51 protein-coding genes, 1 pseudogene and 1 riboswitch (2 of these 53 only partly in view) are annotated in these 55709 nt (G+C 72.9%); of the genes and pseudogenes, 19 read left to right on the top strand and 33 right to left on the bottom strand.

What is annotated here, in order from left to right; all coding sequences use genetic code 11:
• Window positions 1–474 carry the 3' portion of an MFS transporter gene (locus tag ACTMTU_RS19760; protein ID WP_441264950.1) on the top strand. It extends 792 nt beyond the left edge of the window, so the window shows 474 of its 1266 coding nt (coding positions 793–1266); the start codon falls outside the window, past its left edge; it ends in the stop codon at window positions 472–474.
• On the opposite strand, the gene ACTMTU_RS19755 is transcribed toward ACTMTU_RS19760, so the two are convergent.
• The 10 genes from ACTMTU_RS19755 to ACTMTU_RS19710 all read right to left on the bottom strand — a co-directional run bounded on the left by ACTMTU_RS19755 (window position 447) and on the right by ACTMTU_RS19710 (window position 11671).
• On the bottom strand, window positions 447–1487 hold the full coding sequence (locus ACTMTU_RS19755) for a glycosyltransferase family 9 protein (RefSeq protein WP_441264810.1): 1041 nt from the start codon (window positions 1485–1487) through the stop codon (window positions 447–449). The two genes, ACTMTU_RS19760 and ACTMTU_RS19755, sit on opposite strands and share 28 nt — an antisense overlap.
• 56 nt (window positions 1488–1543) lie before the next feature.
• Window positions 1544–2953, bottom strand: a complete 1410-nt coding sequence (rfaE2, locus tag ACTMTU_RS19750) for a D-glycero-beta-D-manno-heptose 1-phosphate adenylyltransferase (RefSeq protein ID WP_441264809.1) — start codon at window positions 2951–2953, stop codon at window positions 1544–1546.
• Complete coding sequence (locus tag ACTMTU_RS19745) at window positions 2950–3615, bottom strand: D-sedoheptulose-7-phosphate isomerase (protein ID WP_441264808.1); 666 nt, start codon at window positions 3613–3615, stop codon at window positions 2950–2952. Before ACTMTU_RS19745 ends, rfaE2 begins: the two co-directional genes overlap by 4 nt.
• Window positions 3616–3753: 138 nt before the next feature.
• Complete coding sequence (locus tag ACTMTU_RS19740; RefSeq protein WP_441264807.1) at window positions 3754–5016, bottom strand: glycosyltransferase; 1263 nt, start codon at window positions 5014–5016, stop codon at window positions 3754–3756.
• On the bottom strand, window positions 5013–5978 hold the full coding sequence (locus tag ACTMTU_RS19735) for a glycosyltransferase (RefSeq protein ID WP_441264806.1): 966 nt from the start codon (window positions 5976–5978) through the stop codon (window positions 5013–5015). Before ACTMTU_RS19735 ends, ACTMTU_RS19740 begins: the two co-directional genes overlap by 4 nt.
• A complete protein-coding gene (locus ACTMTU_RS19730) occupies window positions 5975–7009 on the bottom strand; it encodes a glycosyltransferase family 9 protein (protein ID WP_441264805.1) in 1035 nt (344 codons plus the stop codon). Before ACTMTU_RS19730 ends, ACTMTU_RS19735 begins: the two co-directional genes overlap by 4 nt.
• Entirely contained in the window at window positions 7006–7911 is a 906-nt protein-coding gene (locus tag ACTMTU_RS19725) for a D-glycero-alpha-D-manno-heptose-1,7-bisphosphate 7-phosphatase (RefSeq protein WP_441264804.1), read from the bottom strand. The genes ACTMTU_RS19730 and ACTMTU_RS19725 overlap by 4 nt, the downstream gene beginning before the upstream one ends.
• Window positions 7908–8975: a glycosyltransferase family 2 protein gene (locus tag ACTMTU_RS19720; RefSeq protein ID WP_441264803.1), complete on the bottom strand. Its 1068-nt coding sequence runs from the start codon at window positions 8973–8975 to the stop codon at window positions 7908–7910. The genes ACTMTU_RS19725 and ACTMTU_RS19720 overlap by 4 nt, the downstream gene beginning before the upstream one ends.
• The gene (locus ACTMTU_RS19715) at window positions 8972–10654 is read right to left on the bottom strand and encodes a carbamoyltransferase family protein (protein WP_441264802.1); all 1683 of its coding nucleotides are present in this window, start codon (window positions 10652–10654) and stop codon (window positions 8972–8974) included. Before ACTMTU_RS19715 ends, ACTMTU_RS19720 begins: the two co-directional genes overlap by 4 nt.
• A gap of 57 nt (window positions 10655–10711) precedes the next feature.
• Complete coding sequence (locus tag ACTMTU_RS19710; RefSeq protein WP_441264801.1) at window positions 10712–11671, bottom strand: UDP-glucuronic acid decarboxylase family protein; 960 nt, start codon at window positions 11669–11671, stop codon at window positions 10712–10714.
• A gap of 178 nt (window positions 11672–11849) precedes the next feature.
• On the opposite strand from ACTMTU_RS19710, the gene ACTMTU_RS19705 reads away from it, so the two are divergent.
• Both ACTMTU_RS19705 and ACTMTU_RS19700 read left to right on the top strand, forming a co-directional pair.
• Window positions 11850–12674: an SDR family NAD(P)-dependent oxidoreductase gene (locus tag ACTMTU_RS19705; RefSeq protein ID WP_441264800.1), complete on the top strand. Its 825-nt coding sequence runs from the start codon at window positions 11850–11852 to the stop codon at window positions 12672–12674.
• Window positions 12671–13855 carry a zinc-dependent alcohol dehydrogenase gene (locus ACTMTU_RS19700; protein ID WP_441264799.1) on the top strand — a complete coding sequence of 395 codons (1185 nt, stop codon included), beginning with the start codon at window positions 12671–12673 and terminating at the stop codon, window positions 13853–13855. The genes ACTMTU_RS19705 and ACTMTU_RS19700 overlap by 4 nt, the downstream gene beginning before the upstream one ends.
• Window positions 13856–13879: 24 nt before the next feature.
• On the opposite strand, the gene gdhA is transcribed toward ACTMTU_RS19700, so the two are convergent.
• Window positions 13880–15235 (bottom strand): NADP-specific glutamate dehydrogenase, encoded by a 1356-nt coding sequence (gene gdhA, locus ACTMTU_RS19695; protein WP_441264798.1) that lies wholly within the window; start codon window positions 15233–15235, stop codon window positions 13880–13882.
• Window positions 15236–15521: 286 nt separating this feature from the next.
• Complete coding sequence (locus ACTMTU_RS19690; RefSeq protein WP_441264797.1) at window positions 15522–17174, bottom strand: FAD-dependent oxidoreductase; 1653 nt, start codon at window positions 17172–17174, stop codon at window positions 15522–15524.
• Window positions 17175–17439: 265 nt separating this feature from the next.
• On the opposite strand from ACTMTU_RS19690, the gene ACTMTU_RS19685 reads away from it, so the two are divergent.
• From ACTMTU_RS19685 to ACTMTU_RS19655, 7 genes are all read left to right on the top strand, one after another.
• The gene (locus ACTMTU_RS19685; RefSeq protein WP_441264796.1) at window positions 17440–18564 is read left to right on the top strand and encodes a SchA/CurD-like domain-containing protein; all 1125 of its coding nucleotides are present in this window, start codon (window positions 17440–17442) and stop codon (window positions 18562–18564) included.
• Between the two features lie 76 nt (window positions 18565–18640).
• On the top strand, window positions 18641–19081 hold the full coding sequence (locus ACTMTU_RS19680; RefSeq protein WP_441264795.1) for a cupin domain-containing protein: 441 nt from the start codon (window positions 18641–18643) through the stop codon (window positions 19079–19081).
• Complete coding sequence (locus ACTMTU_RS19675) at window positions 19078–20343, top strand: beta-ketoacyl-[acyl-carrier-protein] synthase family protein (RefSeq protein ID WP_441264794.1); 1266 nt, start codon at window positions 19078–19080, stop codon at window positions 20341–20343. Before ACTMTU_RS19680 ends, ACTMTU_RS19675 begins: the two co-directional genes overlap by 4 nt.
• Window positions 20343–21596 (top strand): ketosynthase chain-length factor, encoded by a 1254-nt coding sequence (locus ACTMTU_RS19670; RefSeq protein ID WP_441264793.1) that lies wholly within the window; start codon window positions 20343–20345, stop codon window positions 21594–21596. Before ACTMTU_RS19675 ends, ACTMTU_RS19670 begins: the two co-directional genes overlap by 1 nt.
• 16 nt (window positions 21597–21612) lie before the next feature.
• Window positions 21613–21870, top strand: a complete 258-nt coding sequence (locus tag ACTMTU_RS19665; protein ID WP_441264792.1) for an acyl carrier protein — start codon at window positions 21613–21615, stop codon at window positions 21868–21870.
• Window position 21871: 1 nt separating this feature from the next.
• On the top strand, window positions 21872–22366 hold the full coding sequence (locus ACTMTU_RS19660; RefSeq protein ID WP_441264791.1) for an SRPBCC family protein: 495 nt from the start codon (window positions 21872–21874) through the stop codon (window positions 22364–22366).
• Window positions 22367–22409: 43 nt separating this feature from the next.
• Window positions 22410–22733: a TcmI family type II polyketide cyclase gene (locus ACTMTU_RS19655; protein ID WP_441264790.1), complete on the top strand. Its 324-nt coding sequence runs from the start codon at window positions 22410–22412 to the stop codon at window positions 22731–22733.
• A gap of 81 nt (window positions 22734–22814) precedes the next feature.
• Here the strand turns inward: ACTMTU_RS19655 and ACTMTU_RS19650 are convergent, their stop codons facing one another.
• From ACTMTU_RS19650 to ACTMTU_RS19630, 5 genes are all read right to left on the bottom strand, one after another.
• Window positions 22815–23843 (bottom strand): methyltransferase, encoded by a 1029-nt coding sequence (locus tag ACTMTU_RS19650; RefSeq protein WP_441264789.1) that lies wholly within the window; start codon window positions 23841–23843, stop codon window positions 22815–22817.
• Between the two features lie 52 nt (window positions 23844–23895).
• Window positions 23896–24960, bottom strand: a complete 1065-nt coding sequence (locus tag ACTMTU_RS19645) for a right-handed parallel beta-helix repeat-containing protein (RefSeq protein WP_441264788.1) — start codon at window positions 24958–24960, stop codon at window positions 23896–23898.
• Window positions 24961–25051: 91 nt separating this feature from the next.
• Complete coding sequence (locus ACTMTU_RS19640; RefSeq protein ID WP_441264787.1) at window positions 25052–25612, bottom strand: hypothetical protein; 561 nt, start codon at window positions 25610–25612, stop codon at window positions 25052–25054.
• 265 nt (window positions 25613–25877) lie between these two features.
• The gene (locus ACTMTU_RS19635) at window positions 25878–26276 is read right to left on the bottom strand and encodes a hypothetical protein (protein WP_441264786.1); all 399 of its coding nucleotides are present in this window, start codon (window positions 26274–26276) and stop codon (window positions 25878–25880) included.
• A gap of 73 nt (window positions 26277–26349) precedes the next feature.
• Window positions 26350–27537 (bottom strand): FAD-dependent monooxygenase, encoded by a 1188-nt coding sequence (locus tag ACTMTU_RS19630; protein WP_441264785.1) that lies wholly within the window; start codon window positions 27535–27537, stop codon window positions 26350–26352.
• 297 nt (window positions 27538–27834) lie between these two features.
• Between ACTMTU_RS19630 and ACTMTU_RS19625 the strand changes: the two genes are divergently transcribed.
• The 3 genes from ACTMTU_RS19625 (at window position 27835) to ACTMTU_RS19615 (ending at window position 30322) form a co-directional block, all read left to right on the top strand.
• Complete coding sequence (locus ACTMTU_RS19625; RefSeq protein WP_441264784.1) at window positions 27835–28821, top strand: ABC transporter ATP-binding protein; 987 nt, start codon at window positions 27835–27837, stop codon at window positions 28819–28821.
• Complete coding sequence (locus tag ACTMTU_RS19620) at window positions 28818–29636, top strand: ABC transporter permease (RefSeq protein ID WP_360032373.1); 819 nt, start codon at window positions 28818–28820, stop codon at window positions 29634–29636. Before ACTMTU_RS19625 ends, ACTMTU_RS19620 begins: the two co-directional genes overlap by 4 nt.
• A gap of 137 nt (window positions 29637–29773) precedes the next feature.
• A complete protein-coding gene (locus tag ACTMTU_RS19615; RefSeq protein ID WP_441264783.1) occupies window positions 29774–30322 on the top strand; it encodes a YceI family protein in 549 nt (182 codons plus the stop codon).
• A gap of 81 nt (window positions 30323–30403) precedes the next feature.
• On the opposite strand, the gene ACTMTU_RS19610 is transcribed toward ACTMTU_RS19615, so the two are convergent.
• From ACTMTU_RS19610 to ACTMTU_RS19575, 8 genes and pseudogenes are all read right to left on the bottom strand, one after another.
• A complete protein-coding gene (locus ACTMTU_RS19610) occupies window positions 30404–30526 on the bottom strand; it encodes a hypothetical protein (RefSeq protein ID WP_441264782.1) in 123 nt (40 codons plus the stop codon).
• Between the two features lie 11 nt (window positions 30527–30537).
• Window positions 30538–30706 (bottom strand): annotated as a pseudogene (locus ACTMTU_RS19605) (IS5/IS1182 family transposase); the annotation flags it as partial.
• Between the two features lie 151 nt (window positions 30707–30857).
• Window positions 30858–31841: a thiopeptide-type bacteriocin biosynthesis protein gene (locus tag ACTMTU_RS19600; RefSeq protein ID WP_441264781.1), complete on the bottom strand. Its 984-nt coding sequence runs from the start codon at window positions 31839–31841 to the stop codon at window positions 30858–30860.
• A gap of 11 nt (window positions 31842–31852) precedes the next feature.
• Entirely contained in the window at window positions 31853–33805 is a 1953-nt protein-coding gene (locus ACTMTU_RS19595) for a nitroreductase family protein (protein WP_441264780.1), read from the bottom strand.
• Window positions 33802–35751: a TOMM precursor leader peptide-binding protein gene (locus ACTMTU_RS19590; protein WP_441264779.1), complete on the bottom strand. Its 1950-nt coding sequence runs from the start codon at window positions 35749–35751 to the stop codon at window positions 33802–33804. Before ACTMTU_RS19590 ends, ACTMTU_RS19595 begins: the two co-directional genes overlap by 4 nt.
• The gene (locus ACTMTU_RS19585) at window positions 35741–37435 is read right to left on the bottom strand and encodes a hypothetical protein (protein WP_441264778.1); all 1695 of its coding nucleotides are present in this window, start codon (window positions 37433–37435) and stop codon (window positions 35741–35743) included. The genes ACTMTU_RS19590 and ACTMTU_RS19585 overlap by 11 nt, the downstream gene beginning before the upstream one ends.
• Complete coding sequence (locus tag ACTMTU_RS19580) at window positions 37432–40116, bottom strand: lantibiotic dehydratase (RefSeq protein ID WP_441264777.1); 2685 nt, start codon at window positions 40114–40116, stop codon at window positions 37432–37434. Before ACTMTU_RS19580 ends, ACTMTU_RS19585 begins: the two co-directional genes overlap by 4 nt.
• Complete coding sequence (locus tag ACTMTU_RS19575; RefSeq protein WP_441264776.1) at window positions 40113–41261, bottom strand: hypothetical protein; 1149 nt, start codon at window positions 41259–41261, stop codon at window positions 40113–40115. The genes ACTMTU_RS19580 and ACTMTU_RS19575 overlap by 4 nt, the downstream gene beginning before the upstream one ends.
• 259 nt (window positions 41262–41520) lie before the next feature.
• Here ACTMTU_RS19575 and ACTMTU_RS19570 point away from each other — a divergent pair, with 259 nt between their 5' ends.
• Window positions 41521–42075 carry a hypothetical protein gene (locus tag ACTMTU_RS19570; protein WP_441264775.1) on the top strand — a complete coding sequence of 185 codons (555 nt, stop codon included), beginning with the start codon at window positions 41521–41523 and terminating at the stop codon, window positions 42073–42075.
• A gap of 101 nt (window positions 42076–42176) precedes the next feature.
• Here ACTMTU_RS19570 and ACTMTU_RS19565 read toward each other — a convergent pair whose 3' ends face one another.
• The 3 genes from ACTMTU_RS19565 to ACTMTU_RS19555 all read right to left on the bottom strand — a co-directional run bounded on the left by ACTMTU_RS19565 (window position 42177) and on the right by ACTMTU_RS19555 (window position 44321).
• On the bottom strand, window positions 42177–42356 hold the full coding sequence (locus ACTMTU_RS19565) for a thiazolylpeptide-type bacteriocin (protein WP_005310732.1): 180 nt from the start codon (window positions 42354–42356) through the stop codon (window positions 42177–42179).
• A 35-nt stretch (window positions 42357–42391) separates the two neighbouring features.
• A complete protein-coding gene (locus tag ACTMTU_RS19560) occupies window positions 42392–42565 on the bottom strand; it encodes a thiazolylpeptide-type bacteriocin (protein ID WP_078535228.1) in 174 nt (57 codons plus the stop codon).
• Between the two features lie 223 nt (window positions 42566–42788).
• Window positions 42789–44321: a SagB/ThcOx family dehydrogenase gene (locus tag ACTMTU_RS19555; RefSeq protein ID WP_441264774.1), complete on the bottom strand. Its 1533-nt coding sequence runs from the start codon at window positions 44319–44321 to the stop codon at window positions 42789–42791.
• A 332-nt stretch (window positions 44322–44653) separates the two neighbouring features.
• Between ACTMTU_RS19555 and ACTMTU_RS19550 the strand changes: the two genes are divergently transcribed.
• The 4 genes from ACTMTU_RS19550 (at window position 44654) to ACTMTU_RS19535 (ending at window position 49967) form a co-directional block, all read left to right on the top strand.
• Window positions 44654–46126, top strand: a complete 1473-nt coding sequence (locus tag ACTMTU_RS19550; protein ID WP_441264773.1) for a multicopper oxidase family protein — start codon at window positions 44654–44656, stop codon at window positions 46124–46126.
• A gap of 61 nt (window positions 46127–46187) precedes the next feature.
• The gene (locus ACTMTU_RS19545; RefSeq protein ID WP_441264772.1) at window positions 46188–47921 is read left to right on the top strand and encodes an AMP-binding protein; all 1734 of its coding nucleotides are present in this window, start codon (window positions 46188–46190) and stop codon (window positions 47919–47921) included.
• Window positions 47918–48886: a 2-amino-3,7-dideoxy-D-threo-hept-6-ulosonate synthase gene (locus ACTMTU_RS19540; protein WP_441264771.1), complete on the top strand. Its 969-nt coding sequence runs from the start codon at window positions 47918–47920 to the stop codon at window positions 48884–48886. The genes ACTMTU_RS19545 and ACTMTU_RS19540 overlap by 4 nt, the downstream gene beginning before the upstream one ends.
• Complete coding sequence (locus ACTMTU_RS19535) at window positions 48858–49967, top strand: 3-dehydroquinate synthase II family protein (RefSeq protein WP_441264770.1); 1110 nt, start codon at window positions 48858–48860, stop codon at window positions 49965–49967. The genes ACTMTU_RS19540 and ACTMTU_RS19535 overlap by 29 nt, the downstream gene beginning before the upstream one ends.
• A gap of 116 nt (window positions 49968–50083) precedes the next feature.
• Here the strand turns inward: ACTMTU_RS19535 and ACTMTU_RS19530 are convergent, their stop codons facing one another.
• Complete coding sequence (locus tag ACTMTU_RS19530) at window positions 50084–50689, bottom strand: response regulator transcription factor (RefSeq protein WP_005310744.1); 606 nt, start codon at window positions 50687–50689, stop codon at window positions 50084–50086.
• 30 nt (window positions 50690–50719) lie between these two features.
• On the bottom strand, window positions 50720–51259 hold the full coding sequence (locus ACTMTU_RS19525) for an SDR family NAD(P)-dependent oxidoreductase (RefSeq protein ID WP_441264769.1): 540 nt from the start codon (window positions 51257–51259) through the stop codon (window positions 50720–50722).
• Window positions 51260–51494: 235 nt separating this feature from the next.
• Here ACTMTU_RS19525 and ACTMTU_RS19520 point away from each other — a divergent pair, with 235 nt between their 5' ends.
• On the top strand, window positions 51495–52457 hold the full coding sequence (locus tag ACTMTU_RS19520; RefSeq protein ID WP_441264768.1) for a helix-turn-helix transcriptional regulator: 963 nt from the start codon (window positions 51495–51497) through the stop codon (window positions 52455–52457).
• Window positions 52458–52563: 106 nt separating this feature from the next.
• On the opposite strand, the gene ACTMTU_RS19515 is transcribed toward ACTMTU_RS19520, so the two are convergent.
• The 3 genes from ACTMTU_RS19515 to ACTMTU_RS19505 form a co-directional block, all read right to left on the bottom strand.
• A complete protein-coding gene (locus ACTMTU_RS19515) occupies window positions 52564–52806 on the bottom strand; it encodes a hypothetical protein (protein ID WP_441264767.1) in 243 nt (80 codons plus the stop codon).
• A gap of 789 nt (window positions 52807–53595) precedes the next feature.
• Window positions 53596–54471, bottom strand: coding sequence for a transglycosylase SLT domain-containing protein (locus ACTMTU_RS19510; RefSeq protein WP_441264766.1), 876 nt, complete (start codon window positions 54469–54471; stop codon window positions 53596–53598).
• Window positions 54472–54473: 2 nt separating this feature from the next.
• Window positions 54474–54634: riboswitch (cyclic di-AMP (ydaO/yuaA leader) on the bottom strand.
• Between the two features lie 431 nt (window positions 54635–55065).
• Window positions 55066–55709, bottom strand: the end of a protein-coding gene (locus ACTMTU_RS19505) for a cellulose binding domain-containing protein (RefSeq protein ID WP_441264765.1). Its footprint extends 2062 nt past the window's final position; the window shows 644 of its 2706 coding nt (coding positions 2063–2706); its start codon lies off the right edge, out of view — the gene reads right to left on this strand; it ends in the stop codon at window positions 55066–55068.

Below are 55709 nucleotides of genomic sequence, written 5' to 3'. Positions count from 1 at the left end.
GCCGTCGGCGGCATCCTGGGCGCGGTGCTCGGAGCGCGGCTGCGCAAGCCGTCCGTGCGGCTGGTGGGCGCCCTCGCGGCGGCCGGCGGTGTCCTGCAGATCGTCGCGGGTCTCTCGCCGTCGCTCGCGATACTGCTGATCATCGTGCTGCCGATGGCCCTCGTGGAGTCGGTCTCCGACACCGCGGGCACGACCGTGCTCCAGACCGATCCGCCGCCGCACATGCGGGGCCGGGTGCTGGGCGTGTGGGGCAGTGTCCGTACCCTCTGGGGCCTCGCTGGTCCCCCGGCGCTCGGGCTGCTGATGGAGCTGGCCGGTGCGCGCGGCGCGCTGGTGACCGGCGGACTGCTGATCGCGGGCGCGATCGGCGCGGGCTACGTGCTCCGGGAACGCCGGGTCACCGCGAAGCCGGTGGTCGTACGGACCGAGGGGCCGGCGCTGACCGGTCAGCCCGGTCTGAGCACGGCTGCCTGACCGGCCGGTGGCCCTGTCCCGGGCAGCGGCAGGCTGCGTACGGCGTCGAGTACCTCCTCGACGGTGATGCGCAGCAGCCGCTCGTCGGGCCGGTCGCCGTGGGCGTCACCGGGACGCGGCGGGTCGTCGGCGTCCGGGTGCCACAGCACCCGGTGGCGCGGCCGGGCGGGCGGGCCCCACAGCCGGGGCGCCACCGGGCCGAACAGGGTGACGGACGGGGTGCCGAGGGCCGTCGCCAGATGGGCGAGCCCGGTGTCCCCCACCACCACGCAGCGTGCCTCCGCGACCAGGGCCATGAGCACGTCGAACGGGATGTCGCCGCCCGCCCCGCCGAGCACCGCCCCGTCGGGCAGCCCGGCCGGGCGGGCCACCGAGGCCGCCGGCCGGGCCTCCGCCGCCCCGGCCGTGACCACGACACGGTGTCCGGCGCGGTGCAGCTCGCGCGCCACGGCGGCGAAGCGCTCCGTGGGCCAGCGGCGGGACGCCGCGTCGGCGCCCGGATGCACGACCACGGCGCCCGGTGCGGGTGAGCGGGTGGTGGGCGGCGGCACGGACAGGTCCTCGGGGTCGGCCGGCAGCCCGTGTCCTTCGAGCAGGCGGCACCAGCGCTCCCGCTCGTGCTCGTCGTCCCGCCACACCGGACCGTCCGGCAGCCCGTAGGCGTAGAGGTCGCGGGGCCCCAGCCCGGCGAGCAGCCCGCGGCTGGCGGGACCGTTCCCGTGCAGGTCCACGGCGATGTCCGGCGGCGGACCGTCCCAGGTCAGCTCCGCCGGTACGGCCCTGCCGGGCGCGGAGGCGGGCAGCAGCCGGTCGACGAGCCCCGTCGCCGCGGCGGCCGTGGTCAGCCGGGCGGGCGCGGCCAGCACGATGTCGTGTCCGGGCAGCCCGCGCCGCAGGGCCCGCAGGGCGGGTACGGCGGCGAGCAGATCGCCGAGACCGAGTGCCCGCAGCACCAGGACACGGGGGCGCGGGCTCGTCGCAGTGCTCGGGCTCTCGCCGGTGCGGGTGCTCATCTGGTCTCCTTCGGCGCCGGGCCGTGCGGCCGGCGAGTGCAGGCCGTCGTGGTCGGTCAGCGCGGCGGGGTGTCGACCGGCTTCGCCGATTCGGCCGCGCGGTGAGCGAGCAGCGTGGTGGAGCGGCCGTCGAGGTAGGGCAGGACGACCGCCTGCCCGCCCCAGGCGCGTACCACGTCGGCCTCCGGCAGGTCCTCCACGGAGTAGTCGCCGCCCTTGACCCACACGTCCGGCCGCAGCCTGCTGAGCAACGCGATCGGGGTGTCCTCCTCGAAGACGGCGACGGCGTCGACGCTGCCCAGTCCGGCGAGCACCCGCACCCGGTCCTCCACCGGATTCAGCGGACGGCCCGGCCCCTTGCGACGCGTGATCGAGGCGTCGGAGTTGACGCACACGATCAGGCAGTCGCCGATACGGCGCGCGCTGTCCAGCAGGCCCACATGCCCGGCGTGCAGCAGGTCGAAGCAGCCGCCCGTGGCGACCACGGTGCCGCCCCGCGCCCGGACGCTCTCCACGAGCGCGAACGGGTCCGTCGCCGCCCCGTGCCGCGTCCGGCCGGCGAACGCCGTCCGCCACAGCTTCGGATTGCCGGCACCGCCCGCCGCCACGAACGCCGCAGCGCCGGCCACGCCGCGCTGCACCGCCTCCTCGGGGAGTGCGCCGTCCGCCAGGGCGGCGGCGGTGGCCGCGGCGAAGCAGTCACCCGCGCCGCAGGGGTCGCCGTCGGCGCGGTAGGGCGCGGGGACGAGCATGGGCGTGCCGCCGCCCGGCCGGGTCAGCAGGACGCCGCGTTCGCCCAGGGTGACGGCGACGGTCGCCGCCAGCCAGCGGTCCGCCAGTCGCGAGCCGCGTTCCGCGAAGTCGCGCAGCGAGGGTTCCTCGTCGGCGGGAGAGCCGGTGAGCGAGCGGACCTCGGCGGCGTTCGGTGTGACGATCCGGGCGCCGGGGACGGGGGCGGCGCCGCGGGGGTGCGGGTCCCAGACCAGCTGCGTGCGGTGGGCGGCCTCGGCGAGCTGTTCACGGACGGCGTCGGCGGTGTGCCTGCCGTAGTCGGCGACGAGGACGGCCTCCGCCTCTGCCAGCGCCTCGGCCACGGCGGCGCCGGGGCTGCCGGGTGTGCCGCCGCCGCGGTCGAGGCGTACGAGGGGCCGCCCGCCGGCCAGCACGCGGGTCTTGACCGGCAGGGTTCCCCGCAGCGGGAGTTCGGCCAGCCGGACGCGTCCTTTCAGCGCCCGGCGTACCGCCTCGCTCGCAGGGTCGTCGCCGAGGGCGGTGACGAGGACCACCTCGCGGCCGTCCTGGGCGGCCAGCACCGCGGCGAGACCGGCGCCGCCGGGCCTCCGGTGCTTCCCTCGCACGTCGACGACTGGCGCGGGCGCGTCCGGGGCCAGGCGCTCGGCGACGCCTTCGATGTCCTCGTCGAGGAGCACGTCCCCGACGACGACCAGCGGGCCCGGGCCGGTCACGACAGCATCCGGCGGGCGGCGGCGGCCTGGGTGGCGGCCGCTCCCGGCGCGTGCCGCAGGGTCTTCGCGGGCGGCACCGGAGCGGCTGTCGCCTCGTCGAAGGCCTCGCACAGCAGGTGTACGGCGACGAGGTGGGCCTCCTGCACGGTGGCGGCGGTGCCGGCGGCGATGCAGAGGGCGTCGTCGGCGATGTCCGCCAGGGGGTTGGGGCGCGGTCCGGTCATGGCCCACACCAGCAGTCCGGCGGCCCGTCCGGTCTCCGCCGCGCCGGTCAGGTTGGCGCTGCTGCCCGAGGTGGACAGCAGCAGCAGGACGTCGCCGGGCCGGCCGTGGGCGGCGACCTGGCGGGCGTAGACGTGCTCGAAGCCGTAGTCGTTGCCGATCGCCGTGATGCTGGAGGTCTCCGCGTGCAGCGCGATGGCGGAGTGGGCGGGGCGTTCGTCGCGGTAGCGGCCGACCAGTTCGGCTGTCAGGTGCTGGGCCTGGGCGGCGCTGCCGCCGTTGCCGGCGGCCAGCAGGCGGCCGCCGACGGGCAGGACGGCGGCGAGGTGGTGGCCCCACCGGGCGACCTGGTCGAGGCCCTCCCGGCGGAACCGGCCGAGGGCGTCCTGGAGCGACTGGCAGTGCCGGTGCGCGGCCTCCGTGGCAAGTGGTTCGCTCATGCTGGTCGGGCCGTGCGCGCGTCCCTGGGGACGGCGGCCGTACCCGCACCTCCTTCGGGCGTCGGTCTCTTCGGACGTCGTGGCGGCGGTCGCCGGTGGCGCGGGTCCGGGCGGGCCGGGACGCGGCCGGCGGTGCTGTCAGACCACCCCTGTCGTCCCGGTCACCCGGGCGAGGGCCGGCCGGGCGGCCAGTACCCCCAGGTAGGCGGCTTCGGTGCCGGCGGCGACCCGTGCCCAGCCGAACCGGCTCAGCACCCTGCGGCGTCCGGCCTCCCCGCAGGCCTCCCGCAGCCGGGGGTCCGCGAGCAGTTCGGCCACCGCACGGGCGAGCGCCTCCGGGTCGCGGGGCGGCACGAGCCGCCCGGTGGCCGGGTCGGCGACGGTGTCGAGATGGCCGCCGACGGCGGTGGCGACGACCGGTTTGCCGCAGGCCATCGCCTCCAGCGGCACGATGCCGAAGGGCTCGTAGTCGCCGGGGCACAGCACCACGTCGGCGGAGCGGATCAGCGGCGCCACCTCCTCGCTCGGGACGCCTCCGGTGAAGTGGACGCGGTCGGCGACACCGAGGCCGTGGGCCAGGTCGCGCAGCCTGCGCACCTCGTGGTCGTCGTCGAGCCGGCCGGGCGGGGGGCCGCCGACGACCAGCAGTTCCACGCCGGGCAGTCTCGTCAGCGCGGTGATGGAGATCGCCGCGCCCTTGCGGGGGACGAGCCGGCCGAGCTGGATCAGCCGGTGGCCCTGGGCCCCGCGGGCGGCGGCCGGTCCCTGCGGGGTGAACTGGTCGGTGTCGACGCCGCACGGCACGACACCGACGCGTTCCGGCGGGATGCCCATGGCCGCCAGCTCCGCGACCTCGTCGCGGCAGGTGGCCAGGATCCGGTCGCAGCCGGCGCCGACCTCCTTCTCGCAGGCGATCCGGGCCGGCGGGCTGGTGTCGGCGTGCCGCTGGTGCCTGCGCTTGACCGTGCCGAGGGCGTGGAAGGTGTGCACGAGCGGCAGCCACAGTTCACGGGTGGCGTGCAGGGCGGCCATTCCCGACATCCAGAAGTGCGAGTGCACGAGGTCGGGCGGGTCGCTCTGCCAGTCGCGCACCAGGTGACGTCCGAACCCCAGCATGTGCGGCAGGAGTTCGTCCTTGGGTATCTCCTCCGGCGGGCCCGCGGACACATGGCGCACCTCGACGCCGGCGCGCAGCCGCACCCGGTCCGGCAGTTCCCGCGCGTCGCGCCGGGTGTAGACGGTGACCCGGTGGCCCCGGTCGGCGAGCGCGCCCGCCAGCCGGGCGACGTGGACGTTCTGCCCGCCGGCGTCCACCCCGCCGAGTACGGCGAGCGGGCTGGCGTGCTCCGAGACGAGCGCGATCGACAGCGCTTCGGTTCCGATGGCATCGCTGTAGGTCATGCGCGCACCTCCGTCATCAGTCGCTCCCAGTCGTCCAGGAAACGTTTGAGTCCGTAACGCTGCAGCGCCGCCTGCCGGGCGCGGGCGCCGTCGGCCGCCGCCGCTTCCGGTTCCTCCAGGTACCGGCGTACGGCGCGGGCGAGGACGTCGGGCCGGGTGGACAGCGTCCCGGTGCCGGGCGGCACCGCCTCGACGGCCTCCGTGGTGGCGAGGGCGACGACCGGCATCCCCAGATGCATCGCCTCCAGCAGCGAGAGACCGAGGGAGGTCCAGCGCACCGGGTGGAGATACAGCCGGCGTTCGGCCATCGCACCGTGCAGTTCCCGCTGCGGCAGATCGGCGGTGCGGCAGCGGTCCGGCGGCAGGCCGAGGTGTTCCGCCAGGCCGTCGGTGCGCATGCCGAACACATCGAGCGGAGCTGCTTCCGCGAGCCCGGCGAGCAGGTCCGTACCCGTCCATCGGCCGCGTCGTACCGGCTCGTTGACCACGACGGCCGCCCGCGCCAGCCGCCCGGTGTAGAGGTGTCCCGGGTCGACGACGCCGTGTTCGACGACCACGGTCCTGGTGGAACCGTTGTCCCAGAACAGCCGGTTGAAGTGCGTGACGTGCACCAGCGTCAGATCGTCGCGGTCGGCGAACGGGTGCCGGGTGGCTGGTACGTCGCCGTCCGGCGCGTTGTGCTCGAGGTAGACGGCCGGTATGTCACGTCCGGGCCGGCGTCCGCCGAGCCAGCGCTCGGCGAGTTCCATCTCGTGCGGCCGTTGCAGCACGACGAGGTCGACCTGCGCGTCGCGCAGCTGCTCCGGCGTCGTCTCCCGCACCGTGTCCGGCCAGTCGAAGGTACGGGCCCGCCCGAGCCCGTCCGGGTCGCGGCCGGGGGTGACCGGAACGAGATACGTGTGGGGGCCCTGCACGAACGCCGTCGTCCAGGAACCGTGCACATGCCACAGCAGAATGTTCATCGTCGTGCTCCTCGCTCCTTGTCCGTGGCGCCGAGGGCCGCCACCGCGGCGAGCACCTCCGCGTTGCCGACCCCGTCGAGGCAGGGGTGCCCGGCCACGGGACACTTCCGGGCGCGGCTGCCCGCGCACGGTGCCCGCTGGTCGCCCAGCAGCACGTGCGGGACGTTGTAGGGGCGCCAGCGGTCGGCCGGCACCACGGGCGCGAACAGGCAGGCCACCGGCGTGCCGACCGCGGCCGCGAGGTGCCCGGGGCCGGTGTTGCCGACCACGGCCACCCGCGCCCCGGCGAGCACGCCCGCGAGTTGCGGGAGGGACGTCATCCCGCCCAGGTCCAGCGCGTGGTCCGCCGCGACCTGGGCGGTCAGGTCCTTCTCCGCCCGGCCTCCCGTGACCACGACGCGGTGGCCGGCGGCGGAGAGCGCGGCTGCGGCCCCTGCCGCCCGTTCCGCGCTCCAGGCCCGGGCGGGGACGGCGGCGCCCGGATGCAGCACCACGTACGGCTCCGGCCCGGTCAGATGCTCGGTCCCGGCCGGCGCGCTGACGCGCAGGGAGCCGTCGTCGCCGGGCGGCAGGGCGAAGCCCGCGTCCAGGGCGAGGTCCAGCGCGGCGCGGGCCTCGTGGCGGCGCGGCTTGCGGTGGTGCCTCAGGTCCAGCAGCGCACCGGGGTAGTCCTCGCAGTCGGCCGCGGTCCAGCCGACGCCCGCGAGCTTCAGGAGCAAGGCGATCGGCAGCGGGCTCTGATGGTGGGAGACGAGGATCAGGGCCCGGTCGTAGCGGCCGGCCCGCAGCCTCTCCAGCAGTTGCTGCGTCACCTCGTACGACACGGGCGCTGGCTCCAGTCCCACCCAGGGGGCGTCGTGGACCAGCACCTCGTCGACGCCGGGCAGCAGGTGCGCGGCGTGGACACCGAGCGGTCCGCAGAGCAGCGCGGTGTGCGAGGAACCCGCGGCGACGGCGCGCACGGCGGGCCCGGCCAGCAGCACGTCACCGGCGCTGTCGAGCCGCACGACCAGCGTTCTGGGCCTGCTCACGGCCACTCCTCGCGTACGAAGGCCGGCAGGCAGGTGGAGAGGGTCATGCCCCCGCTCCCACGGCCCCGCCCGCCGCCGGCGGCGGCCGTCGCCGCGGCGAGCACCGCTGTACCGCCCACGGGAAGGACGCGGGTCAGTCGGTCGGGACGCTGCTGAGGGCCGGCGGTCCGGTCCGTCTCCGCCGGGGGGCGCGCGACGGCCGGTGCCGTCACGGCACGTCCCGGGCGGTCCGCCCCGGTCCGCGGTGCCGCCGGCTTGCCGCACCGTGCGGCCGGGTCCAGGACGAGCCGTACCGCGCGCAGCAGGTCGGGAGCGGTCTCGGGCGCCGCCGCGATCTCCTCGGGCCGGGTGGCCGCCGTGGGCACGAGGACCCCCCGCGCGCCCGCGGCGAGCGCGGCCGTCACGTCGGAGCCGATGTCGCCGATGACGACGGTGCGCGACGGGCACACGCCGAGGCGTTCGCACGCGGCGAGCACGAGTCCGGGCGCGGGCTTGCGGCACCGGCAGCCGTCGTCGGGCCCGTGCGGGCAGACGGCCCATACGGCGAACGGCCCGAGCAGGGCGTCGATACGCCGCTGCACCGCCGCCACTTGACGAAGGGTCAGCCTGCCTCGGGCAACGCCCGACTGGTTGCTGACGACGCCCACCGGCATGCCCAGGGCGCGCAGGGCGGCCAGGGCCTCCCAGGCGGACGGCATCGGCACGACACGCGTCGGATCGCCGTTGTAAGGCACGTCGACGACGAGTGTGCCGTCGCGGTCGAAGAGGACCGCGTCGGGCAGGTCGGCGGCGTCCGGCGGCAGCGGGGTGCCCCGCGCCACCGGCGGGCCGTGGAAGAGCCACGGGCCGGTGCCGTGTCGCTCCGGTCCCCTTGGGTGCCGGGCCTCGGAGGAGTCGCTCATGGCAGCACCCGCTCCCGCACCGCCCGGCCGGACGCCTCCGGGACCACGGCCTGTACGGGCCGCGGCAGCGGCCGCGTCCGGCGGTGGCGAAGGTGTGCGCCGAGCCAGTGCCAGGTGGCGACGGGCGGGACGACCGCGCTGGTCAGCGCCATCGAGATGATCTCGTCGCGGGTCCGGGGGCCCGGCGCGATCCGGGCCCAGGCGAACTCGGCGGTGCCGGCGAGCCAGAGCGCGGCGCAGGCGGTGGCCGCGACGGGCCTGGCCAGCGCCGCGCACGTCAGCGCGGCGGCCGCCGAGGCCGTCACGGCGAGGTGGCGGGGCAGGCGCCCCCGTGGCGCGTCCGCCCGCCGCCACCAGTCGCGCCCGTGCAGCCGGTTCATCAGCACGTCGTCGGCGTTGCCCGCCTGGACGCGTACGGAGACCCAGCGGCCGGCCGGCCGGACCGGATGCGTGGTGGTGCGGCTGCCCGCGGCCAGGTCCCACCCGGCCGCCCGGACGCGCAGCGCCAGGTCGGCGTCCTCCCGGAAGGCGCGCGGGAAGCGTTCGTCGAAGCCGCCGACGGCCTCCAGCACCTCCCGCCGGTAGGCCATGTCGGCGGTGATCCAGCGGGCGGTGGCCAGGCCCGCGGTGTTGCGCTCCCAGTCGGTGGGCGGGCGGTCCGTGGGCAGCGGGACCTCGATCCGGGCGGTGACGCCGCCGGTGCGGGGCCCGGCCGCCGCGAGGTCGCGGGCCAGGTCGTCGCACCAGGTGGGTCCGGGCACCACGTCGTCGTCGAGGAAGACGATCCAGGGGACGGGGCCGGCCACCCGCAGACCGGTGTTGCGGGCCGCGGCCGGTCCCCGGGCGCGGCCCGGCACCACGGAGGTGACCGGCCGCAGCTTCGCGGGAATCTCGACCGGGAGGGGGGTGCGGGGGGCGCCGCGGCGGTCGTCGACGAGGACCACCCGCACCGGCCCGGGGCCGCCGGCGGCGGCCAGCGCCCGCAGGCACGCGGTCAGACTGGGCCTGCCGACGGTCGGTATCACCACGGTGTACCGCAGCGGCCCGTCTCCATGGGCGGTCATCGCAGGGCTCCCGTTCCGGAGTCGTCGGTGTCGTCGCCGTGGCGGAAGAAGTCGCCGCGCCGGATGGCGTACGGTCCGATGGCCAGCAGGTCGACGGGCGACGAGCCGAAGCATTCGAGGGCGTCGCGCGGGTCGTCGACCATGGGCCGCCCGGCGGTGTTCAGGCTGGTGTTGACGACCACCGGCAGTCCGGTGAGCCGCTCGAACTCGGCGAGCATCCGGGCCACCAGGGGTTCGCGCGAGCGGTCGACGGTCTGGATGCGGGCCGTTCCGTCGACGTGGACGACGGCGGGGATGCGTTCCCGCCACGCCGGGGCCACGTCGTGCACGAAGAGCATGTACGGGCTGGGCAACGGCCCTTCGAAGATCTCCGCGGCCCGTTCGGCGAGCACCATCGGGGCGACCGGCCGGAACTGCTCACGGCCCTTGACGTCGTTGAGGCGCTCGAGGTTGCCCGCGTGGCCGGGGTGGGCGAGCAGCGAGCGGTGGCCGAGGGCCCTGGGTCCGTACTCGGAACGGCCCTGGAACCAGGCCACGATCGCGTTGTCGGCGAGTGCCTCCGCCACGGTCGCGGCGATGTCGGCGGGGCGGTCGAAGGGCACGGCGGCGGTCTTCAGCCAGGCGCCGAGTTCCGCGTCGGACCAGTCACGTCCGAGGTCCGCGCCGTGCATCGGCTCCGGGTCGTCCCCCGCGCCGGCCGACAGCAGCAGAGCGCCGCCCAGGGCGGTGCCCGCGTCACCCGCGGCGGGCTGTACCCAGACCCGGGAGAAGGGGCCTTCGCGGGCGATACGGGAGTTGGCCACGCAGTTGAGGGCGACGCCGCCGGCGAGGGTGAGCAGGCTGTCGTGGGTCTGCCCGTGCAGGTGGCGCACGAGGTCGAGCATGGTCTCCTCGAGGACGGCCTGGGCGCTCGCGGCCACGTCGGCGTGCTCCTGGGTCCACGGCTCCTCCGGACCCCGCGGCGCGCAGAACTGCTGCCAGGGCACGCCGGTCGCCCGGAACCCGCCGTCGCCGGTGGGGTGCACGTACTTGCGCAGTTCGCCGAGCATGCGGGGTGTGCCGTGGGAGGCGAGGGCCATCACCTTGAATTCGTCGCTGGACCGCAGGAATCCGAGGTGCTCGGTCAGTTCCTCGTAGACGAGTCCGAGCGAGTGGGGCAGTTCCTGTGCGTGCAGGGCCTCCAGCCGGCCGTGTATCCGGCGTGCGGCGAGGTGCGAGGCCCGTTCGCCGCGGCCGTCGAGGACGAGCACCGACGAGCTGTCGGCGTCGGGTGCGGCGAAGGCGCCGGAGGCGGCGTGTGCCATGTGGTGCGGCACGAAGCGGACGATGTCGGGGTCGAGGCCCGGGAGCGCGGTCTGCAGGAAGCCGGGAGCCTCTCGTGCGTAGGCGAGACGCAGGTGGTCCCAGGGGTCGTCGAGGCCCATGGCGTCGGTCGGCCTCGCGAGCGACGGATCGAACGAGTACGCCACCGCGTCGAGGTCCTGGGGACGCAGCCCGGCGCGCTTCAGACACCAGGCGGCGGACTGCTCCGGCAGTTCCCAGGCGGAGAAGGGCAGCGGGCGCTTTCCGTGCTTGCGCCGGGAGAAGCGTTCCTCCTCGGCCGCGGCGACGGTCCTGCCGTCGATGACGAGTGCGGCGGCGGGGTCGTGGAACAGGGCGTTGATTCCGAGAATGCGCATGTCAGTCACAGGCCTTTCGACGAGGCGCGTCCAGGGTCGGGGCGGGCGGGCGCGCCGTCAGTCCATCTGGTCGCGGAACCAGGCGATGGTGCGGCGCAGGCCCTGCTCGGCGCTCACGGACGGCTCCCATTCGAGCTTGTCGCGGGCCAGCGTGATGTCGGGGCAGCGCACGGCCGGGTCGTCGGTGGGCCGCTCGATGAAGCGGATCTCGGAGCGGGAACCGGTGAGTTCGATGACCAGACGGGCGAGGTCGAGCATGGTGATCTCGGTCGGGTTGCCGATGTTCACCGGGCCCTGCAGTCCATGGGCGGCGGCCGCCAGGATGCCGCGGACGGTGTCGTCGACGTAGCAGAGGGACCGCGTCTGACGGCCGTCGCCGCTCACCGTCAGGGGCTCGCCGACCAGCGCCTGGCGGACGAACGTCGGTACCGCCCGGCCGTCGTGGCCGCGCATCCGGGGTCCGTAGGTGTTGAACAGCCGCACGATGCCGGTGTCGGTGCCGTTGGCGTCCGCGTGGGCGGTGGTCAGTGCCTCACCGAAACGCTTGGCCTCGTCGTACACGCTGCGCGGGCCGACCGGGTTGACGTTGCCCCAGTAGCGCTCGTTCTGCGGATGCTGCTGGGGGTCGCCGTAGACCTCCGAGGTGGACGCCAGCAGGAAGCGGGCGCCGAGACGGTGGGCGAGCGCCAGAGCGTTGCGGGTGCCGAGGCTGCCGGCGTCGAGCGTGTGCAGCGGCAGCCGGAGGTAGTCGGCCGGGGAGGCCGGGGAGGCGAAGTGCAGCACCAGGTCCGCGGGCGGCTCGACGGTGAACGGCTCACTGACGCTGGCTTGCACGAGCTGGAACCCGGGGCGGTCGCGCAGCGCGGATATGTTCTCCGGACGGCCGGTGCTGAAGTCGTCGACGCAGGTCACCGCGGCGCCGGAGTCCAGCAGCGCCGTGCACAGGTGCGAACCGACGAAGCCCGCGCCACCGGTGACGACGGCGTGTTTCCAACTGCGCGAGAAGGCGGCGTTCATCGATTACCTCCGTACGTCCCGTGCGTCCTGCCGGGTCTTCCGGCCTGCGACCAGCGTCGGCCGCTCCCGGTGGCCGGGCCGCTTCACGTACTGCATTCGAGTGAGCCACGGACTGTGTTCGCCGGGCGGAGGTCGGCTCCGTCCGGTGAATGTCCGGCACCTGGGTACCCGTCGCCGCATGACCTCTTCGAACCCTCTGGCCGTTGTCACGGGGGCGTCCAGTGGCATCGGCTTCGAACTGGGAAAACAGCTGGCCGAGCGCGGTTTCGACCTGATCGTCAACGCGGAGGACGACGCCCGGCTGCGTCAGGCCGCCGAGCGGATGCGCGCCGCCGGCACGACGGTGCAGGCGGTCCGTGCCGACCTGCGTGACCACGACGAGACCGAACGGCTCTACGAGGCGGTCTCCAGGACCGGTCGCCCGGTCGCGGTCGCCGCGCTCAACGCGGGCATCGGCCGCGGCGGCGCGTTCCTCGACACCGACCTCGCCGACGAACTCTCCGTCGTGGACCTCAACGTCAGATCGACGGTCCACCTGGCCAAACGCCTGCTGCGGGACATGGCCGACGACGACGAGGGACGACTGCTCATCACCTCGTCCGTCGCCTCGACCATGCCGGGCTCCTTCCAGGCCGTCTACAACGCCTCGAAGTCCTTCCTCCAGTCCTTCGCGCAGGCGCTTCGGAACGAACTGCGGGACACCGGCGTCACCGTCACGTCGCTGATGCCCGGCCCCACGGAGACGGACTTCTTCCACCGTGCCGACATGGGCGACACCAAGGTCGGACAGCAGCCCAAGGACGATCCGGCGCTGGTCGCGAAGCAGGGACTGGACGCGCTCATGGCCGGCACGGACAAGACCCTCGCCGGTTCGGCGAGGACCAAGGCGCAGGAACTCGCGGCCAAGGTTCTCCCGGACCGGCTCAAGGCCGCGGCACACCGCCGCCTGGCCGAACCCGGCTCCGGCGACCGGCCGGGGAAAGCGGACGAGGAGGCACGATGAAAGCACTGACCTGGCACGGAAAGCGCGACGTACGCGTGGACACCGTCCCTGATCCCGAGATCCGCGACTCGACCGATGTGATCGTCAAGGTGACGACGTCCGGGCTCTGCGGTTCCGACCTGCATCTGTACGAGCTGTTCGGGCCGTTCATCGATCCGGGAGACATCCTCGGCCACGAACCGATGGGCGTGGTGGAGGAAGTGGGCTCGGAGGTCACCGCGGTACGGCCGGGCGACCGCGTCGTGGTGCCCTTCAACGTCTCGTGCGGCACCTGTTTCATGTGCGCGCAGGGCCTGCAGTCCCAGTGCGAGACCACCCAGGTCAGGGAACACGGCATGGGCGCCTCGCTGTTCGGCTACACCAAGCTCTACGGGCAGGTGCCCGGCGGTCAGGCGCAGTACCTGCGGGTCCCGTTCGGCAACACGCTGCCCATCAAGGTCCCCGACGGCCCGCCGGACGACCGGTTCGTCTACCTGTCGGACGTGCTGCCCACGTCGTGGCAGGCGGTCGAGTACGCGGCGGTGCCGCCCGGCGGCTCCGTGGTGGTGCTGGGCCTCGGGCCGATCGGCGACATGTGCACCCGCGTCGCGGCGCACCGCGGTGCCGGCCTGGTGATCGGCATCGACCTGGTGCCGGAACGGCTGGAGCGGGCCAGGGCGCACGGCGTGCGCACGTTCGACCTGGACGAGTACGGCGCCAAGGTCGTGGACGCGGTCCGTGATCTGACCGACGGCCGCGGGGCGGACGCGGTCATCGACGCGGTCGGCATGGAGGCCCACGGCGCGCCGGTGGCGAAGGCGGGGCAGCAGCTGACGACCCTGCTGCCCGGTGCGGTCGCCGCCCGGATGATGAAGCGCGTCGGCGTCGACAGCCTCTCCGCCCTGCACCTGGCGATCGAGCTGGTACGCCGCGGCGGCACCGTGTCCCTCTCCGGCGTGTACGGCGGGATGGCGGACCCGATGCCGATGATGACCATGTTCGACAAGCAGGTGCAGTTGCGGATGGGGCAGGCCAACGTGTGGCGGTGGGTGGACGATCTGCTGCCGCTCGTCACCGACGGCGATCCGCTCGGCACCGAGCAGTTCGCCACCCACCGCGTGCCGCTGGAGAAGGCTCCGGAGGCCTACGAGATGTTCCAGAAGAAGCAGGAGGGAGCCGTCAAGGTGCTCTTCTCGCCCTGACCCTCGGCCGACCGGTCGAGCCGGTCACACGAGGCCCTGGGCGAGCATCGCGTCGGCCACCCGCTCGAAGCCGGCGATGTTGGCGCCGGTCACGTAGTCGCCCGGGGCACCGTAGCGTTCGGCGGTCTCGTGGCAGGTGCGGTGGATGTCCCGCATGATCGCCGCGAGTTCGTCCTCGACGCGGTCCGCCGACCAGGTCTCGCGGGCCGCGTTCTGGCGCATCTCCAGGGCGCTGACGGCGACTCCGCCCGCGTTGGCGGCCTTGCCGGGGCCGAAAGCCACGCCGGCCTCCTGGAACAGGTGGACCGCTTCCGGCGTGGTGGGCATGTTGGCGCCTTCCGCGACTGCCTTGACCCCGTTGCGCACCAGGGTGACGGCGTCCTGTTCCGTCAGCTCGTTCTGGGTGGCGGAGGGGAAGGCGAGGTCGGCGGGCACGTCCCAGACGCTGCCGCCGGGCACATAGCGTGCCGAGGCGCCGCGGCGCTCCGCGTACTCGCTGACGCGGGCGCGTTCGACCTCCTTGACCTGCCTGAGCAGTTCGAGGTCGATGCCCTTCTCGTCGACGACATAGCCGGCCGAGTCGGAGCAGGTCAGCGGGTGGGCGCCGCTGCGCAGGAGCTTCTCGATGGTGTGGACGGCGACGTTGCCGGAACCGGAGACGACGGCGGCCTGGCCCTCGAGGTCCTCGCCGCGCAGGCTGAGCATCTCGGCCGCGAACAGCACGCTGCCGTAGCCGGTGGCCTCGGTGCGGCCGGCCGAGCCGCCCCAGCTCTGCCCCTTGCCGGTGAGGACGCCGGCCTCCCAGCGGTTGGTGATGCGGCGGTACTGGCCGAAGAGGTAGCCGATCTCGCGGGTGCCGACGCCGATGTCGCCCGCGGGAACGTCGGTCTGCTCGCCGATGTGCCGGTGGAGTTCGGTCATGAACGACTGGCAGAACCGCATGACCTCGGCGTCCGACCGGCCGTGCGGGTCGAAGTCGCTGCCGCCCTTGCCGCCGCCGATGCCGAGGCCGGTCAGGGCGTTCTTGAAGACCTGTTCGAAGCCGAGGAACTTCACCACGCCGAGGTTCACCGACCGGTGGAAGCGCAGGCCGCCCTTGTACGGGCCGAGGGCGCTGTTGAACTCGACCCTGAATCCCCGGTTGATGTGGACGGCGCCGCGGTCGTCCTGCCAGGGCACCCGGAAGATGATCTGCCGCTCCGGCTCGCAGAGCCGCTCCACGATCCGCGCCTGCGCGTACTCGGGGCGCGCGGCGAGGACGGGTGCCAGGGTGTCCAGCACCTCCCGTGCCGCCTGGTGGAACTCCGGCTGTGCCGGGTTGCGTTCCTCGAGTTCGGCGCGGAGCGAAGCCAGTCGGTCCTTCGGGGATGACAGTGCCACAGTGTGTCCCTTCTGCCCTGACGTCGGGGTGACGGCCGTGCGCGGCGGCCTTGCGGGGGTCGCCGCTGCGACTGGTACGGCCGGGCACCTGCCCGCCGTTCACTTCTGCCCGGATCGACCTCCCACCGGGCCCGCCGACGCTGCCGAACCCGGCCCCCAGTGTGTCGGACGCCCCGGTCCCCGCTGTTCGCGGGGGGCGCCCGGCAGGGCCCGGCGGCGGCGGAAGCGAGAGGGAGCGGTCCGCCCGAGCAGGGTGGACCGCTCCCGTTCCGGTGCGCCGCCGGCCTCAACCGCGCCTCAGCACCGCCGCCAGAGCCTCGTACAGCACGGTCTCCGCGTCGGGTACCGCGTTCACCGCGCGCCAGGCCACGAACCCGTCCGGGCGGACCAGCACCGCGCCTTCGGGGGTGGCGCCGTGGGTCTGCGCCCAGTCGGCGCCGGCCTCCGCCACCAGGTCCGCCTCCGTTCCCTGACCGACGCGGTACGCGACCAGCCCGACCGACAGGCGGTCGGCGACGAGTTCCGAGGCCGTGAGCCAGTCCTTGCCGCCGTGGCCGGTCAGCAGGACGAACGACTTCTCGTAGAGGTCCAGCGTGGACAGTCTGGTGTGGTCGCCGTGCCGGTGGAGCCACATGTGCGGGGCCCGGGTGCCAGGGGCTCCGGAGAAGTCGATCCGGTCGGGCACCGGGGGCAGTTGGGGGTCGGCGCCGAGGACCGCCCCGCGCGGGTAGCGGTAGCCGAGGACGACGGGGAGCAGCCCGCCACGCGGTCCGGCGGCCACCGCCGCCGGGGCCGGCTCGTACCCGGGGTGGCTGTGCTCGACCGAACGCGCGGACGCGCGGGCACTGGTGGCCAGCGCCACCGGCAGGCGTTCCTGCTCGTACGTGTCGAGCAGCTCCGGCCCCGCCGAGCCGTCGAGGACGGCCGCGATCTTCCAGGCGAGGTTGTGCGCGTCCTGGATGCCCGTGTTGGAGCCGAAGGCGCCGGTCGGTGACATCTCGTGTGCGGAGTCCCCCGCCAGGAAGACCCTGCCCCGCCCGTAGTGCTCGGCGACCCGTTCCGCGGCGTGCCAGGGCGCTTTTCCGGTGACCTCGACGTCGAGGTCCGGCACGCCGGTCGCCGCGCGGAGGAGGTCGGCGCAGCGCTCGTCCGTGAAGTCCTCGAGCAGCTCGCCGCGGTCGTACTGCCAGGGCGCGTGGAACACCCAGAGCTCCTTGTTGTCCACCGGGAGCAGGGCGCCCTCCGCCTCGGGACCGGTGAGGTAGCAGACCACGAAGCGGCGGTCGCCGACCACGTCGGCGAGTGCGCGCGAGCGGAAGCTGATGCTCACGTTGTGGAACAGGTCACCGGGGCCGGACTGCCCGATGCCGAGCCGCTCACGCACCGGGCTGCGCGGCCCGTCGGCGGCGATCAGGTAGTCCGCGCGCACGGTGCTCTCGCGGCCGCTCCCCCGGTCGCGGACGACGGCGGTGACTCCGTCGTCGTCCTGCTCGAAGGAGACCAGCTCGGTGGAGAAGCGCACATCGCCGCCCAGTTCGACGGCCGCGTCGAGGAGCACGGGCTCCAGGTCGTTCTGGCTGCACACGCACCATGAGGCGGGGCTGAGACGACCCGGCGAGCCGCCCTTCTCGTCGATCTGCTTGACCAGCCACTCGCCGGCGTCGGCGTCACCCAGGTCCGGCGTCTGCAGGATGCCGTGGTTGTCGGCCAGCACGGACGCCGCGGCCCAGATCCGATCCGCCACCCCGGCCGAACGGAACACCTCCATCGTGCGCAGGTTGTTCCCGCGTCCGCGGGGGTGGACCGAGGTGGCCGCGTGCTTCTCGACGAGCATGTGCCCGACGCCGAGCCGGCCGAGGAACAGGGATGCGGACAGGCCCACGAGGGAGCCGCCCACGATCAGGACCGGTACGCGGTGTTGTTCGGCTTTCTCTTTCATGAGTGCTCCAGCTCCAGCCGCCGGTAGGGATTTGGCGTTCTCCATCCCCGCATTTCCTGCCCGCGCGCGGGGGGTTCGGCTCGGCCCTTCACCCGCGTGGTGCACACATCTCGCGCCACCCGTGTTACCGACACAGGATCGAAGCCGGACCACCACATCGCGTCACTGGTGGCCAGCCGTCCGCATCGCCGGATGCGTCGCTCGGAATTCCCGAGGCCCGGCGTCGTGCCGCAGGCGGCCTCACCGACAAGGAGATGCGTGGAACATGACAATGCTGTCCGAACGTGTGTCCCAGTCCGCATTCGACGGCTCCCGGCTCCGGGTCGTGCTGCTGCTTGACCTCCAGGACGGCGCCCAACAGCGCTTTCTGACGGCCTACGAGCACATGCGCAACCAGGTTGCCGCCGTGCCCGGGCATCTCAGCGACCAGCTCTGCCAGTCGATCGAGAACCCGTCACAGTGGCTCATCACCAGCGAATGGGAGAGCGCACCGCCCTTCCTCGCCTGGGTGAACAGCGAGGAGCACGTCGAGACCGTACGACCGCTGCACGACTGCGTGCGCGACACGCGGTCCCTGCGCTTCAGCGTCCTGCGGGAGACCGCAGGCGTGCACGCACCCCAGGCCGCCGTCCAGCACGTCGGCGGGCTCCAGCCGTCACCCCGGGTCGGAGACGGCGTGGTCCGCCACGCCCTCACCTTCACCGTCAAGCCCGGCAGCGAGCAGAAGGTGGCCGAGATCCTCTCCGGCTACACCTCGCCCCAGGCGCAGGTCGACGACACCACCCGGCTCCGCCGCACCACGCTGTTCATGCACGGCAACCGCGTCGTGCGGACCGTCGAGGTGCAGGGCGACCTGCTCGTGGCGCTGCGGCACGTGGCCAGGCAGCCCGAGGTCAGGGCGGTCGAAGAGGCCATCAACCCGTACCTGGAACAGGATCGGAACCTCGACGACCCGCAGTCGGCACGGCTGTTCTTCACACGCGCCGCCCTGCCCGCGGTCCACCACCTCGCGCCCCCGGGGGAGCAGCACGCGGAGAGGGAGCGCCACGCGCTGCTCTACCCGGCGAAGCCCGGTTGCGGGATGGCCCTGGCCCGGCTGCTCGCCGAACAGGACGAGGCAGCGGCCGACAGCGCCGGCTGCCCCGTCGACAGCAGCACCGTCTTCCAGCGCGACGACATCGTCGTACGCCTCGTCGACGTGCGCGGACCCCTCGACACCGATCCGTCGGGCGTCATGGGCGCGCACGGCCGGCGCAAGGCCGCTGTGCTGGCGAAGCTGCTGGACACCGAGGCGCTCGGCCTCGACGAGTCGCTCTCGGACGAGAAGGCGATGACCCGTCTGCTCGAGAGCTCCCAGATGCGCCTGATCACCGACCGCCGTGCCCGTTGAACCACGCACCCGGCCGCCGGCGGCCGTGCGACACCCCGAAGTCACCGTGCCGCAAGGCCTTGTGGAGGAACCAGTCATGACCACAACCCATCGCATCGTCGACCTGAGCGAGACCCAGCCCAACCGCAGGCGTGGCGGCGACCTGCGCGCCATGCTCACCCCCACCGCGGTGGGGGCCACGAGCGGCTTCATGGGTCTGGCGCTCGTCGAGCCCGGCGACCGCATCGGCGAGCACTACCACCCGTACTCCGAGGAGTTCGTGTACGTCGTCGCCGGCGAACTCGAGGTCGACCTGGACGGCGAGCCGTTCGCCATCCGCCCCGACCAGGGCCTGCTCATCCCCCCTTATGTGCGGCACCGGTTCCGCAACGTGGGCAGCACCCAGGCCCGCATGGTCTTCCACCTCGGTCCGCTCGCGCCCCGGCCGGAGCTCGGCCACGTCGACACGGAGGACACCCCCGAGGCCGCGGGCACCGGCGCGCACCTGCCGCCTGAGCGAACGGGGTCGGTGTCGTGACCCGGCGTGTGGCGGTGACCGGCGTCGGCATCGTCGCACCCGGAGGTGTGGGCGCCCCGGCGTTCTGGGACCTGCTGTCGAACGGCCGGACAGCGACCCGCGGGATCACCCTGTTCGACCCGACCGGGTTCCGCTCCCGTATAGCCGCCGAGGTCGACTTCGACCCCGCGGCCCATGGTCTCGGCGCTGCGGACGCCCAACGCGCCGACCGGTACGTGCAGTTCGCCCTTGTCGCGGCCCGTGAGGCGATGGCCGACGCCGGTCTCGACGCGGCGACGCTGGATCCCTGGCGAACCGCCGTGTCGATGGGCACCGCCGTCGGCGGCACCACCCGGCTCGAGCGGGACTACGTCAAGGTCAGCAGCACGGGCAGGCGTTGGGACGTGGACCACAGCGAGGCGGCGCCCCATCTCCACCGGGCGTTCTCCCCCAGCACGCTGGCCTCCGAAGTGGCCGAACAGAACGGCGTGCGGGGCCCGGTGCAGACGGTCTCCACCGGCTGCACCTCCGGCCTCGACGCGATCGGCTACGCGTTCCACGCCATCGAGGAGGGCCGCGCCGACATCTGCGTCGCCGGCGCCTCCGACTCGCCGATCTCCCCCATCACGGTGGCCTGCTTCGACGCCATCAAGGCGACCTCCCCCAACAACGACGACCCGGCTCACGCGTCCCGCCCCTTCGACGCGAACCGCGACGGGTTCGTCATGGGAGAGGGCGGGGCCGTACTGATCCTCGAGGAACTCGAGCACGCCCGCGCCCGCGGTGCGCACGTGTACTGCGAGATCGGCGGCTACGCCACCTTCGGCAACGCCCACCACATGACCGGCCTCACCCGTGAGGGCCTGGAGATGGCACGGGCGATCGACGACGCGATGAACCACGCCCGGCTCGACCGGACGGACATCGACTACGTCAACGCGCACGGATCCGGCACCCAGCAGAACGACCGCCACGAGACGGCGGCGGTCAAGCGGTCGCTGGGGGACCACGCGTACAAGACGCCGATGAGCTCCATCAAGTCCATGGTGGGCCACTCCCTCGGTGCGATCGGTGCGATCGAACTCGTCGCCTGCGTGCTCGCACTGGCCAATCAGGTGGTGCCGCCCACCGCCAACTACGAGACCCCCGACCCCGAGTGCGACCTCGACTACGTACCGCGCACCGCGCGCCCCCTGAAACTGCGCAGCGTGCTGTCGGTGGGAAGCGGCTTCGGCGGCTTCCAGTCCGCCGTCGTACTCACCCGACCAGGCGGGAGTGCATGATGAGCCCCGGCAACCGGCACACGAGGTCCGCCGTCGTCACCGGCATCGGTGTCGTCGCCCCCAACGGTGTGGGTGCGGAGACCTTCTGGAAGTCCACCGTCGAGGGCATCAGCGCCCTGGACGGTGTCAGCAGGGAAGGCTGCGAACACCTGCCGCTGCGGGTCGCCGGCGAGGTACGCGGCTTCGACGCCGAGTCGATGGTCGAGCAGCGCTTCCTCGTCCAGACCGACCGTTTCTCCCACTTCGCGATGGCGGCGGCCGACCTGGCGCTGGCCGACGCGGGGATCGGCGAAGGCGCGCACGGCGGTACGCCCTACTCGGTCGGTGTGGTCACCGCCGCCGGGTCGGGCGGCGGCGAGTTCGGCCAGCGTGAGCTGCAGCGCCTGTGGGGACAGGGACCGACCTACGTCGGCCCGTACCAGTCCATCGCCTGGTTCTACGCGGCGAGCACCGGGCAGATCTCCATCCGCGGCGGCTTCAAGGGCCCCTGCGGAGTCGTCGCCAGCGACGAGGCCGGCGGACTCGACGCCGTCGCGCACGCCGCCGGCGCCGTGCGCCGGGGCACCGACACGGTCATCGTCGGCGCGACGGAGGCACCGCTCGCCCCGTACTCGATCGTCTGCCAGCTGGGCTACCGGGAGCTGAGCACCTGCGAGGACCCGGACCGCGCCTACCGTCCCTTCACCCCGCAGGCGTGCGGCTTCGTGCCCGGCGAGGGCGGCGCCATGCTCGTCGTCGAGGACGCGGAGACGGCCCGCCGCCGGGGCACCGCGATCCGCGCGACGGTCGCCGGCCACGCCGCGACATTCACCGGGGCATCCCGGTGGGAGGAGTCACGGGAAGGGCTGGCGCGGGCGATCGGCGGAGCCCTGGAGGCCGCGGGCTGCTCGCCCGAGGAGATCGACGTCGTCTTCGCGGACGCGCTCGGCCTGCCGGAGGCCGACCGGGCCGAGGCCCTGGCGATCACTGACGCGCTGGGCGCGCACGGTTCCCGCGTCCCGGTGACCGCCCCCAAGACCGGCACCGGGCGGGCGTACTGCGGGGCGCCGCTGCTCGACACCGCCGCCGCGGTGCTCGCCCTGGAGCACGGTCTCGTACCGCCCACCCCCCATGTCCAGGACGTGTGCCACGACCTGGCCCTGGTGACCGGCACCGCCCGGCCCACGGAGCTGCGCACGGCCCTGGTGCTGAGCCGGGGACTGATGGGTTCCAACTCGGCGCTCGTGCTGCGGCGCGGCGCCGACCCCTCGTGAGATGGAGAACCTCGCCATGAAAGATCACCTGACCGTCGACGAACTGGCCGCCCTGATGAAGAAGGGAGCCGGGATCACCGTCGACCCCGACGAGATGGAGCAGCGGCCCGAGACGCCGTTCGAGGTCTACGGCCTCGACTCGCTCGGCCTGCTCGGCATCGTGGGCGAGCTGGAGAACCGGTACGGCCGGCCCCTGCCGCCCGACGCCGACCGCTGCAAGACGCCCCGTGAATTCCTCGACCTCGTCAACACCTCCCTGATGGCAGGAGCCTGAGATGCCCGGACACACCGAGAACGAAGTCACCATCGACGCCCCCCTCGACCTCGTGTGGGACGTCACCAACGACCTCGACCACTGGCCGCAGCTGTTCAGCGAGTACGCGTCCGTGGAGGTCATGGAACGCGAGGGCAACCGGACCTTGTTCCGGCTGACCATGTACCCCGACGAGAACGGCCAGGTCTGGAGCTGGGTCTCCGAGCGCGTGGCCGACCGTTCCGCGCTCACGGTCACCGCCCGCCGTGTCGAGACGGGCCCCTTCCAGTACATGAACATCCGCTGGGAGTACGAGGAGACGCCGCGCGGTGTACGGATGCGCTGGACGCAGGACTTCGCGATGAAGCCGGACGCGCCCGTCGACGACGAGTGGATGACGGCCAACATCAACCGCAACTCGCCGATCCAGATGGACCTCATCCGGAACAAGATCGAGCAGCGCGCCCGGCTCGGCCGGGATTCCAAGGACGCCACGGCGCCCGCCCCCGCGGTCTGACCGCACGCCCGACCTGCCGACGGCATCCGAAGGGACACCCCCGATGCACCACGCCCTGATCGTCGCCCGGATGGCACCGGGTTCCGCCCCCGACATCGCCGAGGTGTTCACGGCCTCCGACAAGGGTGAACTGCCGCACCTCGTGGGAGTGAAGCGGCGCAGCCTGTTCCAGTTCGGCGACGTCTACCTGCACCTCATCGAGTCGGACAAGCCGGCCGGCCCGGCGATCGCCAAGCTGACGGAGCACCCGGAGTTCCGGGACATCAGCGACCGGCTGTCAGCGTTCGTCAGCCCGTACGACCCGCAGACCTGGCGGAGTCCGAAGGACGCCATGGCGCAGCAGTTCTACTCGTGGCAGAGCGACTGACCGGTCAGAAGCCGCACAGCCGTCGGCCCCGCGGGTCTCCCGCGGGGCCGACGGCGTGCACTCGCCGGTCCTGGACGCTCCTCAGTCCGGGACCACGCTCTCGAACAGATGCAGATAGGCGTTGACCGGACGGACCTCGCCGACGAGCAGTCCGGCGTCGGACATCCGGCTGATCATGCTCTGCCGGGTGTGCTTGGCGCCGCCGACGTTGAGGAGCAGCAGCAGGTCCATCGACGTCGTGAACTTCATCGACGGGGTGTCGTCGACCAGGTTCTCGATGACGAGCACCCGGGCGCCCGGGCGGGCCGCCGCGACGATGTTGCGCAGTGTCCTGCGGGTGCTGTCGTCGTCCCACTCCAGGATGTTCTTGATGATGTACAGGTCGGCGGCGACCGGCATGGCCTGCCGGCAGTCGCCGGGGACGATGTCGGCCCGGTCGGCGAGCGAGCCGCCTTCGAGCAGCCGGGGGTCGGCCGCGGCGACGACACGGGGCAGGTCCAGCAGGGTGCCCCTGACGCCGGGGTGCCTCTCCAGCAGCTCCGCCAGCACATGGCCCTGGCCGCCGCCGATGTCCGCGATCGTCTTCGCTCCCCCGAGGTCGAGCAGTTCGGCGACGTCCCGCGCCGACTGCTTGCTCGAGGTGGTCATGGCCCGGTTGAAGACATGGGCCGATTCGGGCGCGTCCTCGTGCAGGTGGTCGAAGAACTCCTTGCCGTAGATGTCGCTGAAGACGCCGCCGCCCTTCCTGACCGCCTCGTCGAGCAGCGGCCAGGCGTCCCAGGTCCACGGCTCCGTGCACCAGAGCGAGATGTACCGCAGGCTGTGCGGGTCGTCCTCGCGCAGCAGTCGTGACATCTCGGTGTGGACGAACCTGCCGTCGGCGTCCTCTTCGAAGATGCCGTAGCAGGCCAGGGCGCGCAGCATCCTGCGCAGGGCGCCGGGCTGTGCCTTTACTTCCGCCGCGAGCTCCTCCGCGGTGGCCGGCGCGTCCCCGAGCGCGTCGGCCACGCCGAGCCGGGCCGCCGCGCGCACGGCGGCGGCGCAGGCCGCGCCGAAGACGAGCTCTCTCAACCGCATGGCGGGCAGAGTGGTTTCGCTTGCAGTGGTCATGCCGCATCGGTCCTTCGTGAGTGGCCGGGGCCGGTCGGCACCGTCCGGACGGTCAGCACAGGCCCGCGGGCTCGGAGAGTCCGCACATGTTCCGGCTGAAGACGTTGCCGGTGCCCTTGGTGTCGCGGTTGGCCAGGTCGGCGGCTCCGTTGCCGAGGACGATGTTGTTCCGGACGACGTTGTCGGTGCCGGCGGCGCCCACGATGCTCTTGAAGAGGACGATCCCGCCGGACATCGGGGCGGAGCCCACGTTGCCGCGGATCATGTTCCACTCCACCAGGGTGTCCTCGGTGCCGGTGAGGACGATGCCGGTGCCCTGGATCTCGGGCAGCCGCGCGGTCTTGTCGCAGTGCTTGTTGTTCTCGCGCACGCGGTTGAAACGGACCGTCAGGGCGCCGGCCCGCGGGGTCGTCTCGTCGCCGACGAGGAACGCGCCGGCGCAGTTGCCGGTGATCTCGTTGGCCTGGACGGTCAGGTTGCGCACGCGGCGGATCGTGGTGCCGATGCGGTTGTCGACCATCAGGTTGTTCGAGACGACCGTACCCTTGGTGTCGATGGCGCCGGACTCGGCGCTGACGGTGTTGGCCACGAAGATGCCGGCGTCGCCGTTGCCGCGGACGACGTTGCCCCGCAGCACCGACCGGGTGGACCGCTCCTGGGCGATGCCCCAGGTCCCGTTGTTCTCCGAGGTGACCCGGCGCACCGTCAGCCGGTCGGTCCAGGCGGCCCAGAGGCCGTTCTTGGCGAATCCGCGGAGGGTGAGGGAGCGGACCTGTACGCCTTCGACGGGCTGCTTCTCGGTGCCGATGACGCAGATGCCGTTGCCCGCGGCGGCACAGGTGTCGGCGGCGGCCGCGGTCTTCGACGGCTTGAGCACGGTCGCACTGCCCGCGCCCCGCAGGGTCAGGCCGGACTTGGTGATCCGGACGCTCTCCGTGTAGGTGCCGGCCGCGATGTCGATGGTGTCGCCCGGCTGAGCGGCGTCCACCGCGGCCTGGATCGACTCGCCCGGCAGAACCTGGTGACTGACGGCGGCACTGGCGGGAGCCGCCGCGCCGAGGCCGGACGCGACGAGCAGAGCCGCGCATCCGAGCATGGTCGTTTGTCGCTTTGTCATAAACCGAAGCTATGCGCATTTACGACGAAATCGACACAAACCACGCCTGGGCGAGCTTGTGTCGCCCCACCCAGACGCGGCCGGAGAGTGATCAGGCCTCTTCGAAATAGGCGTCGAGGACCGCGTCGAGCTCCTCGGTCCACTCCTTCAGGCGCCCCCTGGCCGGGGCCTCGACGTCCGCGTTGAACCAGCGGTTGGCCGCCACATGGACGGTGACCGTGAACCGGCGCCCGAACCGTGCCGGCCGCACCTCGACCGCGCCGATCTCGTCCCAGCGGAAGTCCGCCTCCTGGTCGTCCAGGGTGAAGCGGACGCCGGACCGGTCGGCGGCGATCGAGCCGCGGCGGTCACGCACCTCGAAGGCGGGGCCGTCGGCTGAGGGCGCGTCGGCTGAGGGCGCGTCGGATTCGCCCGTGGCCTCGTCCGTGGACTCGCCGTCGCCGTCTGCCGCGGTGGCGGTGGCGTCCGTCTCGGCGTCGTCGGCGTCGTCCGGCGCGCTGTCCGGCCCGGTCCCGGCGTCGGGCCCCGTGGCTGTGCTCTCCTCCTCCCTCTCCTTTACGGCGGGCGCCGGCCCCGAGAGGACGGGGACGAATGCCGGATCCGTCCCCACGGCGATATCGAGCTCCGTCTTCGGATCTATCTGCTGCTCCACGGCGGGCAGTATGGACGACGAAGCTGTACGAGACCAATGTGGTCCGCCGATCGGCTTCCACCGGCCTCGTTCGGTCTTGCCGGGGCCGACGCGCGTCAGAGCAGAGGGTCGTACGGGCCGGCTGGGCGGAGTCGGTGTCGGACACCTCGATCCGGACGACGCCCCGATCGGCGTGCCACACGAGGTGCAGGGCCGAAGTCCCGTCCGGATGCGCGGCCGTTGAGCGGCGTTCACGGCGCGTACGGCGACGACGAGCGGGACCGTGTCATGCGGGTCTGCTGACCCCGCTCGGCCCGTCACTTCCCCGGGAACCGGCCGCCCAGGTACGCCGGTTCGACGTCAGTGAGCCGCGCCTCGACACCGCGGCCGGCTCCGGCTCCGCCTCCGGCCCGGGCCGGAGGCGGAGCCGGGAATCGCGGACCGCCGCTCCCGCGGCCCGGCACCGGCGTGCCGCGCTTCTGCCGCAGCCGCGGAGGTGCGCCGGTGACATGCGGGCGCGGTGGCCGCCGCTGGTGATCAGCGCGTTCACCGGGGTCATCGGGTCCGCCGCCATCGACTTGGCCAGCAGGACGCCCGCCACGAGCGGCAGCAGGGTCACGGCGAGGGCCGTGCCGGCGGTGGCGGCACCCCGGACGCGGGGGTGGTGGAGGGCTTCAGGGAGCATGCTCCGATTCGACCCGACGCGCGGCGCCGGCGGATCCGGCGGCGTACTCAGGTCGGCCGCGCGCCGTACTCAGTCACACCGCCGCCGGCACCACGCTGCGGCCCGTTTCGTGCGCGTAGAGCGTGGTCCGGTCGCGGAGCGAGGCGTGGACGGCCATCTGTGCGTCGCGGCGGCGCTGGGCGGGTCCGTCCGGGAGGTGGAGGACGCCGGCGTTGCCGCGGGAGCCGCGCTGGATCTCGGCGGTGCGCGGGATGCGCAGCGCCTCGTAGCGGGCGAGGCTGTCCGCGATCCGCTCCTCGGGCGTGTCGGCGAGGCAGGCCGCCAGGTCCATCGCGTCCTCGATCGCCTGGCCCGCCCCCTGCGCCATGAACGGCAGCATCGGATGGGCCGCGTCGCCGAGGAGGGTGATACGGCGGCTCGACCACGTGCGCAGCGGCGGCCGGTCGTGGAGCGCCCACTGGTGCGTCACCTCGGTCGCCTCGACGATGTCGGAGACCAGGCCGGTCCAGGAGCCGAACGCGCGGCGCAGGTCCTCCGGATCGCCGGGCGCCGACCACGACTCGGCGGGCGCCTCGTCCATCGGGACCGTCGCCGCGAAGCTGAGGTACTCGCCGCCGGCGACCGGGTAGCACACGAAGTGGCCTCCGGGGCCGAGCCACAGACGTACCAGGCGTTCCCTGGCCGCGTCCGGCAGACGGTCGGCGGGGACCAGGCCGCGATAGATCCCGAGGCCCGCGAAGACGGGTTCGTCGCGCACGAACGCCTCACGGACCGTGGAGTGGATGCCGTCGGCGCCGACCACCACCCCCGCGTCACGGACGGTGCCGTCCTCGAAGGTCAGGCGCACGCCACCGGTGTCGCTCTCCCGTGCCGCGCGCAGGCGTTCGCCGAGCCGGAGCCGGTCGCGGTCGACCAGGGACAGCAGCGCCTCGTGCAGATGGGCGCGGTGGATCGCGTAGTACGGCGCGCCGAACATCCGCTCGCACTCCTCGCCCAGCGGCGTCCGCGCCACGGGCCGGCCGGTCCAGCCGCGTACCTCCATCGCGTCGACGCGCACGGCGTGCTCGCGCAGTGCGTCGCCGAGACCGAGCCGCAGCAGCGGCCGGACGGCGTTCGGCGAGAGCTGCACCCCCGCCCCGACCTCGGCGAGCCGCCGGGTCTGCTCGTGGATGACGTAATCCGTACCGTTCGCGGCGAGAGCGCCGGCGAGGGTCAGTCCGCCGATGCCCGCGCCGACCACCGTGATCCGCGGCCGTCTCATTTCGCCCACTTCCCCGAACCCCACGTCATGACCGCCTTCCGCGTCAGCTGCTCCGTCGGCAATGCCATGAAGGATGTGCGGCCCGCGCCGCGCGCCGCAACGCCCGTCACGTCCGTGCTGACACCTGTCGCCGCTTGCGTGACGTCCGTCATCGGATGCCTCCCATTCCTGCGGGCACCGCCCTGACCGGGCCTAACGTCGCGGCAGCGACCCGGAGTTCGGTCTTCGGGCGAACGGCAACACCGGACCCGACAACAGCACCGGGAGGCACACAGTGACCGAAGCGGAGGGACCGCGGTGACCGCGGTGGCCGTGGACGGCCTGCGAAAGCGTTACGGGGACCACGAGGCGGTGCGCGGCGTCGACTTCACCGTCCGCGACGGGGAGATCTTCGCCCTGCTCGGCCCGAACGGGGCGGGCAAGACGACCACGCTCGAGATTCTGGAGGGCTTCCGCGACCGTGACGGCGGAAGCGTGGAGGTGCTCGGGCGCGACCCGGGCAAGAAGGCCGACGGGAGGTGGCTGCGCGGGCAGATCGGGCTGGTGCTCCAGGACATCGCCGTCGAGCCGTACCTGTCGGTGCGCGAGACGATCGCGCGCAACGCCGGCTACTACCCCGACCCCCGAGGCGTCGACGAGGTGATCGACCTCGTCGGTCTCGAGGAGAAGCGCGGCGCCAAGGTGAAGGACCTGTCCGGCGGGCAGAAGCGGCGGCTCGACCTGGCGCTCGGCGTCGTCGGCAACCCGCAGCTGCTGTTCCTGGACGAGCCCACGACCGGCTTCGACCCGAACGCGCGGCGCGGTGCGTGGGAGGTCGTGCGGAACCTGCGTGACGCGGGCACCACCATCGTGCTGACCACGCACTACATGGACGAGGCGCAGGCGCTCGCCGACTCGGTCGCCGTCATCGCCGGCGGCCGGATCGTCGCCGCGGGCACGCCGGACACGCTCGGCGGCCGGGACAGCGCGCTGGCCCGGATCCGCTTCGCGCTGCCGCAGGGCGCCGCGATCGCCGACGTACCCCTGCCGGTCACCGACGCGGAGGACGGGCTGGTGACGGCGGAGGCCGAGGAGCCGACCGCCGCGCTGCACCGCCTCACCGAGTGGGCGCTGCGCCGCGGTACGCCGCTGGAGCGGCTGACCGTCGAGCAGCCGACGCTCGAGGACGTCTATCTGAGCCTCACCGGCAAGTACGCGGAGAAGGAAGCATCCTCGCCGTCCTCGGAGCGGGGGCGCAGGCCGTCCCCGGGCCGGGGACGCCGACCGGGACGGAGCCGCTCATGACCACCCTGACCCCCACCACGGCCACCGGCGCGGGGCGCTCGGCGGCCCGCGCGGACGCCCGCGGCGACCTGGCGCTGCTGGCCCATCAGATCCGTTACGAGCAGCTGTCGTTCTGGCGCAATCCGCAGTCGATGGTCTTCACCTTCGTGCTGCCGATCGTGATCATCACGATCTTCGGCGCGGTGTTCAGCGGCGGCGCCGACGAGAAGTTCTTCTTCGGCCTGACCGGCATGCAGTACTACACGCCGACGATCGCCGCGGTCTCCGTGCTCGGGGCGTGCTACGGCCAGCTGGCGATCATCCTGGCGATGCGCCGGCAGACGGGCGTGCTCAAGCGGCTGCACGCCACCCCGCTGCCGGCCTGGGTGTACTTCGCCGGGCTGCTGGTGCACTGCATCGTCGTCAGCGTCATCGACGTGGCGCTGGTCATCGGCATCGGCTCGCTGTACGGCGTGCCGCTGCCCACGCACTGGGCGGCGGTCACCGTGACGCTGGTGCTGGGTGCGGCGAGCTTCTGTGCGCTGGGCGTCGGCGTGGCCTCGCTGATCAAGAACTCGGAGGCGGCCCCGGCTGTCGTGCAGTTCATCCAGTTCCCGCTGGTGTTCATCTCCGGCAGTTACTTCCCGATCCACTCCGAGGTGCTGAACAACATCGCCGGGCTGCTCCCGGTGAAGCCGTTCAACGACGCGATGCTGGCGCCGTTCGCGCACAACGCCGGTTTCCAGTGGAAGGAACTCGCGGTCCTCGCCGCCTGGGGCGTCATCGGCGCGCTGATCGCGGTCCGCAGCTTCCGGTGGGACCCGCGGCCCGAGTGACCCGCACCCGCACGCACCACCGCGCACCGCGGAAGCGGTGCCGGGCACAGCAGTCGACAGGGGGCCTCCGTTGCGGGGCCCCCTCGCTGCCTCCGCCTTCTCCCCCTCTTTCTCGCGACCCGAAGGGAAACCCCACCATGTCCCTCACCGACCACTCAGAGGCCGCCGCCGGGCTGACCGCCGCCGCTGCCGACGGCTCCTGGACGCTCGACGCCGGCGCTTCTTCCGTCGAGTTCACCGGTCGGCACTTCTTCTTCCTGCCGGTCACCGGTTCGCTCCCCGTACGCTCCGGGAGCGCCGTGATCCGCGGCGGGCTCCGGCAGTTGGAGGCGGAGGTCGACGCCACGGGCTTCGGCACCGGCAACCGGGGCCGCGACAAGGCCGTCCGCGGACCCGCCTTCCTCGACGCGGACCGGTTCCCGTCGATCCGGTTCAAGGGCGAGCGCCTCACCACGGCCGGGCCATGGCAGGTGACCGGCCTGATCGACGTCAAGGGCCGGTCCGTGCCGCTCACCTTCACCGTCGACACCGAGGCGTGCGCCGTCTCGCCGGACGGCACGCGCGCCGTCGTGCACGCGACGGCGGAGCTCGACCGGCACGCGTGCGGCGTGAGCGCGATGCGCCCGCTCGTCGGCCCGCGGCTGCGGCTGCGGGTCAGGGCGGCGTTCGTCCGCGCGGCGGAGTGAGCGGCGCGCACACACGCGAAGGCCCGGCCGGAACGTTCGACGCTGTTGGTCAATTCGGGCCCTGGTTGCTTCGCCCCGTCGTTATGCGGCGGGGCGAAGTGCTGCGAGGGAGCTGGTGCGGGTGCGGGCGTGGGGTTTGCCGACGAGCCGGGCGTCGATGCGGATGAGGTTGACCGCGGCATCGGTGAGCTGGACCACCACCATCGCCAGCGCCCCGGGAACCAGGCAGGCTTCCCCCGCACCGGGAACAAGCCCGCGAACTGCTCGTCCGTGAACAACGACCCCAGCTCGTCCCACCCGGACCGCCAGGCTCCCCTTCGGGAACGCGGCCCGCGCCACCCGCACCGTCTCCGCCGGAATCTCCACAGACTCCCTCGGCTGCAACGACACCCGCACCCACCCCACACGACAACGTCGGCCTTCAAGACCACAACCAGGTCTTGAAGGCCGACGTCACGCGAGGGCCCGAATTAACCAACAGCATCCAGAACGTGGCCTTCGCGCGGGCCCCGTGGGGGCGGCGGGGAGGGGGGAATCACCCCGCCGGGGCCGGCACCCGTCCGGCCCCGGCCGGCCGGACAGGCCCGGGAGCGGGCGGCACGGCGCCGTCCGTCCCGGGGGCAGGCGGCATCGCACCGTCCGTCTCGGCGACGGGGAAGACGTGTGCGAGCCACGCGTACGTGCGGAGTTCCTCGAGCAGGCTCAGCCCGAGGCGGTTGTGGAGCATGTGCGCGTGCGAGAAGAGGACCATGCCGGGGTGCGTGGCCGACTTCTCGCGGAGGTCGCCGGTCAGCGCGGCGAGCCCGTCGTGCCAGCGGGCGAACGGGCCGTGGTCCAGCGGGTCGACGGGCGCGGCCCCGGCGGCCCGGGTGACGGTGGTGACGGAGTCGAGCAGGTCGCCCGGGTAGCCCGCGTCACCGGCCCAGGCGCGCCAGGCGCCGAGGCCGTGGGCGTAGAAGTACGTGCGTTCCGTAGCGTCGCCGAGGGCCGCCGCGGCGGCCATGGTGCCGCGCAGGGCGAGCAGAGCACGGTGCCTCTCGGTCACGGCCTTGGGGACGAGGCCGAGGACCAGTTCGCTGGACAGACGGAAGAGGGACTCGGTCGCGGGCATCAGCGCGGGGCCGCCGTAGCGGTCGAACTCCGGCTCGTAGACCGCGCGGTGGACGCCGGGGGCGAGCATCTCGCGGACGTTCCGGTCCTCCCCCTGCTCCCCCGCGGACGCCAGCTGTCCGGCGCTGCGCCGGTAGGCCTCGGGCGCCAGGGGTTCCTCACCGTCGGTGAGCCGGCCGGCGTCCGCGAGCCGCTCCCGCAGGGCGTCCTCGACCTGTCCGTACGTCTTCGGGTCGAGGTCGGCGATGCGCAGCCGCAGATGGGGGCCGGCCTGCCAGTAGCGGATGAAGAACCACGGCCGGTCCGCCGCCAGTTCGCGCACGGTCGGGCCGACGACGCGCGTCAGTACCCGGTCGTGGGCGGACCTGGCGGTGGTGGCGAGGTGCAGGTGCCACGAATTCCATGTCATGGGGCGCTCCTTCACAGTCTCAGGTCGAGCAGCGGGCCGCCGGTGTCCTGCGGGACTCCCACCACCGCGGACAGGACGATCGTCTCGTCCTCTTCCAGACCGAGGACGCGCTGTACGGGTATCTCCTTGAACGCCCTGACGGGGCGTGCGAACAGGCCGGACGCCGCGGCGGACAGGCACAGCCCGTGCACGGCCCAGCCGCAGGCATGCTGTGCCGCGCCCCAGCCGGCCGGGCCGAGCCGGGCGAACAGCTCCCTGGGCCGTACGGACAGGAACACGGTCATGGGTGCGTTCCTGATGCCGCAGCCGTTGACCGGCGAGACGCCGTATCCGTAGTGGTCCTCCAGCAGGGCGGGGGCCTCGGCGTCCCGCCGGAACAGGCGGGCGGTGGCGGCCTCCGCGCGGTGCACGCCGTCCTCGTGGCCGTCGACCCCCTGGGTGACGACCGTGATCCGGACCGCGTCGAAGGCGGCCGCGAGCTCGGGGCCCGGCGGGGGGACGGCGAGCCAGCGCAGGGCGGTGTCCAGGGCCTCGGCCGGTACCCGCCGGCGTCGGCCCGTCATGCCGTGCAGGGCGCGCGGCATCCGTCCCGAATGGCGCTGCCAGAGCAGTTCGGCCCAGTCGGGCGTCCGCCGCGACGCCGGCAGACCGGCCGGGACGGCGGTGGTCAGCGGTACGGCGTCGCCGCTGTACGTCTGGGACCGGTTGACCCGGACGAGGTCGGCGAGTGCCGGGTCGTGCCGGGCGACGTCCGGAGGGACGGGACCGGGCGCGGTCCCGGCGGGCGCGGCGGGCTGCTGGTCGCCCACGTCGAGTACGAAGGGCAGCGACCACTCCCAGGTGCGGTCCAGGCCGATGCCGTCGAGCACGGCGTGGGCGCCCGGGTCCGGCAGCCTGAGCCGGGCCGGCTGCCCGAACAGCTCGAGTCCGATGCTCAACGCGCGGAGCACGATGCCGAGTTCGATGGCGACGAGCGAGCCGCGGAACCACTTGTAGGCGGAGGGGATCGCCGTGTAGCGCCCGGTGAGCGCGATCCGCCGGCCGGGGCCCGGACCGGGCGCGCCGGTCAGCGCGTGCCGGTCCGGTTCGAGCAGCCGCCAGGGGTCCTCGCCGCCGCCGTCCACGAACGCGTGGACGGGGAAGAGGCAGCGCGGGGAGGCGTACGACCTGTGGTCGTTGTACGGGTTCTCCGGCTCGCGGCGCTGCGGCCCGAACGCGGTGACGAGCGCGCGGCCGAGCGGGTCGGCCGGCGGCGGGTCGCCGACCGACCTGCCGGCCGGGTCGGTCAGCGGTGAACCGCCGGAGGGCGACGTGTCGTTGGCCGACCGGGCGCCGCCGGCGACCGGGGCGCCGCCCGCCGGCCCCGGGCCTTCACGACCGGTCGCGCGGGTCCCCGCCGGCCTGGGGCCGCCGGGGGCCGAAAGACCGCCCGCCGCCCCGGGACCACCGGAGGCCGGTGGACCGCTTGCCGACCGGTCACCGGCGGCTGACGCGCGCTCCGGCGCCCCGGGGCCGCCGGGGGCCGAAAGACCGCCCGCCGGCCCGGGACCACCGGGGACCGGTGCACCTGCAGGCCAGGGGTCGCCGGCGGCTGACGCGCCCTCCGCCGCCCCGGGGCCCGCGGGGGCCGCTGCACCTGCAGGCCGGGGGCCGCCGGAGAGCGAATCGGAGTCGGTCGGCCCGGGGACCCGCGGGAACGGCATCCGTGCCAGCAGGTCCAGCGTGCCCAGCGGCAGCGTCGTGCGCGCGCCCCGGCCCCGTGGCGGCGGGGGCGGGACGTGGTCGTCCGGTGGCGGCTCGGGCATCCACGTCCAGTCCGGTGGCGCCGGTTGGTCGTCGCCGGCGCCGTACGCGTACCAGAGCGGTTCACGGGCGATGCTGTTGTCACCCTCGGGCCCCGGCAGGTCGACCGGGCAGCCGCGGCCGGTCGCGGCCCCGCTCCGGGGTGCGGTCGGCGCGGTCACGGGAACGGGTGCGGGTCGTAGGGGACGGCCCGGTGTTCCTGGCCGGTGCCGCGCAGCGCGGCCTCCAGCCTCGGCAGCCCCGCGAGGCGCTGCTGGGCGTGGCCGAAGCACATGGGCAGGATGCCCGGCACGACCGCGCGGACGACCGAGATCCCGGCGTCGGCGTGCTCGCGGCTGGTCTGGTCGACGAGGACGACCTGGTCGAGGCCGGCGTCCGCGAACAGGCTCCGCACGAAGTCGAGCGCGCCACGGATGTCGCCGCCGGACTCCCGTGCCAGGCGCCCCGGCCAGCCGGGGAACGCCTCCTCCAGGGTGACCCGGGGGCCGCCGAGGGCGACGGTGGTCCGCTCGCGTGTCTCGGGCAGCGAGGAGAAGCGCACATGGTCCTCCAGCTCCTGCACCAGCCAGGGGTCCTCGACCATCGGCTCCACCTGCTCGCGCGTCCAGTCGACGGGGTTGGTGACGAGTTGTGCCACCTCCCGCAGGGCGCCGCGGATCGCGGACTGCGGATCGGCGCCGGAGCCGGCGGAGGAGAAGGTCGCCGGGAACGGGTTCTCGCGGTTCACGGCGAGGACCCACACCACCGGCAGGGCGATGTCCCGGGTCGCGACCAGGAGATGCACGTCGAACCCCCTGGCCCGGACCAGCTCGATCATGGCCCGGCTGGTCGGGTCGGTGATCGACGATTCGGGGATGTACGGCAGCGGCCGCGCCCGGTACCAGCAGGTGAGGAAGGCGTCGCGCTCGGCCAGCTCGAACAGCGAGTGGAGCGCGGCTTCCTCGAGGTTGGCTCCCACGGCGCAGCCGCTGGAGGACTCGTAGAAGTAGTGCTTGCGCTCGTGCGGGCCGACCGCGCGGGCGGCGCGGCGATCCCTGCGGAAGGCGTACTCGTACTGGTAGAAGGCGTGGTCGGCGGGGACGAGCAGGGCCCGCCCGTCGGCGAGGTCGTGGCCCCACACCCAGTCCATCTCGGTGTGCTCGTCCGACGGCGTCACCCGTGAGGTGGGGTGGTCGAGCTGCTCCTGCGTGTATCTGCCGAGCGTGCCCGGGTCCACGGCGTATTCGGCGACGTCCTTGTACGCACGGCCCGTGAGGACCGGGATGTCGTACGGGAATCCGCCGAGGCGCTCGTACGCCTCCAGTACGGCGACCGGCTCGGTCTCCGCGAACGTCTGCGCGCGGCCGTGGCCCATGGCGGGGGCGTCGGCCACGACGGCCATGCTCATCGCGAACGGGGCATGGGACTCGCGCAGGATCGCCCTGACCGGTCCGAAGCGGGCGTCGACGAGGCGGTCGCGCAGCAGACCGCGTTCGACGAGGCGACTGTCCGCGGACCGGGTCGGATCCCCCTCTGAGGCGGGCCGGCCGGTGAGGTCCAGTGGCAACGGCCTGGCCGTGCCGTCGAGTTGCTCGTCCTCCGGCCCGCACAGCGGGCAGTGGAAGCTGCGCGCGACGCGGTGCCGTCTCAGCCCCTTCGCGGATACGGCGTGGGCCTCTCCGGGCCCGAGCGGCCGCTGCGCCAGATACTCCAGGGTCGCCCGGAGCAGTTCGGGGAGCAGCGGCGCGCTCGGGGACGGGGCCGTGGTGGCCCGGGAGAGGTCGCCGACGAGTGGGTGTTCGCGGATCGTGCGGTCGCGTACCTCGGCGCAGCCGGCGCAGCCCGCGGCGGTGCCGGGCCGCCACAGGGGGCCGATCATCACCTCGTCGTCGTGGAGCCGCACCGAGAGGTGGCTGCGGCCGGAGGCGGCGGCAGCGGCGAGCTGCCGGCGCTCCCAGTCGAGGTCCCAGCCCCGGTTCACGGCCACCGTGCCGTCGCTCGCCTCGGCCAGCAGCGCGATGACGGTGCGCCAGGTGCCGTCGTTGTACGGGGAGGTGGGGCGCGCGGTGAGCCCGGGTCCGGTCGCGACGCCCGGTGTCCGGGTGTCGGGGGCCGTTTCAGTTGCCATCGTGGGTCTCCCGGGGGCGTGATGCCTCGGCCGCTACGGGCCCGTACCAGAGGGGGATCTCGCCGAGTACCGCGTCGCCGCGGGCCGGGCGTCCGGCGTAGTCGCGGCCGGTCTCCGCGCCCTGCTCGGTGAGCTGCTTGCGCAGCGTGCCGAGGACCGTGCTGTCGGCGAACAGCAGTGCGTCGGTGGAGACTTCGTCGACGGGGCTGATGCCGTCGGAGCCGGCGTCCACGGTCGCAGCGGCTCCGGCGGTCGTGAGGGTGCGGGCCAGTGCTGTGCACAGGGCGTTGCGTACGGCCTCTTCCGTGGTGGCTCCCCACGCTTGTCCGAGCACCTCTGCGCCGCGGGTCACCCGGGCGAGGCGCCAGTCGAGGCCGGGGACGTGCAGCAGGCCGACGGCCGGTCCGGTGGCGAGGAGCGGGCGCAGATGCTCCCGGATGCGGTGGGCCTCGGCGTCGACGGCGTCGTCCGTCACCTCCCCGAGCGGCAGGGCGTCCGGCGTGAGCAGGCGCAGAGCGCCGTCCAGGAGCCAGTGTTCCTCCGTGAGCCCGGCGGCCGGAGTGCCGTCGTGCTTGGGGCTCCTGGCCCGTAGCGCGGCCAGGGCGGCCGCCACCGTGGCGGTCTCCTGGTGCGCCGCCCAGGCGACGACGGTGCCCGGTCGGTCGCCGCGCTGCTCCGCCGCCCGCAGCGCGAGCGGCATCTGGGGCAGGTCCTCGCCGGGGGCCGACGCGATCGGCCCCGTCCAGCGGCGGGCCACCGCGCCCGCCGCTTCGAGCGCCGTCTCCGGTTCCGGCATCGGCTGCGCCACGGCGTCCTGGAGGGAGCTCGGTCGGCCGGTCGCGGCCGCCACGTGAGCTCCCTCGACGGTCACCCGGTCGGAGACCAGGTCCGCCCCGTGCACGACATGGGCCTCGCCCATGGCAGCCGTACCCGTGAGGGTGTCGAAGATCAGTTGTCCGGCGAGGGCGCCGGCGAGGGCGTCAGCGACCGGCCGTGGTGCGGGCGTGACGCCCTCGGCGTCCGCCCAGGCGAGCGCCCGGTCCCGGAACGCCGTCCAGGTACGGGCCCGGCCGGGTCCGGTGAGGGCGGGGCCGACGAGGGTGACCCGTCCGCCGAGCATCAGCGGCACGTAGGGGACGTGCTCCGGGAGTTCGGGGACTTCGGCCCCGGTGGCGTCGAGGACGGCGTCCATCCCGCCGTACGTGCCGCACGCGTCCAGCGATCCGGTGACCGACACGTTCGCCACGCCGGCCCTGCGCAGGCCGCGGGCGGCCGGGCCGGTCGCCTCCGGGGGGCCTGCGACGGTCACCCGCGCGGTGCGCAGCCGCTGGAAGGCCGCGTACGGGTCGTCGTGCAGGGACTCCAGGCGGGCCAGCGGTTCGGGGTGCCGCTCGCGCACCGCCGCGGGCGGTTCGGGCGCGGTGAGGGCGGCGGTGTCGAGGAGCATGCCGTTCTCGCGGAGCTTCGCGACCAGGTGGCGGACGGCGGGACGGGCCCGTTCGGTGCCGATGGCGGCGACGAGCTCGTCCTCGGTGGCGCCCTGTTCCAGCAGGGGCACGCATCCTTCGGCGACCGCGTGGAGGACGTCGGAGCCGCGGAGCACGAAACCGGCGCGGGCACCGCTGAAGTAGACGCCGCCGGGGACCGGCGCGAAGTGGAGGTCCGGTCGTGCCTTGAGCTTCATGACTGCTTCCCCTCGTCGGCGCGGTGGTAGGTGAACCGCCCGCCCGCCTCACGGCCGACCTCGACGACCCACTCGGTGGCGTGCGTGCCGTCGACGACGGACGGCAGGGCCTCCTCCAGGTAGCTGCCGCCGGTGTCCGCGCCGCGGCGGTCCAGCATCCGCGGCAGGACACGGGTGCTGAGGGCGCTCGTCAGGTCGACGTACTGAGGCTTCTGCTGGAGCCGCTTGGACTGCACGTCGGGTGCGCCCACCGACAGCGGACCCTCGTCCTCGGGGGCGGTCTTGATGACGACCTCCTCGGCCACACCGTGGCGGGCGCGCCAGGCGTTGATGGCGAGGAGCCGGTCGTGCTCCTCGGGGCCGGCGGCGACCGCGGCGGCGAGTTCCTCGCCGCCGTACCAGCGCCGCCGGCCGATCAGCACGTCGCCGATGGCCATGCGGGGCGCGGTCCTTGTGGTGCGCCCGTCCCACGGGGTGGCGGCGTGCCAGCTGTTCGGCAGGCTGTTGAACAGCCGGCCGCTGATGACGAGACCGGAGGCCACCGACAGCGGCGGCGGGAACAGCCCTGGGTGGCCGGTGCCGAGCGGCAGGACCCGCAGCGGGGCGCCGTCGGCGTCCTCGACGTGCAGCGTGTCGGTCGCCGCGTCGTGCACCAGACGCAGGGTGAACCAGTCCTCCGGTGTGAGACCGCCGGGGAGGATCGGCGTGTGCGCGTTGACGTTCAGCCGGTGCAGGCCGAGGTCCTCCGTGACGCGTGCTCCGTCGAAGCCGTAGGCGCGCCGCAGGTGTTCCTCGAGGAGCGGCAGCGCCCGGCCGCCCTGGCGGCGGTCGGCCTCCAGGAAGCGGGCGTAGAGCATCCCGTGGCCGGGCAGGCCGTCGTTGAGGATCAGGTGCTGTCCGGCCTGCTGGAGGAGCACGCCGTAGATCAGCGGGTCCTGGCGGAAGCGGTCGGGCAGTGCGGCGGTGAGGCCCTCGACGTCGCCGGGCGTCAGGACGAGGGTGTCCTCCCCCGCCTCCGCGGCCCGGGACAGTCGGGTGTGGACGGCCTCCGTCAGCTCGCGGCGCAGCAGGTACATCCGCTCCAGCGAGCCGTCGGCCGGGCCGATGCCGGCGAGCGCCGACGGGTCGCCGGTGCCCTTCGGTCCGTACACGGCGTCCATCGCGGCGGCGCGGCGTGAGACCTCGCCGACGACGAAGGCGGCGTTGGCCGCCAGGGGCACGTTCGCTCCGGCGCCGAACCGCTCGACGAACGCGGCGGTCATCAGGACCCGTACGTCGTGCAGCCAGTCGAAGACGGTGAGCAGTTCGACGGCGGGGCCGAGGTCGGCGAGGGGCTGCCGCCACTTGTCCGTGGCCACCTTGAGCGGTGGCATGACGTAGTCCTCCTCGACCGTGATCTGGGCGGGCCGGCGGGCGAGGTGGCTGAGCCTGCCGAGATCTCCGCGCAGGGCGGCGAGGACGGCGCCGCGTTCGGCGGCGGGCGCGGCCGCCAGTTCCGGCAGGCCGGACCTGATGCTGTCGGTGAGCCCGGTGGCCCGGGGGTCGCGGGGGCTGAGGAGGTCGTCGTAGTCGGCGGCCCCGTCCTCCGCCTCGTGGAACGAGCACAGCAGGCCCTGCCCGAGGGCGTGCCGCACCCGGCGCTCCGCGTCCTCCTCTGCGCAGTCCGCGCGTTCCGCGACGTGCCTGACGACGGAGGGGTACGGGCGCGGTCCCATGGAGACCGCGTCGAGCAGGTCGCCGGCGGGGCCGTCGAGGGGCACGGCGAGCCGGCGCATACCGGCGTCGGTGAGCTTCAGGAAGAAGAGCTTGCCGGCCTCCGGGTCGGGTGCGGAGGTCGGCGGCAGGCCCACCCAGAGGTCCGCGAGCGCCGCGTCGTCGGGGGCGGGCAGGCCGCCGAGCACGTAGCCCAGCATGACCCGGTCGAGGCCCGGGAACGCGGTCGCGCCGGTGAACGGCACGTCGTCCGGGTCCACCCCGTCCGGGTCGGGCTCCGCGATACCGACGGCGGTGAACCGGGAGAGCGGGCTGGTGCGGACCATGGCGCGGGTGACGTACTGGATCAGTCCGCGCTCGGACTTGCGGGTGCGGGCGGAGACCTTGCCGGGGCCGAGGACGGCGGCGCGGTAGCGCTCGGCCTCCTGGTGCACCTCCGGCGCGACGAGTGCCAGCGAGCGCAGCAGGTCGTCGTCGCCCAACAGGGCGGCGAGGCGCTCGCGTTCGCGGTCGGCCGCCGCGGCGTAGCCGCGGGTGATCTCGTCGCGCAGCCGCTCCCGGCGCTCACGCGCCTCGAGCCACCGGTCGACGGCGGGGGTGGGGACGGGCGTCTTCTTGGGGGCGCGGTCGTTGTGGACGGTGCGCCGCAGGGCGATGAGTTCGCGGCGTTCCGCGTCGTCGGCCGCGTCGCCGATGCGGTGGTAGAGCTCGTCGGAGCATGCGTCGGCGGCTGTGCGCAACGCGCTCTCCGCGTCGGCGAGTTCGGCGAGCAGTCCGCGCTGCCCGGGGTCGGCCAGCCGGGTCCGGCGCAGCGGGTTGACCCGCAGGAACCAGAGCGGCTCCGGTTCGGGCGTCGCGGCGGCGGACGCGGGGGCAGGAACGGGGACGGGGACGACGGCGGGGGCGGCCAGGTGGCCGGCGGTGGCCCGCCTGGCGTGGGCGGCTGATTCGGTCGTGGGCGCGGTCATCGTGGGGCTCCCGTGAGGTCGGCTGTGGTGGCGGCGCCCGCACCGGGCCGCCGGGCGTCCAGTCGCTCCTGCCAGGTCGTGCCGAGGACGTCGTCGACCGTCTCCGCCATGGCGAAGCACATGTAGTAGCGCTGCATGGGCGAGACGGTCAGCAGCGGCAGCTGCTCGTAGAAGAGGTTCGTCAGCAGACGGAAGGCGGCGAACCACGGCGAGGGGTCGGCGACCGCTCCCGACGCGTCGACGGCCCGGTGGAAGTCGCTGTCCGGCTGCTTCCCCCGCGGTACGACGCGGGTCGCTCCGGGTGGGCCCATCTCCGTGCGGTCGACGCCCTCGGTGACGCCGTCGAGCAGTCCGAGCGTGAGGGTGCCCGCGGCCACGGCGCTCTCGAGCGCGCCGGAGCTGTACGCGAAGGCGGTGCGCCACTCGGCCGCGGCGGGCGAGACCTCGCCGCTCAGCCGCTGTTCGACGACGGCCCGCAGCCGCGGTGCGTCCTTGGCGAGGCGCTGTACGAACAGGGGTCTGACGTCCTTGGTCGGTGCGGCCCAGGCGAGGAAGGCCTCGACGTGGGAGCGCGGCGAGAACACTCCGTAGGCGGGGCCGAGGTAGTGGGTGTCGGCCAGTGCGGCGAACGCCTCGGCGAGGCGGACGGTGGCGGTGCCGGGATCGTCCGCGATGCCGTCGATCATCCGCAGCAGCGGCTTGTTCAGCGCGCCGAGGACGACGGTGCGGAAGCGGTCGAGCCGGGGTTCGCGGGAGGCCGTGTCGCCGGGGGCGACGGCTTCGACGGCGCCGTGCTCGCGCAGCGGAAGGTACGGCGGCTGCACCGCCTCGAGCCGGCCGAACTCCCGCGCCTGCTCGAGATAGGCCTCCTCGGTCAGGGCCCGCGGCGGGTCCAGCGGTCCGGCGTCCAGCCGGCGTGCGACGTCGGCCCAGTCGGGGCCGCCGCCCGGCAGGCCGGGCGCCGACAGGGCGAGGATGTCGACGTGGGGTCCGTGCAGCCAGCCGCGGCGCAGCTGGACACCGGCCGCTCCCTGCTCGCCCAGTGCGCGGGCGACCGGCACGACGTGCCGGGACAGCCACGCCGGTGTGACCGGCATCCGTGTGTGGAGCCGCACCCCCGTCAGGCCGGCGGAATCCGGCCTCACGGCAATGCGCTCCGGCGCATCAACCCCCATTTTTTCGCACCTTCCGGGAAATCGAGAAATGCCTCGAGAACGTCGAATCCAAATGTCGGCCCTGAATGCCTTGTGACAATCATGTGGGACGGAAAAGCGGCGAGGAAGGCAATGCGGGGCGGCCGCTTACATACGTCACCGCTTTCATGACACCCGCGCCGCCGGCGTGACGGTCCGCCCGTGGCCGAAACCCGTCAGGCGGGCGCGGAGATCGCTGTACCCTCCGGCCATGACTACGGACACGGAGTGCCTGACACTCACGCAGAATCTGCGCCGCCGCGGGGCCATAGTTCTCGCGGCCTTTGCCCTGGTGTGGGCTTTTGCGGCGGGTTCCGGCATCGCCGCGATGCCTGTTTCCGTCACTGTCGGGGCGGTGGGCGCCGCATTGACCGCCGTGGCCGTGTTCCTGGCGTTCCGCGGGGCGGCGGGGCCGGCCCGCCGCACGGTGCGGCTGCCGGAGAAGTGGAACCGCGGGGTGGGCCTGGTGAACGCCCTCGAGGTGGTGGCCATTTTCGCGGTGATCGCCGCGTCGAACGCGACGGGCCACGCCGAGCTGATCCCGCCGGGGATCTGCCTCGTGGTGGGCCTGCACTTCTTTCCGCTCGCGCGCCTCTTCGACCAGTGGCAGTACAGGTGGACGGCGGCTCTGCTGACGGTCGTCGCGGTCGTCGGCGTCGTGGTCGCCGTGGCCGGCTCGACCGACGAGACGGTGCGCGTCGTGGTCGGGGCGGGCGCCGCGGTGGTGCTGTGGCTGTCCTCGTTCCATGTGGCGGTGCGCGGCTGAGATCCGGCCTCGGCGCCGCCGTCGACGCACAAAAGGATGTACCCATCCAGCTCCCGGCCGGATGGGCGCATCCTTTGGAACGTCCGATCAGGTACCTCGGATCAGCAGGCGGAGCAGGTCGAGGACGAGGACGACGAGGTGCCGATCGAGCCGCTGGACGCGCCCATCTCGGGGAGGGCCACACCCTGCGCGACCTCAAGGGTCTCCAGCTCGTCGACGTCGAAGCTCTCGAAGGCCTTCGCCGCGTCGTCGCCGTTGTTCTTGATGTCGTCGATGCTCATTGTCTGGATCCTTTCGGGATTCGGTTGAGGGGTACTCAGCAGGCGGAGCAGGTGGAGGACGAGGAGGACGAGGTGCCGATCGAGCCGCTGGACGCGCCCATCTCGGGGAGGGCCACACCCTGCGCGACCTCGAGGGTCTCCAGCTCGTCGACGTCGAAGCTCTCGAAGGCCTTGTCCGCGTCGTCGTTCTTGATGTCGTTGATGCTCATTTTGAATTCCTTTCCGAATTCTTCTGCGCAACCCGTCCGGCTGCACAACCAATAATGCTCAGCCGGCCACACGGAAGCCAGAGTTTCCGTGCCCGCGCTGACATTTATCACCGCACGAATAACTGCGGTCATGGCGGAACGGGAGCCACCGGAATACGAAAATGCCGCTTCTCCTCGCCCGGAAGGGGCGGGAAAAGCGGCACTTTCGCAGGTCACGGCCGGCTCATGTGTCCATCTGCAGCGACCATTGGGGATCGTTGAGCATGTGCCAGCCTTCCTCCGGTTCGCCGGCCACGGTGTCGTCCGGGCTGCGGCTGCCGAGCAGGAAGTCGCCCACGGACGACTCGCGCAGGTAGTCGAGGCCGAGCACCCGGGCGGACATGTCGGCGTCTCCGTTGCCCAGCCCGCACGGGGCGAGACCCATCGCCGTCGCCACCAGGTACATCGTCTGGTAGAGCACACCGGTGTGCCGGAGGGTCGTGGCGTAGGCGATGGCCCGGTACTTCCACGACATGCGCTGGAAGCGTGCCGTCATGGTGATCAGTACGTCCGGCCGGGCCTCCATGCCGGTGGCCCTCGACGCGACGTGGAACAGCGACTCGCGGTCGGCGGCCCCGTCGTTGACGAGGACGAGGCGGTGGGCGACGGGGTCGTAGTAGTAGATGCCCGCGTCGAGCCCCTCACAGCGCCGCACTGTGACGTACAGCTCCAGCTCGTAGCCCTGGCCGCCACTGGGGTAGGGACGGGAGACCACCTCGTCACGGCCGCTGCCCTCCTCGGGCGTGTAGTGGGCGCGGACGCGTGCCACCCGGTAGAGGAACTCACCGAGCTGCCCGGCGGTCAGCGGGCGTTCGCCGTAGGAGCGGATGGAGCGGCGGGTCTCGATGGCGGCCGTCAGTGAGGGGTCGCGGTCCGCGATGTCCTCGCGCGCCGGCCGGCGCAGTTCCACGGTGGGACCGACCGGCGCGGGCTTCACCGCGGGCTGCGGGCCGATCTCGTCGCGGTAGGGGTAGACGGCGCCGAACACGTCGTCGTAGCGGCCGGAGCGGACGCGGGAGTGGAACAGCAGGTCATGGAAGTCCCACTGCCGCAGCGTCGGTTCGGTGTCGGAGGCGAAGGCGCCGTCCGCGTCGGCCTGTTCGGCGAAGCCGGCGCCCACGAGGTGGCGGAGCACGTCCGTCGTCTCGTCCTCGGAGAGGCCGCCCGTCTTCGCCAGGCTCCCGGCCGTGACCGGCGCGCCGAGCGCGGCCGCGATCTCCCGGGCGGCCGGGTCGGCCAGGACGGCGCGGAACTTCACGAGGGGCGACTCGAGCACCAGGGCGCCGTCCCGTGAGCGCAGGAACGCGAACCGCGAGAGCCGTACAGGCCGTCCGGCGTCCACCTCCCCCGCCCGGTACTCGGCGTCCCGGGCGGTCGGTTCGAGTCTGACCAGTTCGCGGCGCCCGCCGGGGCCCCCGCGGGTGAGGACGCTGCGGGCGACGAGGTGGCCGACGCGGTCGAGGAACCGCTCCACCTGGACGCGTTCCGCCGGCGGCAGTCCTTCGACCAGTTCGTGCACGGGGGTCGGCCCCTGGCTGAGCCGCCGCAGCGCACGGCGGATGCCGCCGCGCACCGGCCGCAGGGTGAAGGCGGTGACGGGGCTCGTCAGGGTCGCCGATTCGCCGTCGAAGGCGACGTGGACGTCGTGGCGGAACACAGGCGCGGCCCGGGGCGGCGACGGCGCCTCCCCGGTCTCCTGAGGTGAATTCGTCTGCATGGTGGTCTCCGCTTCACGTGATGAGGACAGACGTCGGTCATCACTCTCGGGCCCGGACCACGCGGAACCGCAGGCCGCGCGCAATTCCCGTGACATGGACCGGTGTCCGGCATGACACACGTCATCGCTTCCGCCGTGAAAGCAGCCCGGTACCGCACGGAATACGCGCGGTGCGGCGGGAATTCCGGCGTTCCGTTCCGGTGACCGAGGTCATGGAACGGGTGACACATGCCAGCGGGCGCAGCCGTTCGCTCGGAGTTCGACACTTCCACACGCATGCTCGGAACACGAATTCACCTCACATCACGGCTACTTCAGTAAGGAATCACCTCGTGCTCACTCGTCGTCATGCAATACGGCTCGGGCTCACCGCGGGCGCCTTCGGCGCCGTCGGCGCGGCGGGCGGGCTCTTCCAGACCCTGGCCGCGGGGGGACCGGCGAACGCCGCGCCGGCGGGCACCGGGGCATCGGCCGGGCCGGCGGTCACACCGTTCACGGTGCCGCTGCCCGTCCCGAAGGTGCTGCGCCCCTATCGCAGGACGAGGTCCGCCGACCACTACGCGGTGGCCATGAGCCGGACCTCGCTCGAGATCCTTCCCGGGCAGCGCACCGAGGTCCTCACCTACAACGGGTCCTTCCCCGGGCCCACCATCCGGGCGCGTTCCGGGCGCACCGCCGTCGTCAGGCAGATCAACCTGCTCGACATGCCCACCTCGGTGCACCTGCACGGCGGGAACAACCCCGTGGAGAGCGACGGCGGCATGATGGACACGATCGCGCCGGGCCGTTCCAAGACGTACGTGTACGCCAACAGGCAGCCGGGCGCGACGCTGTGGACCCATGACCACGCCCATCACATGGAGTCGGAGCACGTCTACCGCGGCCTGTCGGGCCTGTACCTGCTCGGGGACGAGGAGGAGGACGCGCTCGGCCTTCCGTCGGGGCGCTACGAGGTGCCGCTGGTCCTGCGGGACGCGCACTTCGACGCGTCGGGCGCGATGGTCTACACGATGGACGACGCGGAGAACCGGACAACGATCCTCGTCAACGGCCGGCCGTGGCCGTACATGAAGGTCGAGGGACGCAAGTACCGCTTCCGGATGCTCAACTCGTCCAACCTGCGCATCTTCATCCTGGCGCTGTCCGACGGCAGCCAGGTGACGCAGATCGGTGCCGACGGCGGACTGCTCCCGGCGCCCGCGCCCACTCCCGTCCTGGTCCTCTCCCCCGGTGAGCGGGCCGACTTCGTCATCGACTTCTCCAAGTACGCGCCGGGCACGCAGCTGGAGCTCGCCAACATGCTGGGACCCGGTCCCGCCGATCTCGTCGGCCGGATCATGCGCTTCGACGTGGGCGAGAAGACGCCCGACGACAGCCGGGTCCCGGACGTGCTGACGACCCTGCCGGCACTGCCGAAGCCCACGGTGGAGAGGACCTTCGAGCTCCAGATGGACGAGCCGGGCAGCGGCGGCCACCAGGCATACATCAACGGGAGGACCTTCGACGCGAACCGCATCGACACCGAGATCAAGTGGGGCACCACGGAGGTCTGGACCGTCACCAACGCCGGCGTCACCGTGCCGCACAACTTCCATACGCACCTGGTCCAGTTCCGCATTCTCGAAAGGGACGGACAGCCGGTCTATCCGGCGGAGGCGGGACTGAAGGACACCGTGCTCCTTTTCCCGGGGCAGACCGTCAAGTTGCAGATGACCTTCGACACCCACCGGGGCGTCTATCCGTACCACTGCCACATGATCGACCACAGCGCCATGGGAATGATGGCGCAGATGAAGATCGTGTGACTTCTCCCAAGCCGATCCGCTTGATTCTTCAGGCATTTCCGACGGGAAAGAAAGGAGGAACATGATTACCACCCGATCCGTGTCCTACGTCCGTCGAATTCTCGACGCACTCGGCAAGGACCCCACCCGGGCGGTCGTCCACCGGCGCGACGGAGGCGTCGCGGCGGGCGAACTGACCGACTCGATCCTCGGCACGACGACCCTGCTGTACGACCACGGCGTCGGAGCGGGCGACACCGTCGCCGTCCTGACCGGACCGAACCATCCGCTGATGCTCAGCGCCCGGTACGCCGTCCACCTCCTGGGCGCGACCTCCGTCTACGTACGGTCGATGAACCCGAGGACGGACACCGAGACGTTCTCGATCAGCACACAGACCGAGCTGCTGCGCGACCTCGGCGTTCCGCTCCTGCTGGTGGACGAGGAGAGCTCCGAGCGGGGGCGCTGGCTGTCCAACCGCCTGCCGGGGCTGACCGTACTGCCGATCCCGCGGGGCGCCCCCGCGCACGCCGTGCCGCTCGACCGGCTACGGGAGGGCCGGCCGGACGCCCTGGCGGTCGTCGACTTCACCAGCGGCAGTTCCGGCCGCCCCAAGATGGTGGCGCAGCGCTTCGGCACCCGTGACGAGCTCGTCAGCCGCCTCGCACATGGCCTCGATCCCCGGGGACCCGCGACGCTGCTGTCGGTCACGCCCATCAGCCATACGACGGCGCCGATGGCCGACGCCGTCCTGCTCAGCGGCGGGACGGTGGTGCTGCACGACGGGTTCGACGCCGACGACGTGCTGCGCGCCTTCGCCGAGCAGCGGGTCACGGACGTCTATCTCGCCGTCCCGCACCTGTACCGGCTGCTCGACCATCCGGACGTGGCGACGACCGACCTGTCGTCGCTGCGCCGCATCACCTACAGCGGCACACCGGCGGCGCCGGCCCGTGTGGCGCGGGCGGTGGAGCTCTTCGGCGACGTACTGATCCAGGTGTACGGCACCACGGAGGCCGGCGGCATCAGCAGCCTCAACCCGCTGGACCACCGAGAACCGGAGCTCCTCGGCTCCGTCGGCCGTCCCTTCCCCTGGGTGCGCGTGGAGATACGCGCTCCGGGGGGCCCGGTGGTCGAGCGCGGTGTCACGGGCGAGATCTGGGTGAACTCGCCCACGATCACGGCCGGTTACCTCGACGACGAGGAGCTCACCGGCACGGCGCTCAAGGACGGCTGGCTGCTGACCGGCGACCTCGGGCACTGGGACCGGTACGGCTACCTCCGTCTCGACGGCCGCGTCGGGGACGTCATCAAGCACGGCGGACTCAAGCTGGATCCGGCCGCCATCGAGCGAGCGCTGCTGAAGCATCCACAGGTACGCCAGGCCACGGTCTTCGGCGTACGCGACCGGGACTACGTGGAGCAGGTGCACGCCGCCGTCGAACTGCACTCCGGCGCCTCACGGACCTCGAGCGATCTGCGGGGGTACGTCGCCGCGACGCTCACGCCGGAGCACGCGCCGGTCCGGGTGTCCGTGTGGCCCCGGCTCCCGCTCACGCCCTCGGGAAAACCCGACCGCACCTACCTGCGCTCGGTCACGGCACCACCGGACGAGACCCGTCCGCCCGCCGTCCCGGGTCCGGCGCCCCGCCCGGCGCACGACATCCGGACGCCCGTGCACGCCCACCGGCGCGGCGCGGTGCCCGGCACGAGCCCCCCGCGCGAAGCCACCGCGCGGGCCGATCCCGTCCGCGCAGGCGGCGCCGGGTCCTTGCAAGATCACGCAATCCCGCGAAGCAGAAAGGGCGTCACATGACCTCATACGGCCACTTCGCCCGGTCGCTGCGGCTGCGGCGGCTCTACCGCCACAGCACGGCCGGCCTGATGATCACCCCTCTCGACCATTCGATCAGTGACGGTCCCGTGGTGCCCAAGGGCACGACGCTCGACCACCTCGCCGGCCGGCTCGCGGCCGGCGGTTCGGACGCCGTCGTCGTGCACAAGGGCAGTGTGCGGCACATCTCTCCGGAGCGGTTCGCCGCCATGTCGCTGATCATCCATCTGAACGCGAGCACCAGCCGGGCCCTCGACCCGAACGCCAAGTACGTGGTGGCCGGGGTCGAGGAGGCGCTCCGCCTCGGCGCGGACGCGGTGAGCGTCCACGTCAACCTCGGCTCCGACGACGAGCGCGAGCAGATCGGCGACCTGGGCAGGATCGCCGACGCCTGCGACCGCTGGAACCTGCCGCTGCTCGCCATGGTGTACCCGCGCGGGCCGCGGATCACCGATCCCCGGGACCCGGAGATGGTCGCGCATGCCGTGACGATCGCCGCCGACCTGGGGGCCGACCTGGTCAAGACCGTGTTCCTGGGGTCGACCGCGGAGATGCTCGACCTCACCGCGGCCTGCCCCGTACCGGTCCTCGTCGCCGGTGGGCCCGCCCTCGACAAGGAGGAGGACGTGCTCGCATACGTCCGCGACGCGCTGGCCGGCGGCGCGGGCGGGGTCGCGATGGGCCGCAACATCTTCCAGGCCGCCGACCCGCGGCGGCTGGCGGCGAAGGTGGCCCGGCTGGTCCACCACTTCCCCGAACAGCACTTCGGTGCGGGCCCGTTCGCCGGCGGCGACGCACGGCTCGACGGTGAACGCCTCACTCCGCACCACCTGGACGACACGCACCTCGACAACCCGCACTTCGACAATCCACGCCTCGACGACACACGTCTCGACGTTTCGACAGGAGGTCCGCATCATGACGGACGCCAAACTGTGCTGGCTTGACATCCGCGACGCCGGCTCCGCCACCGCCGCCATCCTTGAGGAGGCGGTCCACCAGCGCATCGACGGCATCGTCGCCGCCGATCCCGCCGCCTTCACCGGGCTGCCCCCGACGGTCCGCAAGGTCCTGCTCTACCCGGACGGGAACGTGCCGGACGACATCGGCGGCGCCGACCTGGTGATCGTGCCCGGCGGCAAGGACCTGCGCGCCCCGCTCGCCGAGGCGCACCCGGACGTGGAGTTCGGCCGCTACGTCGAGATCGTCGACGCCGACACCCTCGAGGACGCCTGCCTGGCCGCCCGCCTGGAGGCATGGAGCGTCCTCGACTTCCGCGACCCGACGAAGATCCCGCTGGAGATCGTGATCGCGGCCGCAACCGGCTCGCCGGGGTCGATCGTCACGACCGCGGCCAACCGTGAGGAGGCCGAGATCGTCTACGGCGTCCTCGAACTGGGCTCGGACGGCGTGCTGATGCCGGGCCGCACCGTCGGCGACGCGACCGCGCTGCGTACGGCCGCGACCTCCCGCACCGGGGAGATCCCGCTGGTCGAACTGACCGTGACCGCGGCGACCCACATCGGCATGGGCGAGCGTGCCTGTGTCGACACGACCACCCACTTCCGCAAGGACGAGGGCATATTGGTGGGCTCGCACTCCAAGGGCATGGTGCTGTGCGTCAGCGAGACCCACCCGCTGCCGTACATGCCCACACGGCCCTTCCGGGTCAACGCGGGCGCCCTGCACTCCTACACCGTGGCGCAGAACGGACGCACCCACTACCTGAGCGAACTGCACGCCGGCAGCTCGGTCCTGGCCGTGGACGTCAAGGGCCGTACCCGGCCGGTCAGCGTCGGCCGGGTCAAGATCGAGACCCGTCCGCTGATCTCCATCGACGCGGTCGCCCCCAACGGACAGAGCGTCAACCTGATCCTCCAGGACGACTGGCACGTGCGTGTCCTGGGCCCCGGCGCCTCCGTCCTCAACAGCACGGAGCTGAAGCCGGGGGACACGATCCTCGGCCACCTGCCGACGGCTGACCGCCATGTGGGCTACCCGATCAACGAGTTCTGCCTGGAGAAGTAGCAGCAGCGTCCGCACCACATCGACGCACCGTCCGAAGACGCCCCGCCCCGGCACCTCTTGTGCCGGGGCCGGCGCGTGTCCGGCCCCGTACCGTCCCGTTCCGTACCGGCCCGCCTTCACAGCCAGCCGTGTTCGCTCGCGATGCGCGCGGCATCGAACCGGTTGCGACCGCCGAGCTTCTTGATGGCCGCGGAGGTCAGATTGCGTACGGTACCGGCGGCGAGATACAGCTCCCCCGCGATCTCCTTCACGCTGGCGCCGCCGGCGGTCAGCCGCAGGACGTCCATCTCCCGGACGCTGAGGGCGGTTTCCCCGGCGACGGCCGGGCGCAGAAGCGCGGGGTCCACCGTCAGACAGCCGCCCGCGACCCCCATGAGCGTGGTCACCAGCTGCGGCAGCCGCGCGTTCTTCGGCACGACCCCCAGGGCGCCGGCCGCCACGGCCCGGTCCACCACCGCGGGTGTGGCGGCGCCGACCATCAGGGCGACCCCGCACCACGGGTGCGCGGAGCGCACATCGGTGGCGGCCCGCAGTGCCTTGCCGCCCATGGTGCTCTCCCCGAGGAGCAGCACGGTGGGCCGGTGCCGTTCGACGGCGGGCATGACGGCCTCGTAGCTGGTGGCGAGTCCGACGACATCCAGCCCGTCGGTGCCGTTGAGCGTTTCCGCGAACGCTTCCAGGACGAGCTGGTGATCGCCGGCGACGACGACGCGAATGGACATGTCCTACCCCCGTGACGATGTGATGGATGATCAGGCGGACCGTCTGCGGTCCGCGGTGCGAGTCAGGGCCGCGACCAGCCGTTCGACCGCGGAACGGGCCGGCTCGTCGTCGCTCCGGGCGGCGGACGTGGCGGCTCGGGGGCCCGGGTCGACCTCGATGTGCGGTACGCCCTCGGGCAGGGCACGGGCGACGGCCGCCGACACGGCGTGGAAGGTCTCGACGAGCCGGTCGGACGCGCCGCACCGCGGGACGACGACGATCGAGGCGCTGACGGGCCCGATGTCCGCGGAGATCTGGGCGGGCAGGTCGGCAACCGCGTCGGTGTCCTCGGCGTCCACCTGGTAGGGCAGTGCCACGTGTCCGATGCCGGCGAGCTCCTTGCAGAGGAAGGCGGCGTTGGTGGCCGCGTCGTCACCGCGCCCCGGATGCCCGGCCCCGACCACGGCGACCGCCGCACCCGCGGCGCAGAGCCGTGCGGTGATGGCCCTGCCGATGCCCGTGGTGGCGTCGACGACCAGGACGACGCAGCCGGTGAGCGGCACGGGCGCGTAGGACGCTGCGAGGGACACGGCCGGCTCCTTAGGGAGTTCGCGACAGACTTGGGACGGTCCTGATTCCTGCCGCCCTGTCAAGAAGATCGATCAGCGGGTAACGTGCGGAAAGCGTGCAGAGGGTGAAAGGAACTCACTGTCGGCGGGTGTGTGCGGGTCGGCCGAAGGGCGTTCCGAGGGGCCCTGAACACGTGGATGAATAAACGTTCAACCGTGGTAAAGGGGGAAACACCACGTGGATGAAGTTTCGTCATTGGATCAAGAGACCCTCGCGGTCTACCGCGCGATCCTGTTCCACAAGGAATACGACCCGAAGCGGCTCGCGGACCTCGTGGACAGCACCTGTGAGGAAGTCGAGGCGGCACTCGACCGGCTGTCCCAACTCTCCCTCCTCGCGCCGTCCCACGTCACGCCCGGCCAGCTGCGGGCGGTGAACCCGTCGCTCGGTCTGAAGGTCCTGCTCCAGCGGGAAGAACGTGAGCTGGCCTGGCGCCAGCAGCGGATCGAGCAGAACCGTGCCGCCCTCGCCGCGCTCGCCGCCGAGTACACCGCCTCCGGCTGGGCCGGAAACCTCGACGGCACCGAGCTTCTCGACAACGTCGACGACATCCGGATCCGCCTCGAGGCCCTCGCCGAGTCCTGCACGCGGGAGTCTCTCGCGTTCCACCCCGACAACACCCTCACCGAGGGATCGGTCGAGGCGGGCCGGCCCCTCAACGAGCGGGCGCTCGCACGAGGTGTGCGCTTCCGCTCCATCTACCTGGACAGTGTCGCCAACGACCGCGTCACCAAGGCGCACGCCCAGTGGATGGCGGAGCGGCAGAGCGAGATACGCACCTCGCCGACCCTGCCGATGCGGCTGCTCATCGTCGACACGTCGGCCGCGATCGTCGCCGGCCTCCCCGGCCAGGCCCAGCCCTCGGCACTGCTGTTCAGCAGTCCCCCGGTGGTCCTCGCCATGCGGGCGCTGTTCGAGGCGTACTGGGAGCACGCGAGCCCCATGGACGCCCCGGTCTCCCGGGCCGGCGGACTGACACCGCAGGAGCGCAAGTTGCTCCAGCTGCTCGCCACCGGACTGACCGACGAGGCCGTGGCGAGGGCGCTGGGCATCGGCGTGCGCACCGAGCGGCGGATCGTCGCCGAACTCATGGAACGGCTCGGGGCGTCCAGCCGGTTCGAGGCCGGCGTGCAGGCCACCCGGCGGGAGTGGATCTGACGCCGGTCCCTGCGCGCCGCCGGCACGGTGCCCGCGACGGTCCTCGCGGACCTGGAGGTCCTCATCGTTGTCGTCATCGCAATCGTCATCGTCGGCTCCGGTGCGGTTACGGCCAGACGAAGTCGTCGGGCGCGCCCGGCCGCCCGGGGAGGCCCGGAAGGGTGGGCAGGGAGGGCCACACGACGTCGTCCGGCAGGTCCGGCGGCGTCGGCCAGACGAAGTCGTCCGTGGAGGCCGGCGCCGTCCGCGGCGCCTCGGCCGCCTGCGCCGGGGAGGCCAGCAGGATGCCGCCCAGGAACGCGGCGGCGACGGCGGATGCGGCGGCGGTACAACGGGTGGCACGGGACATGGAGGGTCTCCATTCGTGAGTACGGGTGCGGCGTACGTTCCGTTCCGGTGTCCTGTGGCGGCCGGTCCGTTGCTGCCGTCCGGCGCCTGACATGAGGTAATCACCGGGAGGGGCCGGCTGTCCGTATTCAGCCAGGCCAGGAAGCTGCACGGCAGGGAGTTGCCTGGCACCGCCGGGCGCGCGTGCCGGGTGGCGGGGCGCGCCCCGCGCGGTTCCCGCAGAGCTGTGACCTGCGCCTTTCGGCCGCACAGCCGTTGTGCTCGGCCCGCCGGCGGTGTGTTCGCACCGCACACCGCCGACATCGGCGCGGACACATCAACGCGCCATCGTCCGCCGGAGCCGTCGCCTCCACGGTGGCACACGGCACCTCGGGAGCCGCTCGAGAGCCGCTCGAGCCGGGCGCCCGGCGGCCGTGTCCACGGTTCCGGGGGAGCAGGCCGGTCGCTTCCCGTCCGAGCCCGGTCGCTTCCCGCCGGTGCCGCTCGCGTCGGCCTCCCGGTGCCGCGCGGGCTCCTCCCTGCCGCCCGGCACCCTCATCTCACCGGCGAACAGGACCACGGGCAAGGGCCACGTGCGGGGCGCGTACAAGGCACGTGCGGGCGGGCACGCCGTCTCGGGCGGCACGCGCGGCGCTGCGGCACGTGCGGGGCACGCTCGTTTCGTGCGGCACGTGCGGCACGTGCGGCCGGTTCCGGACACGGCCACGGGCCGGTGCCCGGAACGCCGTGGGGCGTCCCGGGCACCGGCCCGTCAGGTCTGGTCGGCCGGTCGGCCGCCGCGCGGGTCCCGTCAGTAGGGGCCGTTCACGTTGTCGATCGAGCCGTACCGGTCGGCGGCGTAGTTGCACGCGGCGGTGATGTTGGCGACCGGGTCGTACAGGTCGAAGGACGTGCCCTCGACGTGGTAGGCGTCGAAGGTGGGCTGGATGACCTGGAGCAGGCCCTTGGAGGGCGTGCCGTTGACGGCGTTGATGTCCCAGTTGTTGATGGCCAGCGGGTTGCCGGAGGACTCACGCATGATGTTGCGGTGGATGCCTTCGTAGCTTCCCGGGATGCCGTGCTGGGCCATGATGTCCAGCGACTCGCGGATCCAGCCGTCGAGGTTGTTGGCGTAGGCCGGCTTCGCGGGGGCCGCGGCGGCCTGGACCGCCGGGGCGCTCGTGCGCTCGGAGCGGTCCGCGCGGGCGGTGTCGGCGGCGCGCTCGGACGTCTCGGCCTCTTCCGTGGCCTTCGGAGCGGCCTTCTCCTTGGCCTGCGGCTTCGCCTTCGGCTCGGCCTCGGCCTCGGCCTTGGCGCCGATCGTCAGCTGGAGACCGGGGTGAATCAGCGCCGGGTCCGCTCCGACGGCCTTCCGGTTGTCCTTGTAGAGCTGCTTCCAGCCGCCGTTCAGAGAATGCTCTTCGGCGATCTTGTAAAGCGAGTCACCGGCGACCACGGAATACGTGACGGTGCCGGCCTTCTGCGCGACGGCCTGCGCGGCCGCGGCGAAGGTCGTGGCGGGAGCGACGGTCCGCTCCACCACGGCGGGGGCCGCCGCGGGTGCCGCCTGAGCAGCGGTGCCGCCGATGAGCGGCAGGGCGAGCGCGGCGCCGCCCGTGCCGGCTGCGACGAATCCACGGGTCAGCGAACGGGACTTGGGACGACGGTGCTTACCCTTTGCGGGCATGGCGAATTCCTCTCCGTCGCCTGCGAGGTGAGCTGTCGGGTTCGGGCTGGAGATGCCCGGCCGCAGGTGAATGCGGCTTAACCCCGAGCCGTTCCGGATTCCGGTACGGCGACTTACCTGGTTCCCCCGCTCCTGCCGTACGTGAAGTGAGTGCGGTTGCGGATTCCGGACGGCGGCAGGATTCGGCGGTCCACCCGGATTGACGGTGACCGTAAGCGAGAGCGTCCCCGGGAAACAAGTGCCGAATTCCACATCACAATCCGAATGGGGCTTCCTCGCGCGGATTTTCAATTTGTCAGTTCCGCGTCAAAGAACTCAAAGCCCTTACCGGGAAAGGGAAGCACCTCTTCCGGCATCCTCGCCACGGTGACCGGCCGGGTGACCGACATCACGGGCTCCCTGTGCAACCATCCTGACCGCCATAGCCCTACAAGAACGCCAACTCACAACAACAAGGCCCAATTAGACTTAACGAGCAAGACGGTAAAACAAGCCATATAGGACATCCGGTGCCGAACGTGCCCTCCAGAAGGGGCCGATCGGCCACGGGTCCCGGCCGCCACATCCGCCGACCGGGACCCGGGCCTCGCGTCCTCAGCCCCCTGTGGTGCAGGTCTCACCGCCCGAGGTGAAGGCGGCCGGTGCGGTGTTGCGGCCCGACCAGCTGCCGGTGAATCCGAAGGACACCGACGCGCCCGCGGCCACCTTGCCGTTCCAGGAGACGTTCTCGGCCGTCACCTCGGCGCCGCTCTGGCGGTGGGCGGCGTTCCACATCTGGCCGACCGTCTGCCCGTCGGGGAAGCTCCACCGCAGCTGCCAGCCGTCCAGGGCGGCGCTGCCCGAATTGGTCAGCGTGACATCGGCCTGGAAGCCGCCGGACCACTGGTTGGTGATCTTGTAGGCGACCGAGCATCGCGCGTCCCCCGGCGGGTCCGGGTCGGGGTCGGGCCCCGGACCGGGGTCGGTGCCGCCACCGTCCGACGACTCGCCGTACTGGATGCCGCGCCCGTTGGTCGACACGTACACCCGCCCGTAGACCCGCGGGTCGCCGGTGATCGAGGCGCCGGTCCAGCCCCACTGGTGCGCGTCGTCGTTGATCCGCGTCCAGTCGGCGCCGCCGTTCGTGGACCGGAAGATGCCGCGCACCCCGCCGATCTTCGCGCTGACGAAGATCGTCTGGTACGAGGCGCCGGGAGCCGCCTTGCCGAAGCCCACGGCGTCCGCCTGCTCGACCCCCT

Source organism: Streptomyces sp. OZ13 (assembly GCF_052068155.1).
Lineage (GTDB): Bacteria > Actinomycetota > Actinomycetes > Streptomycetales > Streptomycetaceae > Streptomyces.
The sequence above is the reverse complement of the archived record's forward strand: the minus strand, read 5'-3'. Positions and strand labels throughout refer to the sequence as shown.

What these genes read in the sequence shown, in the direction of transcription:
- ACTMTU_RS19615 (WP_441264783.1), top strand. Translation starts at nt 29,774, where the DNA reads ATGTCCCTCACCGACCACTCAGAGGCCGCCGCCGGGCTGACCGCCGCC.
- ACTMTU_RS19660 (WP_441264791.1), top strand. Translation starts at nt 21,872, where the DNA reads ATGCCCGGACACACCGAGAACGAAGTCACCATCGACGCCCCCCTCGAC.
- ACTMTU_RS19665 (WP_441264792.1), top strand. Translation starts at nt 21,613, where the DNA reads ATGAAAGATCACCTGACCGTCGACGAACTGGCCGCCCTGATGAAGAAG.
- ACTMTU_RS19755 (WP_441264810.1), bottom strand. Translation starts at nt 1,487, where the DNA reads ATGAGCACCCGCACCGGCGAGAGCCCGAGCACTGCGACGAGCCCGCGC.
- ACTMTU_RS19710 (WP_441264801.1), bottom strand. Translation starts at nt 11,671, where the DNA reads ATGAACGCCGCCTTCTCGCGCAGTTGGAAACACGCCGTCGTCACCGGT.
- ACTMTU_RS19590 (WP_441264779.1), bottom strand. Translation starts at nt 35,751, where the DNA reads ATGGCAACTGAAACGGCCCCCGACACCCGGACACCGGGCGTCGCGACC.
- ACTMTU_RS19545 (WP_441264772.1), top strand. Translation starts at nt 46,188, where the DNA reads ATGATTACCACCCGATCCGTGTCCTACGTCCGTCGAATTCTCGACGCA.
- ACTMTU_RS19620 (WP_360032373.1), top strand. Translation starts at nt 28,818, where the DNA reads ATGACCACCCTGACCCCCACCACGGCCACCGGCGCGGGGCGCTCGGCG.
- ACTMTU_RS19635 (WP_441264786.1), bottom strand. Translation starts at nt 26,276, where the DNA reads ATGCTCCCTGAAGCCCTCCACCACCCCCGCGTCCGGGGTGCCGCCACC.
- ACTMTU_RS19560 (WP_078535228.1), bottom strand. Translation starts at nt 42,565, where the DNA reads ATGAGCATCAACGACATCAAGAACGACGACGCGGACAAGGCCTTCGAG.
- ACTMTU_RS19720 (WP_441264803.1), bottom strand. Translation starts at nt 8,975, where the DNA reads ATGACCGCCCATGGAGACGGGCCGCTGCGGTACACCGTGGTGATACCG.
- ACTMTU_RS19535 (WP_441264770.1), top strand. Translation starts at nt 48,858, where the DNA reads ATGACGGACGCCAAACTGTGCTGGCTTGACATCCGCGACGCCGGCTCC.
- ACTMTU_RS19650 (WP_441264789.1), bottom strand. Translation starts at nt 23,843, where the DNA reads ATGACCACTGCAAGCGAAACCACTCTGCCCGCCATGCGGTTGAGAGAG.
- ACTMTU_RS19580 (WP_441264777.1), bottom strand. Translation starts at nt 40,116, where the DNA reads ATGACCGCGCCCACGACCGAATCAGCCGCCCACGCCAGGCGGGCCACC.
- ACTMTU_RS19565 (WP_005310732.1), bottom strand. Translation starts at nt 42,356, where the DNA reads ATGAGCATCGACGACATCAAGAACAACGGCGACGACGCGGCGAAGGCC.
- ACTMTU_RS19745 (WP_441264808.1), bottom strand. Translation starts at nt 3,615, where the DNA reads ATGAGCGAACCACTTGCCACGGAGGCCGCGCACCGGCACTGCCAGTCG.
- ACTMTU_RS19740 (WP_441264807.1), bottom strand. Translation starts at nt 5,016, where the DNA reads ATGACCTACAGCGATGCCATCGGAACCGAAGCGCTGTCGATCGCGCTC.
- ACTMTU_RS19725 (WP_441264804.1), bottom strand. Translation starts at nt 7,911, where the DNA reads ATGAGCGACTCCTCCGAGGCCCGGCACCCAAGGGGACCGGAGCGACAC.
- ACTMTU_RS19735 (WP_441264806.1), bottom strand. Translation starts at nt 5,978, where the DNA reads ATGAACATTCTGCTGTGGCATGTGCACGGTTCCTGGACGACGGCGTTC.
- ACTMTU_RS19610 (WP_441264782.1), bottom strand. Translation starts at nt 30,526, where the DNA reads ATGGTGGTGGTCCAGCTCACCGATGCCGCGGTCAACCTCATCCGCATC.
- ACTMTU_RS19570 (WP_441264775.1), top strand. Translation starts at nt 41,521, where the DNA reads ATGACTACGGACACGGAGTGCCTGACACTCACGCAGAATCTGCGCCGC.
- ACTMTU_RS19600 (WP_441264781.1), bottom strand. Translation starts at nt 31,841, where the DNA reads ATGACATGGAATTCGTGGCACCTGCACCTCGCCACCACCGCCAGGTCC.
- ACTMTU_RS19645 (WP_441264788.1), bottom strand. Translation starts at nt 24,960, where the DNA reads ATGACAAAGCGACAAACGACCATGCTCGGATGCGCGGCTCTGCTCGTC.
- ACTMTU_RS19585 (WP_441264778.1), bottom strand. Translation starts at nt 37,435, where the DNA reads ATGAAGCTCAAGGCACGACCGGACCTCCACTTCGCGCCGGTCCCCGGC.
- ACTMTU_RS19690 (WP_441264797.1), bottom strand. Translation starts at nt 17,174, where the DNA reads ATGAAAGAGAAAGCCGAACAACACCGCGTACCGGTCCTGATCGTGGGC.
- ACTMTU_RS19715 (WP_441264802.1), bottom strand. Translation starts at nt 10,654, where the DNA reads ATGCGCATTCTCGGAATCAACGCCCTGTTCCACGACCCCGCCGCCGCA.
- ACTMTU_RS19555 (WP_441264774.1), bottom strand. Translation starts at nt 44,321, where the DNA reads ATGCAGACGAATTCACCTCAGGAGACCGGGGAGGCGCCGTCGCCGCCC.
- ACTMTU_RS19540 (WP_441264771.1), top strand. Translation starts at nt 47,918, where the DNA reads ATGACCTCATACGGCCACTTCGCCCGGTCGCTGCGGCTGCGGCGGCTC.
- ACTMTU_RS19670 (WP_441264793.1), top strand. Translation starts at nt 20,343, where the DNA reads ATGAGCCCCGGCAACCGGCACACGAGGTCCGCCGTCGTCACCGGCATC.
- ACTMTU_RS19685 (WP_441264796.1), top strand. Translation starts at nt 17,440, where the DNA reads ATGACAATGCTGTCCGAACGTGTGTCCCAGTCCGCATTCGACGGCTCC.
- ACTMTU_RS19655 (WP_441264790.1), top strand. Translation starts at nt 22,410, where the DNA reads ATGCACCACGCCCTGATCGTCGCCCGGATGGCACCGGGTTCCGCCCCC.
- ACTMTU_RS19630 (WP_441264785.1), bottom strand. Translation starts at nt 27,537, where the DNA reads ATGAGACGGCCGCGGATCACGGTGGTCGGCGCGGGCATCGGCGGACTG.
- ACTMTU_RS19700 (WP_441264799.1), top strand. Translation starts at nt 12,671, where the DNA reads ATGAAAGCACTGACCTGGCACGGAAAGCGCGACGTACGCGTGGACACC.
- ACTMTU_RS19510 (WP_441264766.1), bottom strand. Translation starts at nt 54,471, where the DNA reads ATGCCCGCAAAGGGTAAGCACCGTCGTCCCAAGTCCCGTTCGCTGACC.
- ACTMTU_RS19530 (WP_005310744.1), bottom strand. Translation starts at nt 50,689, where the DNA reads ATGTCCATTCGCGTCGTCGTCGCCGGCGATCACCAGCTCGTCCTGGAA.
- ACTMTU_RS19515 (WP_441264767.1), bottom strand. Translation starts at nt 52,806, where the DNA reads ATGTCCCGTGCCACCCGTTGTACCGCCGCCGCATCCGCCGTCGCCGCC.
- ACTMTU_RS19680 (WP_441264795.1), top strand. Translation starts at nt 18,641, where the DNA reads ATGACCACAACCCATCGCATCGTCGACCTGAGCGAGACCCAGCCCAAC.
- ACTMTU_RS19705 (WP_441264800.1), top strand. Translation starts at nt 11,850, where the DNA reads ATGACCTCTTCGAACCCTCTGGCCGTTGTCACGGGGGCGTCCAGTGGC.